Source organism: Nitritalea sp., from assembly GCF_054166705.1.
Window position 1 is genome coordinate 403,701 of record NZ_JBSZCV010000015.1, and the last position, 57,140, is coordinate 460,840.

The 57,140-nt window shown below is 51.0% G+C and carries 52 protein-coding genes (2 of these 52 cut by a window edge); 22 read left to right on the top strand and 30 right to left on the bottom strand.

What is annotated here, in order from left to right; all coding sequences use genetic code 11:
* Positions 1-1,376, bottom strand: the 5' portion of a protein-coding gene (gene miaB / locus ACXIT9_RS11680) for a tRNA (N6-isopentenyl adenosine(37)-C2)-methylthiotransferase MiaB (RefSeq protein ID WP_458056411.1). 76 nt of this gene lie to the left of the window's left edge; only the first 1,376 of its 1,452 coding nucleotides appear in the window; it begins with the start codon at positions 1,374-1,376; its stop codon lies off the left edge, out of view.
* A 252-nt stretch (positions 1,377-1,628) separates the two neighbouring features.
* Here miaB and ACXIT9_RS11685 point away from each other — a divergent pair, with 252 nt between their 5' ends.
* Positions 1,629-6,764: a translocation/assembly module TamB domain-containing protein gene (locus ACXIT9_RS11685; protein ID WP_458056412.1), complete on the top strand. Its 5,136-nt coding sequence runs from the start codon at positions 1,629-1,631 to the stop codon at positions 6,762-6,764.
* A complete protein-coding gene (tamL, locus tag ACXIT9_RS11690; RefSeq protein WP_458056413.1) occupies positions 6,751-9,060 on the top strand; it encodes a translocation and assembly module lipoprotein TamL in 2,310 nt (769 codons plus the stop codon). Before ACXIT9_RS11685 ends, tamL begins: the two co-directional genes overlap by 14 nt.
* Before the next feature lie 45 nt (positions 9,061-9,105).
* Here tamL and ACXIT9_RS11695 read toward each other — a convergent pair whose 3' ends face one another.
* Positions 9,106-10,143, bottom strand: coding sequence for an alkaline phosphatase D family protein (locus ACXIT9_RS11695; RefSeq protein WP_458056414.1), 1,038 nt, complete (start codon positions 10,141-10,143; stop codon positions 9,106-9,108).
* Between the two features lie 226 nt (positions 10,144-10,369).
* On the opposite strand from ACXIT9_RS11695, the gene ACXIT9_RS11700 reads away from it, so the two are divergent.
* The 5 genes from ACXIT9_RS11700 (at position 10,370) to ACXIT9_RS11720 (ending at position 15,372) form a co-directional block, all read left to right on the top strand.
* The gene (locus tag ACXIT9_RS11700) at positions 10,370-11,236 is read left to right on the top strand and encodes an N-acetylmuramoyl-L-alanine amidase-like domain-containing protein (RefSeq protein WP_458056415.1); all 867 of its coding nucleotides are present in this window, start codon (positions 10,370-10,372) and stop codon (positions 11,234-11,236) included.
* Positions 11,237-11,324: 88 nt separating this feature from the next.
* Positions 11,325-12,758, top strand: coding sequence for a circularly permuted type 2 ATP-grasp protein (locus tag ACXIT9_RS11705; protein WP_458056416.1), 1,434 nt, complete (start codon positions 11,325-11,327; stop codon positions 12,756-12,758).
* An 18-nt stretch (positions 12,759-12,776) separates the two neighbouring features.
* Positions 12,777-13,763, top strand: a complete 987-nt coding sequence (locus ACXIT9_RS11710) for an alpha-E domain-containing protein (protein ID WP_458056417.1) — start codon at positions 12,777-12,779, stop codon at positions 13,761-13,763.
* Positions 13,760-14,533, top strand: coding sequence for a peptidase (locus ACXIT9_RS11715; protein WP_458056418.1), 774 nt, complete (start codon positions 13,760-13,762; stop codon positions 14,531-14,533). Before ACXIT9_RS11710 ends, ACXIT9_RS11715 begins: the two co-directional genes overlap by 4 nt.
* Complete coding sequence (locus ACXIT9_RS11720; protein WP_458056419.1) at positions 14,530-15,372, top strand: transglutaminase family protein; 843 nt, start codon at positions 14,530-14,532, stop codon at positions 15,370-15,372. Before ACXIT9_RS11715 ends, ACXIT9_RS11720 begins: the two co-directional genes overlap by 4 nt.
* Before the next feature lie 131 nt (positions 15,373-15,503).
* On the opposite strand, the gene aceK is transcribed toward ACXIT9_RS11720, so the two are convergent.
* Positions 15,504-17,231 (bottom strand): bifunctional isocitrate dehydrogenase kinase/phosphatase, encoded by a 1,728-nt coding sequence (aceK, locus tag ACXIT9_RS11725; protein WP_458056420.1) that lies wholly within the window; start codon positions 17,229-17,231, stop codon positions 15,504-15,506.
* The gene (locus ACXIT9_RS11730; protein WP_458056421.1) at positions 17,228-18,694 is read right to left on the bottom strand and encodes a helix-turn-helix domain-containing protein; all 1,467 of its coding nucleotides are present in this window, start codon (positions 18,692-18,694) and stop codon (positions 17,228-17,230) included. Before ACXIT9_RS11730 ends, aceK begins: the two co-directional genes overlap by 4 nt.
* Before the next feature lie 168 nt (positions 18,695-18,862).
* Between ACXIT9_RS11730 and aceB the strand changes: the two genes are divergently transcribed.
* The 6 genes from aceB to ACXIT9_RS11760 all read left to right on the top strand — a co-directional run bounded on the left by aceB (position 18,863) and on the right by ACXIT9_RS11760 (position 25,014).
* Entirely contained in the window at positions 18,863-20,470 is a 1,608-nt protein-coding gene (gene aceB / locus ACXIT9_RS11735) for a malate synthase A (RefSeq protein ID WP_458056422.1), read from the top strand.
* 36 nt (positions 20,471-20,506) lie between these two features.
* On the top strand, positions 20,507-21,784 hold the full coding sequence (gene aceA / locus ACXIT9_RS11740) for an isocitrate lyase (protein ID WP_458056423.1): 1,278 nt from the start codon (positions 20,507-20,509) through the stop codon (positions 21,782-21,784).
* 363 nt (positions 21,785-22,147) lie between these two features.
* A complete protein-coding gene (locus ACXIT9_RS11745; RefSeq protein ID WP_458056424.1) occupies positions 22,148-22,810 on the top strand; it encodes a hypothetical protein in 663 nt (220 codons plus the stop codon).
* Entirely contained in the window at positions 22,800-23,435 is a 636-nt protein-coding gene (locus tag ACXIT9_RS11750) for an NUDIX hydrolase (RefSeq protein WP_458056425.1), read from the top strand. The genes ACXIT9_RS11745 and ACXIT9_RS11750 overlap by 11 nt, the downstream gene beginning before the upstream one ends.
* Positions 23,436-23,497: 62 nt before the next feature.
* The gene (locus ACXIT9_RS11755) at positions 23,498-24,751 is read left to right on the top strand and encodes a DUF819 family protein (RefSeq protein ID WP_458056426.1); all 1,254 of its coding nucleotides are present in this window, start codon (positions 23,498-23,500) and stop codon (positions 24,749-24,751) included.
* 23 nt (positions 24,752-24,774) lie between these two features.
* Complete coding sequence (locus tag ACXIT9_RS11760) at positions 24,775-25,014, top strand: NAD(P)H-dependent oxidoreductase subunit E (RefSeq protein WP_458056427.1); 240 nt, start codon at positions 24,775-24,777, stop codon at positions 25,012-25,014.
* A 13-nt stretch (positions 25,015-25,027) separates the two neighbouring features.
* Here the strand turns inward: ACXIT9_RS11760 and ACXIT9_RS11765 are convergent, their stop codons facing one another.
* Both ACXIT9_RS11765 and ACXIT9_RS11770 read right to left on the bottom strand, forming a co-directional pair.
* Positions 25,028-27,832, bottom strand: coding sequence for a PAS domain-containing sensor histidine kinase (locus tag ACXIT9_RS11765; protein ID WP_458056428.1), 2,805 nt, complete (start codon positions 27,830-27,832; stop codon positions 25,028-25,030).
* A 63-nt stretch (positions 27,833-27,895) separates the two neighbouring features.
* Complete coding sequence (locus ACXIT9_RS11770) at positions 27,896-29,365, bottom strand: FAD-binding domain-containing protein (protein ID WP_458056429.1); 1,470 nt, start codon at positions 29,363-29,365, stop codon at positions 27,896-27,898.
* A gap of 39 nt (positions 29,366-29,404) precedes the next feature.
* On the opposite strand from ACXIT9_RS11770, the gene ACXIT9_RS11775 reads away from it, so the two are divergent.
* Positions 29,405-29,689 carry a TIGR03643 family protein gene (locus tag ACXIT9_RS11775; protein ID WP_458056505.1) on the top strand — a complete coding sequence of 95 codons (285 nt, stop codon included), beginning with the start codon at positions 29,405-29,407 and terminating at the stop codon, positions 29,687-29,689.
* Between the two features lie 480 nt (positions 29,690-30,169).
* Here ACXIT9_RS11775 and ACXIT9_RS11780 read toward each other — a convergent pair whose 3' ends face one another.
* The 4 genes from ACXIT9_RS11780 to ACXIT9_RS11795 form a co-directional block, all read right to left on the bottom strand.
* On the bottom strand, positions 30,170-30,505 hold the full coding sequence (locus tag ACXIT9_RS11780) for a rhodanese-like domain-containing protein (protein ID WP_458056430.1): 336 nt from the start codon (positions 30,503-30,505) through the stop codon (positions 30,170-30,172).
* A gap of 83 nt (positions 30,506-30,588) precedes the next feature.
* Positions 30,589-30,822 carry a hypothetical protein gene (locus tag ACXIT9_RS11785; RefSeq protein WP_458056506.1) on the bottom strand — a complete coding sequence of 78 codons (234 nt, stop codon included), beginning with the start codon at positions 30,820-30,822 and terminating at the stop codon, positions 30,589-30,591.
* A gap of 52 nt (positions 30,823-30,874) precedes the next feature.
* A complete protein-coding gene (locus ACXIT9_RS11790; protein ID WP_458056431.1) occupies positions 30,875-31,825 on the bottom strand; it encodes a sterol desaturase family protein in 951 nt (316 codons plus the stop codon).
* Positions 31,826-31,915: 90 nt separating this feature from the next.
* Positions 31,916-33,355 (bottom strand): MBL fold metallo-hydrolase, encoded by a 1,440-nt coding sequence (locus ACXIT9_RS11795; RefSeq protein WP_458056432.1) that lies wholly within the window; start codon positions 33,353-33,355, stop codon positions 31,916-31,918.
* 120 nt (positions 33,356-33,475) lie between these two features.
* Here ACXIT9_RS11795 and ACXIT9_RS11800 point away from each other — a divergent pair, with 120 nt between their 5' ends.
* Together ACXIT9_RS11800 and ACXIT9_RS11805 are read left to right on the top strand one after the other, a co-directional pair.
* The gene (locus ACXIT9_RS11800; RefSeq protein WP_458056433.1) at positions 33,476-34,075 is read left to right on the top strand and encodes a class I SAM-dependent methyltransferase; all 600 of its coding nucleotides are present in this window, start codon (positions 33,476-33,478) and stop codon (positions 34,073-34,075) included.
* Between the two features lie 116 nt (positions 34,076-34,191).
* The gene (locus ACXIT9_RS11805) at positions 34,192-34,995 is read left to right on the top strand and encodes a universal stress protein (protein WP_458056434.1); all 804 of its coding nucleotides are present in this window, start codon (positions 34,192-34,194) and stop codon (positions 34,993-34,995) included.
* Between the two features lie 156 nt (positions 34,996-35,151).
* Here the strand turns inward: ACXIT9_RS11805 and ACXIT9_RS11810 are convergent, their stop codons facing one another.
* On the bottom strand, positions 35,152-35,985 hold the full coding sequence (locus ACXIT9_RS11810; protein WP_458056435.1) for a 1,4-dihydroxy-2-naphthoyl-CoA synthase: 834 nt from the start codon (positions 35,983-35,985) through the stop codon (positions 35,152-35,154).
* Positions 35,986-36,297: 312 nt separating this feature from the next.
* Between ACXIT9_RS11810 and ACXIT9_RS11815 the strand changes: the two genes are divergently transcribed.
* Both ACXIT9_RS11815 and ACXIT9_RS11820 read left to right on the top strand, forming a co-directional pair.
* Positions 36,298-37,374, top strand: a complete 1,077-nt coding sequence (locus ACXIT9_RS11815; protein WP_458056436.1) for an AMP-binding protein — start codon at positions 36,298-36,300, stop codon at positions 37,372-37,374.
* A 17-nt stretch (positions 37,375-37,391) separates the two neighbouring features.
* Positions 37,392-37,811: a DUF2141 domain-containing protein gene (locus ACXIT9_RS11820; protein WP_458056437.1), complete on the top strand. Its 420-nt coding sequence runs from the start codon at positions 37,392-37,394 to the stop codon at positions 37,809-37,811.
* A gap of 276 nt (positions 37,812-38,087) precedes the next feature.
* Here ACXIT9_RS11820 and ACXIT9_RS11825 read toward each other — a convergent pair whose 3' ends face one another.
* Complete coding sequence (locus tag ACXIT9_RS11825; protein ID WP_458056438.1) at positions 38,088-38,426, bottom strand: GIY-YIG nuclease family protein; 339 nt, start codon at positions 38,424-38,426, stop codon at positions 38,088-38,090.
* Positions 38,427-39,275: 849 nt separating this feature from the next.
* Entirely contained in the window at positions 39,276-39,674 is a 399-nt protein-coding gene (locus ACXIT9_RS11830) for a VOC family protein (RefSeq protein WP_458056439.1), read from the bottom strand.
* A gap of 172 nt (positions 39,675-39,846) precedes the next feature.
* On the opposite strand from ACXIT9_RS11830, the gene ACXIT9_RS11835 reads away from it, so the two are divergent.
* Both ACXIT9_RS11835 and ACXIT9_RS11840 read left to right on the top strand, forming a co-directional pair.
* On the top strand, positions 39,847-40,701 hold the full coding sequence (locus ACXIT9_RS11835) for an AraC family transcriptional regulator (protein WP_458056440.1): 855 nt from the start codon (positions 39,847-39,849) through the stop codon (positions 40,699-40,701).
* 206 nt (positions 40,702-40,907) lie between these two features.
* Positions 40,908-41,660 carry a pseudouridine synthase gene (locus ACXIT9_RS11840; RefSeq protein ID WP_458056507.1) on the top strand — a complete coding sequence of 251 codons (753 nt, stop codon included), beginning with the start codon at positions 40,908-40,910 and terminating at the stop codon, positions 41,658-41,660.
* Between the two features lie 11 nt (positions 41,661-41,671).
* Here the strand turns inward: ACXIT9_RS11840 and ACXIT9_RS11845 are convergent, their stop codons facing one another.
* Positions 41,672-43,318 carry a Na/Pi cotransporter family protein gene (locus ACXIT9_RS11845; protein ID WP_458056441.1) on the bottom strand — a complete coding sequence of 549 codons (1,647 nt, stop codon included), beginning with the start codon at positions 43,316-43,318 and terminating at the stop codon, positions 41,672-41,674.
* A 192-nt stretch (positions 43,319-43,510) separates the two neighbouring features.
* Here ACXIT9_RS11845 and ACXIT9_RS11850 point away from each other — a divergent pair, with 192 nt between their 5' ends.
* Entirely contained in the window at positions 43,511-44,263 is a 753-nt protein-coding gene (locus ACXIT9_RS11850) for a hypothetical protein (RefSeq protein ID WP_458056442.1), read from the top strand.
* Positions 44,264-44,337: 74 nt separating this feature from the next.
* Here the strand turns inward: ACXIT9_RS11850 and ACXIT9_RS11855 are convergent, their stop codons facing one another.
* The 16 genes from ACXIT9_RS11855 to ACXIT9_RS11930 all read right to left on the bottom strand — a co-directional run bounded on the left by ACXIT9_RS11855 (position 44,338) and on the right by ACXIT9_RS11930 (position 56,690).
* Complete coding sequence (locus ACXIT9_RS11855; protein ID WP_458056443.1) at positions 44,338-44,484, bottom strand: hypothetical protein; 147 nt, start codon at positions 44,482-44,484, stop codon at positions 44,338-44,340.
* 96 nt (positions 44,485-44,580) lie between these two features.
* Entirely contained in the window at positions 44,581-44,730 is a 150-nt protein-coding gene (locus ACXIT9_RS11860) for a hypothetical protein (RefSeq protein WP_458056444.1), read from the bottom strand.
* Positions 44,731-44,747: 17 nt separating this feature from the next.
* Entirely contained in the window at positions 44,748-45,524 is a 777-nt protein-coding gene (locus tag ACXIT9_RS11865) for an XRE family transcriptional regulator (protein ID WP_458056445.1), read from the bottom strand.
* Positions 45,521-45,760 carry a hypothetical protein gene (locus ACXIT9_RS11870; protein ID WP_458056446.1) on the bottom strand — a complete coding sequence of 80 codons (240 nt, stop codon included), beginning with the start codon at positions 45,758-45,760 and terminating at the stop codon, positions 45,521-45,523. The genes ACXIT9_RS11865 and ACXIT9_RS11870 overlap by 4 nt, the downstream gene beginning before the upstream one ends.
* A gap of 128 nt (positions 45,761-45,888) precedes the next feature.
* Positions 45,889-47,103, bottom strand: a complete 1,215-nt coding sequence (locus ACXIT9_RS11875; RefSeq protein ID WP_458056447.1) for an ATP-grasp domain-containing protein — start codon at positions 47,101-47,103, stop codon at positions 45,889-45,891.
* Positions 47,093-48,535, bottom strand: a complete 1,443-nt coding sequence (locus tag ACXIT9_RS11880) for a leucyl aminopeptidase family protein (protein WP_458056448.1) — start codon at positions 48,533-48,535, stop codon at positions 47,093-47,095. Before ACXIT9_RS11880 ends, ACXIT9_RS11875 begins: the two co-directional genes overlap by 11 nt.
* 2 nt (positions 48,536-48,537) lie before the next feature.
* Positions 48,538-49,662, bottom strand: coding sequence for an alpha/beta hydrolase (locus ACXIT9_RS11885; RefSeq protein WP_458056449.1), 1,125 nt, complete (start codon positions 49,660-49,662; stop codon positions 48,538-48,540).
* A gap of 6 nt (positions 49,663-49,668) precedes the next feature.
* Positions 49,669-50,169, bottom strand: coding sequence for a hypothetical protein (locus ACXIT9_RS11890; RefSeq protein WP_458056450.1), 501 nt, complete (start codon positions 50,167-50,169; stop codon positions 49,669-49,671).
* 12 nt (positions 50,170-50,181) lie between these two features.
* Entirely contained in the window at positions 50,182-50,889 is a 708-nt protein-coding gene (locus ACXIT9_RS11895) for an RsmE family RNA methyltransferase (protein ID WP_458056451.1), read from the bottom strand.
* Between the two features lie 79 nt (positions 50,890-50,968).
* Positions 50,969-51,340 (bottom strand): monovalent cation/H(+) antiporter subunit G, encoded by a 372-nt coding sequence (mnhG, locus tag ACXIT9_RS11900; RefSeq protein ID WP_458056452.1) that lies wholly within the window; start codon positions 51,338-51,340, stop codon positions 50,969-50,971.
* Positions 51,333-51,608: a cation:proton antiporter gene (locus tag ACXIT9_RS11905; RefSeq protein WP_458056453.1), complete on the bottom strand. Its 276-nt coding sequence runs from the start codon at positions 51,606-51,608 to the stop codon at positions 51,333-51,335. Before ACXIT9_RS11905 ends, mnhG begins: the two co-directional genes overlap by 8 nt.
* Positions 51,605-52,084, bottom strand: coding sequence for a Na+/H+ antiporter subunit E (locus tag ACXIT9_RS11910; protein ID WP_458056454.1), 480 nt, complete (start codon positions 52,082-52,084; stop codon positions 51,605-51,607). The genes ACXIT9_RS11905 and ACXIT9_RS11910 overlap by 4 nt, the downstream gene beginning before the upstream one ends.
* A 9-nt stretch (positions 52,085-52,093) precedes the next feature.
* Entirely contained in the window at positions 52,094-53,605 is a 1,512-nt protein-coding gene (locus ACXIT9_RS11915; protein ID WP_458056455.1) for a proton-conducting transporter transmembrane domain-containing protein, read from the bottom strand.
* Positions 53,598-53,954, bottom strand: coding sequence for a Na+/H+ antiporter subunit C (locus ACXIT9_RS11920; RefSeq protein WP_009053755.1), 357 nt, complete (start codon positions 53,952-53,954; stop codon positions 53,598-53,600). Before ACXIT9_RS11920 ends, ACXIT9_RS11915 begins: the two co-directional genes overlap by 8 nt.
* Positions 53,955-53,960: 6 nt before the next feature.
* Positions 53,961-54,371, bottom strand: coding sequence for a Na+/H+ antiporter subunit B (locus tag ACXIT9_RS11925; RefSeq protein WP_458056456.1), 411 nt, complete (start codon positions 54,369-54,371; stop codon positions 53,961-53,963).
* 12 nt (positions 54,372-54,383) lie between these two features.
* Positions 54,384-56,690, bottom strand: coding sequence for a putative monovalent cation/H+ antiporter subunit A (locus tag ACXIT9_RS11930; RefSeq protein ID WP_458056457.1), 2,307 nt, complete (start codon positions 56,688-56,690; stop codon positions 54,384-54,386).
* A gap of 356 nt (positions 56,691-57,046) precedes the next feature.
* Between ACXIT9_RS11930 and ACXIT9_RS11935 the strand changes: the two genes are divergently transcribed.
* Positions 57,047-57,140, top strand: partial view of a phosphoenolpyruvate carboxylase gene (locus ACXIT9_RS11935; protein ID WP_458056458.1) — the start only. It continues 2,459 nt past the right edge of the window; 94 of the gene's 2,553 nt are visible here — the first part of the coding sequence; its start codon is at positions 57,047-57,049; its stop codon lies beyond the right edge, outside the window.

Consider the following 57,140-nt stretch of genomic DNA (forward strand, 5'->3'; position numbering starts at 1 on the left):
GTACCCTTATCGATAATGACGACCTTATTCGCTGAATTTCTTCCTTTTAGCTGCTCATCAGAGCGCTTAGAGAAGCCCTCGATCAGGATTTCCTGTACCTGGCCCAAATCACGCTGATTGCGGAGCAGGGAGAGCGCATTTTGTTTGGCGATGATTTCGGCTAAACGCCGCTTTTTTACCTCTAGCGGGATATCATCAGCGAATTTTTTAGCTGCCAATGTGCCCGGACGCTCTGAGTAAAAGAACATATACGAGAAATCATACTGCACGATATCCATTAGGCTCAGCGTGTCTTGATGCTCTTCCTCGGTTTCACTACAGAATCCAGCGATCATATCTGAGGAAATCCCACAGTCCTCACCTAATATCTCACGGATTTTTTCTACCCGCTCCAAGTACCATTCCCGGGTGTAGGTGCGGTTCATCAACTCGAGCACACGACTATTACCCGACTGCACAGGCAGGTGAATGTACTTGCAAATGTTCGCATAGCGCTTCATCGTATACAGTACTTCATCGGTGATGTCCTTCGGATGGGAGGTGCTAAAACGTACGCGTAACTTCGGATCCACCAGCGCGACCATCTCCAGGAGCTGCGCAAAATTCACAACTTCGTCCACCCCTTTTTTATTCAGGCGGGCCTTGTTGTTCTCTTCCTCAGACCACTTGTAACTGTCCACGTTTTGACCCAGCAGGATCACCTCCTTGTAGCCTTTAGCAAAAAGCTCACGTGCCTCGGCCACAATCGAATGGGGATCACGACTCCGCTCTCGCCCCCGCGTAAAGGGTACCACGCAGAAAGAACACATGTTGTCACAGCCCCGCATGATGGATATAAAAGCACTTACGCCATTCGAATTCAAGCGCACTGGCGCGATGTCGGCATAGGTCTCCTCACGTGAAAGGAAAGTATTTACCCCCTTATCCCCCGCCTCCGCCACAGCTACCAGGTTCGGCAGGTCCCTGTAAGCATCCGGTCCCACGACCACATCCACGATCTGCTCCTCTTCTAACAGCTTTTCTTTCAGCCGCTCCGCCATACAGCCCAGTACCCCGATCGTTAGCTCAGGCTTATTTTTTTTCAAGGCATTAAAATGCACCAAACGTTTGCGCACAGTGAGCTCCGCCTTCTCCCGGATGGAGCAGGTATTTAAGAAAATGACATCCGCCTTTTCCATGTCCGAGGTGGTGTCAAAACCATTTTCCTTCATGATGCTGGCCACAATCTCTGAATCCGAAAAATTCATCTGGCAGCCATACGACTCGATGTAGAGCTTCTTACTCTTTCCTGTCGCCTCCTCTACCGTTACTTTTACATCACAGGCCTGCGCCTCCTCTGGGCTGATAATATCTATGTCTCTAATGAGGTTTTCCATTTGCTTTCTCGATTACGCCATGCAAAATTAGTAAAAATCGGACAAAATGACAGTTAGAAAGGTAAAATAAATCACCTCCCTGTTTTTCATTTGCCCTTCCTCTAAAACCACCTTCCCCCGGATGAGTTAATGAGGAAAGCTAAGAAAATTTAAAGGAGATGTGAGAACTTTCAGCTATAAATCAAGTATATTTAGCTACCACAGCTATTCCTTTTCTTAAAAAAGTACTAAACCAACAAGTATTCGTAATTTTTGAAACGTATTATTCTAAAAATAAGTAAAGGCATTGGGTATTTTCTGCTAGTCGTTCTCCTGCTTGTAGTGGGGCTTCTGCTGTTTATACGCACGCCTTATGGCCAAAATTTTATCGTCGGAAAGGCTTTGGCTTATTTGCGCCAGCAGACAGAAAGCCGCTGGGAGCTGGACAGGCTGTTTATCACCTTCCAAGGGGATCTCGCCCTAGAGGGTCTGCTCGTGGGGGATAGCCAAGGGGATACGCTACTTTACATCGGTAAGCTGGAGACAGGCTTCGCGCTTTGGCCTTTTTTACGTTCTGGAACCCTCGGCATCTCTGGGGTGGAACTGGAACAGGTGCGTGCACACATCGTACGCGATGAGGAGGAAAATTTCAACTTCGATTTTATTCTGGAGGCGTTGCTCGGGGAGGAGGAGGCGCCAGCGCCAAAACCCGGCGAGCTAGGTTCTCCCGCAGGGAGCGAGGCCCCTGAGGAGACAGCGGACTTGGGAACCTTATACCTAGGCCCCGTGCAGCTGAAAGATATACAGCTCGCCTTCCGGGATGAAAGTCTGGGGATCGATTTGGAGGCCGAGTGGAAAGAATTTCGCATGAAAACGGAAAAGCTCGACCTAGACGCCGGGGCCTACCTCCTGGAGTCCATCGACTGGGAGGGTTTGCAGGTGCGCTATGAACAGTTTCATGCATTTCCAGCTTCCGAGGAGGAAACGGCGCCCTCGGAGGGTCCGCTTCCAGTGATTAGCTTGGGAAAGCTGCGCATGCCTAATGCCCGCTTGCAGTACAGCGACCTACCCGGAGCCTTAGCCGCAGACCTAGGCTGGGATGAATTTATTTTTGAGCTACCCGAATTAGACCTCCAGGAGCAAAACGTACACATTCATGTGCTTCGTTTTTCAGGTTTGCGTGCCGCTTTGGAGCTGGATTCTTCGGTCGAAATGCCTACCGGTACCGCAGCTGGCGATACAGAGGGGGCTGCCCCTCCCGCAGATACGGCGGAGACCGTGGAGGAAATCTTCAGCTGGCCAGACTGGCGTGTAAATTTTGCAGATTTAAGCCTGGAAGACGCGGCTTTCCGCTTCACAGATCGTGCTGGGACAGCCGAGGTGCTGCCCTTTATCGACCCAAATGACGTGCAGCTAGCTGATTTTAATTTGGCGCTCCGCCAAATCACCCTGAAGCCCGGCCGCCTAAAAGCCCACCTGCACACGTTTACCCTTAAGGAACAGCGTGGCCTGCAGCTCGAGGAGCTGAGCCTGGCCCTGGCGCTGGAAGAGGAAGGGCTAGAGATCGCTGATTTTCGTTTCCAACTCCCCGGCACCAGTCTACGAGCAGAGAGCGAGCTGCGCTTTCCTTCGATCGCCTCCCTACTGGGAGAAAACCCGCTGGAGGCTTTAAACTATGGACTGCAGCTAGAGGCCAGGACCGATTTCCAACAGCTGGCCTTCTTCGTACCGGAACTGGTAGAGGAGCCATGGTTTAAGGCCTTAAAACCGTTTAAAGGAAGCTTTACACTGAATGGAGATGCCGAAAATCTACAGCTTAGCCGCTTGGAAATGGACCTGTCGGAGACCCTTTCCCTCCGTGTGCCAGACCTCTATGTGGCGCACTTTATGGATCCGGAAAAACTTCGTGTTGAGCTACCCGAGCTGCGTTTTACGGGGTATGGACGTGGACTGGGGGCTTTGGCTGACTGGCAGGGAGGCCCACTTCCGGAGCGCTTCACCCTGCAGCTTTCCAGCCAAGGGGGGAGCAGTGGCCTGCGCAGCCAACTGGCGCTTCGCTCTCCTATCGGCGATATCAACTGGCAGCTCGAAGGAGGGCAGCGGGCCCCTGCTAGCTACTTTATGACTACCGACCTGCGCATCCGCGACCTGAACCTTTCTGATCTGCTGGAGCTGCCCGAGCTGGCACCCATCAGTACGCGACTGCAGGCGGAGGGCTCTTTTTCCTCCCTAGAGGACCTGCAGGCTCGGCTGCGCTGGGACTTCGACCAGCTCGCCTACGACAGCTTGGATTTATCGGCCTTGCGGATGGAGCTGGCCCTAGAGGAGGGGGAAGGAGACCTTACCTTGCGGCATGCCCGCGACTGGTTTGACCTGGATCTGCGCGCAGCGATTTCTTTAGACAGTTTGGCCCAGGAGATCGCATTACAACTGAATATACCCCGATTCGATGCGCAACATCTCGGCCTTTCCGATACCCCGCTAGAGGGACAGCTAGGCCTACGCTTGGGGGCACGCTATGCGGAGGAGACATTGGACTTCGGCTTGAAGCTCGAGCAGGCTGCCGTGCTGCAAGCTGGGCGTCGCTTTGAATTAGGAGATTTTAACCTTACCGGCCTTTACCAAAGCGACTTTATCAAGTTAAATGTGCGCTCTGACTTCTTAAATGGCGCCACCGTCCTGGAAGGAGACCCCAACTACATGGCAGAGCGGCTAGAGATTCAGCTACGTAGCCATTTGGGCCTCGCTCTCCCGGAGACTTATACGGCTTACCTGCAGGAGGCCGATAGTACGGACACCTATACCTTATCCGGAGCCTTTAGCTTTTATCCGAATGAGCTGATTCAAAACTTTTTAGAGGAGAATTTTACTTTGGACACGCTTCGGCTAAGTTTTCAGGCCGATGCGCAGGACCAGAACTTTGCGCTGGAAGCGCGCCTTCCCGAAGTGGGCTTCGGAGACGTTACCGTGGACGGTTTTCGCTTTAAAGTGGCAGGAGATAGCGCGGGGCTCACACTGGAGACGGGGATCAGTGGGCTGAACGGCGGTGCCTTTAAGGTCGGAGAGACCCTTTTCGGCCTGACGGCCAAAGCGGGGGATTTCCGCCAGTCTCTGGAGGTGTTTCAGGAGCAGGAAAAGTTTATGGCTATCCGTTCGGAGCTCTACCTGCGGCCAGATTCGCTCGCCTTTCGCCTCGACGGGGAGGAGCTGCTGCTGAACCAGCGCTCCTGGCAGATGGACCCGGAAAATGTGCTTTGGTATGCCGATGGCCGTTTCGGCGCCGAAAAATTTCGTCTGACGCGAAATCAGCAGTCCCTTCAGCTTACGGGCACGGTTTTAGGAGCTGCAGAGGATGCGATGACCTTGTCCTTCGAGCAGTTTCGCCTGGGGACCTTTACCAATTTCTTAAACCCGGATGAGCCGCTCGCCTCGGGGACCTTAGACGGATTTATTACTGTGGAGCGCCCCTTGGAGAATCCCGGGCTGCTGGCGGCTTTCCGAATCGACCAACTGGAAGCGATGCAGCTCGCGCTAGGAAATTTTAGCCTAGATGCCGAGGCGACTACGCTGGAGAGCTACACGCTGGCGCTGGCGCTAAAAGAAGGGTTGGCAGATGTGGAATTTGGGGGTACCTTTCATGCGGATGCGCAGAACAGTTTTGAATTTGACCTCGACTTGCAGCGTTTTGACTTGGCGCAGTTGCCGTTTTTTACAGACTCACTTATTTTGGAGGCGGGGGGGCGTCTGCAGGGGAAGATGCGCCTCTACGGCACGGCAGAGGATCCACAGTACGCAGGTAGTTTTGCGCTGGTGGACGATGCGTTTTTGGTACCAGCAGACCTAAATGCTCCTTTTCGCTTCAGCGCAGATCCTATTCGGGTGGAACGTGAAGGGATAAAAATCGAGCGTTTCCGTGTGTATGACGAAAATAACGCCACCTTTACGCTGAAGGGTGAAGTAGACACACGAGATTTTGACGCTATCCGTCTGGATTTGGAGATGGACAGCAGGGACTTCACCCTTTTTGACTTGAAAAGAGGGGAGCAAGAGCTCTTTTTTGGTCGCGCCAAGTTAGATTTGGACCTTGCGGTGAAAGGGCCTCTGGATAATCCCGATATCCGTACGCGTGTCAAACTTCTCCGTGGGACAGAGGTCACCGTTTTTCTGCCCGAAGACCAAGTGGATGTCGTAGAGCGTTCTGGGGTGGTGCTGCTGGTAGACCGCGAGAATGAAGAAAATTTGGATGCCCAGCGGCAGCAGGAGTTATTAGGCGGAGCCCTAACAGGTTTAGCCGTAGAGGCGCTAATCGAAATCGACCCTACAGTGGTCTTTAATGTCATCGTGGACGAGCGCTCAGGTGACAACTTGCGCCTTCAGGGGAAGGCTGACTTACAGTTTAACCTCAGCCCCAATGGGCGCATGAACCTGGCGGGTATCTACGAAGTGCGCAGTGGGCATTATGAGTTGAGCCTTTTCGGCCTGGTAAACCGCCGGTTTGAGTTGGGCGAAGGCAGCCGGGTGAGCTGGCGGGGCGATCCTCTAGATGCGGAGTTAGACCTGAAAACCATTTACAGCGTCCGCACACCTGTAACAGAGCTGATGTTGTCTCAGCTTTCAGGAGTAGATCCCGAAAGCGCTGCGCAGTACCGGCAGTCTGTTCCTTTTCAGGTATTTCTCTTTGTCCGCGGAGATCTTTTGCAGCCTGCGATTAGTTTTGGGTTGGATATGGCCGAGCAGGATAGGGGAGCCTTAGGGGGCAGCGTGTACGGAGCTGTTTTGGCCTTGAACGAGCGCGAGGATGAGTTAAATCGACAAGTATTTTCTTTACTGGTGCTCAATCAATTTTTTCCCGGAGGAAATAATGATGGAGCTTCTGGGGGATCGGTGAATATCGCCCGAAACAGTGTGAGTAATCTTTTGTCTAACCAGCTGAATGCACTTTCGGATAAATTATTCGGTGAGTCCGGCTTTAGCCTGGACCTCGGACTGGACTCCTTCCAAGACTTCGAAGGTGGCACCGGGCAGGACCGTACGCAGCTGAATGTAGCGGCTCGGCAGCGCCTTTTCGATGATAGACTCGTGATTTCGATCGGAGGTCAGGTGGCAGTAGAGGGAGGGCCCGCGGCGGGACAGCAGCAAAATGCCCTCTTTGGGGATGTAGAGGTGGAATACCTGCTCACACCCGCCGGTATGTGGCGTGCGAAGGCATTCCGTAAAAATCAATTTGAATCTATCGTCGATGGGCAACTAATTATCACGGGGGGCTCCTTGATCTTCAACCGTGAATTTAATTATTTTAAAGAACTGTGGCGTCCCCGTAAATCAGAGGAGGAAGATCCACCCATGAGCCCGGAGGAACAGTTGAGAGAAGTAAAGGAAGCAGAAAAAAAAGAAAATGAGAAGCCTTAACCTGTGGTCGTATAGTGGATTTTTCCTTGTACTCGGGCTTTTGTTAGGAGCCTGTAGTGTGCAGCGCTTTATTCCCGAAGATGAGCGCCTGTACGCTGGTTCCGAGCTGGATATAAAAAGTAGCTCTTCTGAGCGGAATAGCCGTTTGCGAGCCGACCTGGAAGGTGTTTTGCGGCCCAAGCCGAATAGCAGTACACTGGGCATGCGGCTTGGCCTTTGGGCACATTATAAGGGGAGTCGGGAAAAGCCAGGATTTATCAATCGCTTCCTGAAACGCAGAATCGGGGAGGAGCCTGTCTATTTCAGTCGTGTAAACCCGGAGCGGACGCTGACGCTGCTCCAAAACCGTCTCGAAAATCAGGGCTATTTTTTCAATAGCCTCAGCTATCAGCTGGAAGAGAGCCAAAAAAAGAAGGAAACTTCCGTGCGCTACACTTTAGAAATCGGAGAGCCCTATCGACTGCGTGAATTTACTGTAGAAGGTGACAGCCTGCCGATCATGCAGCGTATTCAGCAGCTGATCCCAGAGACAAGTCTTCAAAAAGGCTATCGCTTCGATCTGGACGGCCTAAAAAAAGTACGCGAAGAACTGGAGAGCCGCCTGAAGGCAGAGGGATATTACAACTTCTCCGGAGATTTACTCATCTTCGAGGCAGATACGAATCGCCTGGAGGGTCGGCAGTACGATTTGTTTTTGCGCCTAAAGCGCAATGTCCCCGAAAAGGCACTTTACCCTTATGTGCTGCGAGAAATCGACCTGCTGCCTAATTTTTCTGTAAATGAAGACTATAGCCAAGCCGATACGGTGAATAACCGCGGCATCCGCGTCATTCAGGATGAACTGTTTTTCTATCCGGAGCGCATCACCCCCTATGTGCTCATGCAGCCGGAGGGGCTGTTTAGCCCAGACCTATCGCGGCGTACCAGTAACCGACTGTCTTCCATCGGCACCTATCGCTTCGTCAATATTCAATATGAGGAGCTCGATACTATTCCCGATGCTACCGGCCGTCTCGGCTTGCGCAGCCAAATCGCGCTCAGTCCACAGAATAAGCGGAGCTTTCGTGCCGAGCTGCAGGCGGTAACAAAATCTAATAACTTCGCGGGCCCCGGGATGCTGTTTTCTTATCGCAATAGAAACCTGTTTCGCGGGGGAGAGACCTTTACGCTGAGTGCGAATGTGGGCTTCGAGCAGCAAATTGCCGCAGGCGAACGTACCGGCTTACAGTCTGTTGAATTAGGCCTCCAAGCTAGCATCACCTATCCACGGGTACTGTTTCCGGCTCCAGTGATGAACCGCTTCCAGTACACCATCCCCAGTACACGTATTTCTGTCGGAACGGAATATCAAAACCGCACCGACCTGTACCGCCTCATCTCGTATAATGCCTCTTTCGGCTATTTCTGGAGGGTGAACCGCTTCGTCTACCATGAGGTTAACCCATTGAGCCTGAGTTTCGTACAGCTAGGGAACATCTCACCACTCTTTAATGAAATTTTGGAAAACAACCCCTTCCTGCGGCGAAGTTTCGAACAGCAGTTTATTCTTGGCTTTAATTACACCTTTAATTACAATCAGCTCGTGGATGATTTCCGGAAGCGGGCGCTCTTTTTCGGAGCGACCTTAGACGTGGCGGGAAATAGCCTTTCCCTGGTAAACAGCGCCTTCGGAAGTGAGCGTCCGGAGCGCTTCCTCGGTACTGAATATGCCCGCTATGTGCGCGGCGATATCGACCTACGCTACTTCTTCCGATTTTCGAAAGACAATCAACTGGTCTTACGCACTTTCGCTGGCCTCGGGCTGCCACTGGGCGATAACGTATCTTTGCCTTTCGTGAAGCAGTACTTTTCGGGTGGCCCCAACTCTGTGCGTGCTTTCCGGATTCGCTCCTTAGGCCCAGGAACATATATTCCTGAGATGCAGTCCATCGCGGGATTCTTCGATCAGGCAGGAGACATCCGACTCGAAGGAAATATCGAATATCGCTTTCCACTGGTGAGCTACTTGAAAGGTGCCCTCTTCCTGGATGCTGGGAATGTGTGGCTGGTAAACGACAATGAGGCTTTGCCCGGAGGGCAATTTACCTCCAACTGGGCAGAGGAACTCGGCGTAGGGGCAGGTATCGGACTACGCGTCGATATTGACTTTTTTGTGCTGCGCTTCGATTTCGCCACACCCCTGCGCAAGCCCTGGCTAGCCCCCGACAACCGCTGGCAGCGCAGCTTTGACATCGGCAGCTCAGACTGGCGCAGGGATAATTTGATTATTAATTTTGCGATCGGCTATCCGTTCTAAACCATTTTACCCGCCTTTTTCCATTCGGGCGCATTCCGATTTCACCTAAAATTGAAGCGGAATGCGCTGCTCTAAAAGCACCTCTCCACCTTCGCCCTTGATCCAAGTATGCATCTCTGCTGCCTGCCAGTCGATTTCGAGTAGGCCATAGTGCAAGGCCGCCACATGGTCTCCAGCGATTCGGTGCTTGTTGGGCTCTGGTCTCCAGCTGCTCCAGGTATGCGTCAAGCCGCTGGACGTGATGTCGTAAATGTCCTGGCCATTCGCCAGGGTCTTACGCGAAATTTCCGCGATATGGCGGTCGCCACTCAAAAAAACAGGATTGGCAGCCCCTGAGGAGATCAGTAAGGCCTCCAAGCGCTCCAGCTCCTTCGGGAAATTAGCCCATTTTTCCCAGCCATGCTCCTCAGCTATAAACTGTACCCCGGAGGCGATCAGATGCACCTGCGCATCGCTTTCGCGCAGCTCCTTTTCGAGCCATTCCCATTGGGCTTCGCCCAAAATGGTCCCCGAAGTATTCGGCCGGTAGGCGCCATCCACCCGATAGATCGTATCTCGGTGGTAGCGTGCGTCCAGTAAGATAACTTTAGCCCGCTGCTGTCCCTGGCCATAGGTGTAACTGGCATAGGCCCCCGCTTGGCTGCGCCGCGGAGAATCTGCAGGCTCCTCTAAAAAGTCCAGCATAAGCGCCTGACTCGCCTCCTTTTGGCTGTAATACTTGCCCCCATCGTTTATACCATAGTCGTGATCGTCCCAGATGCCGATCACCTGCGCCTGCTTTCGGAGCTGGGTGTAGGCAGGATGCGCGAACTGTGCCTGGTACTTTTTCTCTAAAAGCTCCATGTCATGGGTGTCACCATAGACATTATCCCCCATCCAGATCCACACCTCCGGGTTATCTGCCAAGATCGGATCCCAAAGCGGCTGGGGGAGGTCATGCTTGTTGCAGGAACCAAAGGCCATGCGCAGTGGGCTGTTTTCGGGGGCTTCAGCCTCTGCCGTAGCTGCCCCTTTTGGGCCCGACTGGCAGCTGAAAAGGGCGATGCCAAAAATACTAAGTGCAAGTTGTGAAAAGCGTTTCATGCGTTTTAAGGGATAAATTTTCTGTAAAGACTCCGTAAAGAACGAATTTTTCAACAGTCTGCCGGCCTCCGCTCCCGTAATTTCACAGAAAGATAACAGACCGATGCCACATGGTTTGCTCGGATTTGGCGTTTGGGCCCCGATCTCTGTGGCCAAAAAGCATGCAAGTGCTTTGGCGCTTGGGATATTTCATCGTAATTTTCCTTTTCAACAAACCCCTGCGCAAATGTCCCTCTATGTGTTTCGCCTTATGCTTGTGCTTACCTTCTTATTCGGTGTTCAGGGGGTGCTGTTGGGACAGAAGACGCCCCCAGCTTTTTTCTGTTCAGATACAGATCGGGATAGGATTACGGAGCTTTTAGCGGCGGCGCAGGACAGGCCGGAGCAGGCAGATGGGGCGCTGCTGCTGGCTTTCGGCAAAGCCTTTTTAGGGACTCCTTATGTGGCTAAGACCTTAGAGCTGCCGGGCCCGGAGCAGCTTGTCTTGGTGTTGGATGGACTAGACTGCACGACCTTTTTAGAGAACATACTGGCGCTGACGCTAAGCGCACGCGCAGGAGACGCTTCTTTTTCTGGGTTTTTAGAGGCCCTACAGCGAGTGCGTTACCGCGATGCCCAGCTGGCGGGATACGCCTCTCGCCTACATTATTTTACGGACTGGATCGCCACCCATGTGGCCTCGGGGCTTTTGGAAGAGGTGACGGCCGACTTAGGAGGAGAGCCGCGGCGCCAAGACTTTTTCTTTATGTCGCGTCATCCGGAATTTTATCCTCAGCTCAGCGACCCGAAGGCCCTCGAAGCCATTCAGCAGCAGGAAAAGCGCCTTAGTGCCAGCGCCTATCCCTTACTGCCTACGGCGAAGGTGGCAGCCGCAGCACCTGCTATCCAATCGGGCGACCTCATCGCCATCCATAGCCAGGTGAAAGGCATCGCCATCACGCATGTAGGCATCGCCCTCCATCAAGAAGGAGCCCTGCACCTCTTACATGCAGGTACCGAGCGGATGCAGGTGGAGATCAGCCCCCAGCCACTGGCAGATTATCTGGCTGCACAGTCCCGTGTCATCGGCATCCGGGTGCTGCGGCTGCGATGAGTGAAAGGTGTATTGGTAGCTATTTTATTCGTTTTACCGGTGAGGTCTCAGCATTTTTTCCTATATTAGAGGACTAACCGACCATAAAATGAACCTTAAAAATTATCCTCTAGGGGATGGTTTTGATGAAATGTTTACACCTGATGGTGTTTCGCGCAGCCACTATGCCGATTTTCTTCATTTAATCAGCAAAACCAGCCCTAAAAAGCTATCACAGCTTCAGTATACGGCCAACAAAAACCAGCTGGCCATGGGCATGACATTTAATGTCTACCACGACAATCAGGGCGTGGAGAAAATTTTGCCTCTGGATATCATCCCCAGAATCATTCCCCATGCTGAGTGGAAGCATATAGAGGCAGGGCTCAAGCAGCGGATCATGGCGCTCAACCTCTTTATACACGATATCTACAACGAACAAAAAATCCTGAAGGACAAGGTAATTCCCGAAGTGCTGGTCCTGGGCAGTAAGGACTACCTACAGGCCTGCAAAGGGCTACAGCCCCCTAAAGGCATTTGGTGCCATATCACGGGCACTGATGTGGTGCGGGATAAAAATGGGCAGTACTATGTTTTAGAAGATAACCTACGCTGCCCCTCTGGAGTGTCCTACATGCTGGAGAGCCGAGAAATCATCAAGCGTGCCTATCCCGACTTGTTCAATCAGCTCGGCGTGATGCCGGTTTCGGATTATCCGGCCAAGTTGCTAAAGATGCTGCAGTTTATCGCTAACAAGGACAGGCCCGTAGTCGGGGTGCTGACCCCGGGTATTTATAATTCCGCGTATTTCGAGCATTCCTACCTAGCGCTGCAGATGGGAGTGGAGCTGGTTTCCGGGATCGATCTGCTCACGAAAAACAATAAGGTATACATGCAGACCACGAAAGGGCTGCGGCAGATCGACGTGCTTTACCGCCGCATCGACGATACTTTTTTAGATCCGCTGACCTTTAATCCTCAGTCCATGCTGGGGGTCCCGGGACTTTTCGGAGCCTATCAGGCGGGAAATTTGGCCCTGGCCAATGCCCCCGGAACAGGAGTGGCGGATGACAAGGCAGTCTATGCCTATGTGCCGCGCTTTATCCAGTATTACCTCGGCGAGGAGGCCATCCTCCCGAATGTGCCCACCTATCTCTGCCGGGAAGAGCAAGATCGGCAGTATGTCCTCGAGCATATCGAAGAGCTGGTGGTCAAAGAAACGAATGCTGCGGGAGGCTACGGCATGCTCATTGGGCCGAAGGCCGATGCCCTGGAGCACGAAAAGTTCAGGAAGCTGATTCGCGAAAACCCGACGAATTATATCGCTCAGCCGACGCTGTCCCTTTCCTCTGTTCCCACCTACACGGAAGAGGGCATACAGGGACGGCATGTGGACCTTCGCCCTTATATCTTGTATGGAGAGGAGATCGAGGTGATTCCGGGCGCGCTGACCCGCGTGGCCCTAAAAAAGGGGTCTCTGGTGGTAAATAGCTCGCAGGGAGGTGGCACTAAAGATACCTGGGTGCTGTATGGGGAACGTTAAACGAAGAAAATTTAAGCTATGCTAAGTCGTGTTGCAGATTCTATTTATTGGCTAGGTCGCTACCTGGAGCGGGCCGAAAATTACGCCCGTTTTATCGATGTGAACTTTAATTTGATGCTCGACCTTCCACCTGACCTGAAGGCGCAGTGGGAGCCACTCATTAATGCCACAGGAGACCGGGAGCTGTACCTCGTCGGGCAGTTTCAGGGCTTCGACCGCAGGGACGTGGTTTACTTTTTGGCTTTCGCCAAAGAAAATCCAAACTCCATCCTCTCCAGCATCCATTTTGCGCGAGAAAATGCCCGTGTGATTCGTGAAAATCTAACCAAAGAAACTTGGGAGGGGCTGAATAAGTTGTACCACTTCGTAAATGCGAAAAGGGAACGAAAAATTTGGCTGAAGGAGGACCCGCGGGCCTTTTTTCAAGACGTGAAAAACCAAATTTTGCTGCTTTACGGCATAGCCGATAGCACGGTGGCACGAACCGAGGGTTGGTACTTTCGGCAGCTGGGCCTTTTTCTGGAGCGCGCCGATAAGACGAGCCGAATTTTAGATGTTAAGTATCATATATTGCTGCCCACGGCAGATGAAATCGGGACGCCACTGGACTTTTTGCATTGGACAGCCTTGCTCAAGTCGGTTACTGCTTTCAATACCTATAAGCGGCTATATGGCAATATCGAGCCGGCCAAGGTGGTGGAGTTTTTGCTGTTAAATGAGTATTTTCCGCGCTCAGTTTTTTACTGTCTGCGGGAGGCGGAGCACTGCCTGACGCGTATTTCAGGTCAGGGAGATCGGGCCTTGCGAAACTCTGCGGTGAAGGCGATCGGAGAGCTGCGGGCACAGCTGGAGTTTACAGAGGTGGCTGAGATCATCGATTCTGGCTTGCATGAGTATATCGATGGCTTACAGATAAAACTTAATCAAGTTTCGAACAAGATCCATTCAAATTTCTTTCAAATTAGAGACAACTTTGTCCAGCAAACCAGTTCTACCATCCAATGACCTTTTGTTTAGGAATCAAAACCAAGCACGGCATCGTCGGCTTATCCGATACCCGCATCACTTCGGGAACAGAAACGACGACCTCGAAGAAAGTTTTCACGGTAAATCGAAAAAAACACAGTTTTTTTATCATGACCTCGGGCTTACGCTCTGTGCGCGATAAGGCGATTACCTACTTCTCGGAGGTGATCGAAGAAAAAGATGCTGAGATTACCAAACTGTACTTGATGGTAAATGCCTTTGCCGACCAGGTTAAACGGGTAGCCAAAGAAGATCAGGCGAACCTAGAGCAGGCGGGATTCGCCTTTAACTTATTTTCCATCATCGGAGGACAGCTGGAAGAGGATAAGTCTCCCAAGTTGTACTTGTTATACCCTCAAGGCAACTGGATCGAAATTCGGCGCGGGACGCCTTTTGTTTCTATCGGAAATACAGGTGCCGGAAATCCCATCTTAAGGCGCTCACTGTCGTACGAAGACTCCTTAGAATTCGCCATGAAATGCGCCTTTTTAGCTTTCGATGCGACCAAGCTGTCCGTGAATGACGTAGACTATCCGATCGACACGGTAGTGCTGGAAAACGATCATTTTCATACCATCGAGCGGCGCTTCGAACAGCGGGAGCTGGAGCACATTTCGACCTACTGGAATGAGCAGCTGAAAGAAGCCATCCAGACGTTACCGGTGGATGCGTTGAAAAAAGCTTTTTCGAGGGAAGGGCTGCGCGTACAAGAAATCCTCGACCTTAATACAGAAGAAGAGCAGCGATGAGGCTTTCCATCCAGCATCATACCCGCTACACTTATTCTTCAGGCGTTTTTCTGCAGCCACACGCACTTTATTTAAAGCCCCAGCAGCGGGGCTATGTGCGGCTGGAAGCAGAAAAGCTATCCATTTGGCCCCAGCCCCAAGGCCTTCACGAGCGCGTGGATATGCTGGGCAATAGCTACTGGCAGTTGTGGTTCAAGGCAGAAGCGTACACTTCTTTTTCCATCAATTTGGAGCTTGAGCTGCAACTTGAAACCGTGAATCCGTATGGTTTTTTACTGCTGAACACACCTCTTTTTCCATTCCAGCATTATGTGTATCCAGAAAAAATGCGTGACTTTTTAGCGCCTTTTCTGGCCTCCCCTCGGGATGCTGCGCTGGAAGCATTTACGCGCACATGCATGGCACAAGCGGTCGATATCGTGTCTTTTTTGGCCAAAATCGCTGCTGAAGTGCATGCCCTTTGGCAACATGAAATTCGGTTGACCCCCGATCTTTGGGCGCCTGAAAAGACCTTTCAGCTGAAAAGAGGCGCTTGCCGCGACCTCAGCTGGATGCTGGTACACATGCTGCGCCAGGTGGGGCTAGCCACGCGCTACGTGAGTGGGTATGCTTACAATAGTGAATGGACAGGGGGGCACGAACTGCATGCCTGGGTGGAGGTATTTTTACCTGGTGCGGGCTGGGTAGGGCTGGACCCCAGCCTAGGCTTGCTGGCTGATGGCGGGTATATTCCTTTGGCGATGGGCTATCATCCCGAACAGGTAGCTCCCCTTCAGGGGAATTTTGCAGGGGATGCTAAAGCCGTTTTGGCCACAGATGTACAGCTTTCAGCGCACTAAGAGCGGGTGTGGCAAACGGAGGGGATAGGGGAAATCTATTTTATTCTCTGTTTTTTATTTTCTAAAGAGGTGAAAGGGAAGCTGCGGCAGATTTGCAGCTAGCTATTGGGGAACATAGGATTCTCCTACCGCTATACCTCCTCTTCCGGACGAAAACGATAGCTGCGCGGATAGGGAAATACATGCAGCAGCTCCCCGCGACGGATCCGCTGCTGGATGTCGATCCAGTATTCCGGATCAAACAGCCGCGTATGGTAGCTGATAAAATGCTGACGCACATCCGCGCGCCCAATCATAAATCGTTTAAAATCCTCTGGAAAGACATCGTTCGGCGCGATCTCATACCAAGGCTCTGAGGCATAAATCTGCTCATAGGTCTGCGGCTTTGGTTTCCAGCGGAAATTCATGTCAGTTAAAAACTCGATTTCATCGTAATCGTAAAAAACCACCCGTCGCTGACGAGTTACACCGAAATTCTTCGTCATCATGTCCCCGGGGAAGATATTGGCCTTGGCCAACTGAATAATCGCCAGACCATACTCCTCCACCGCATGTTTGGCCTCATCATGACTGCATGTTTCCAAATAGATGTTCAGCGGAATCATCCTGCGCTCCGTGTACAGATGCTGAATGATCAGCTCTTTGTCCGTAAAGGACAAAAGCGAATTCGTACTCCGACGTAATTCTTCCAAAAGCTCAGGAGAAATCCGTTCTAAAGGAAAGTGGAAGGACTCAAACTCATGCGTGTCCGCCATTCTACCCACACGGTCATGGCGCGAAACTAACACGTACTTGTCCTTCACCTCCTGCCGCGTCATGCTCTTCGGTGGGTCGAAGTAGTCCTTGATCAACTTAAACACGATATTATAGGAGGGCAGGGTGAATACTGTCATGACCATTCCCTTAATGCCAGGGGCTAAGATGAACTGGTCCTTACTCTGGGCCAGGTGACCGATAAAATCGCGATAAAATTCTGTCTTGCCATGCTTGTTAAACCCGATAGCATTATACAGCTCATGGATTTTTTTATGGTTGATGACGGCTAAAAGAAAGCTGATAAGTTGGGAAGGGATAGCCGTTTCCACCATAAAATAGCTGCGCGTATAGCTAAAAAGTCCGCTCATCAGGTTCTTCTCGAATATCAATGTATCCACGTAGATACCCCTCGGCCCATGCATAAAAGGGATAACGAAGGGCATCCATTTTTCTCCTACATAGGTCCTGCCGATAAGATAGGCCGCTTTATTCCGGTAAAAGACAGACTTGAGCACCTGCGTAATCGTGCGGTCATCTGGCTTGTATCGGGTAAGCACGATGCTGCGCACTGCCTGTACCAAGGACCGGATATCTGCCTCTTTATCCAGGTAAGGGGCCTCGAAATCGAAGTCTTCGACGATTTTTCGCATGATTTTCTCTAAGCCCCAGCGGGGTGGATAGGTATGGTATAGCGTCTCCTGAGGATGGATGTCACAGGTATCGTAGCCCTCATGCACAAACATAATCTCTTCATCTACCGCCGTGTCCGGCACTGTCTTGCGCACGACAGAGTTGAAAAAAGATTCCGCCAGCTCCTTATCTTTTCGGGTGGTGATCTCCCAGGCAAAGTTCGCCTTCACCTCCCGCCAGAGCTGCCGCTGGCCGATTTCATCTCGTAACACGCCCCTTATCAAAATGCGCGTGGCATTCACCTCGTACTTGTAGAGCCGCAGTCTGCGCTTATGCACCTGCTGCATCCCCGTCCAATCCCTGTTTTTAAAGTATTTCGGGGCATAGCTGGTCAACTCATTAAACGTGCTGATGTAGGAGATGTACCCTTCCAGCATCAAGCCGACCACACGGCTTACCTGTTGTGCACTCATAGAATCTGTTTTTTCAAGCGCTCCATGGCCTGTCGTTTCGCCTCCTTGCGCTGCGCTTCTAATAGAAATTTAGGCGCCGCTACCCGCACCTCGCAGTTTTCTACCGGACAGCGCTGGCAGGTCGTCCCCACGTAGCGGAGCGGAATATTTTGGTCGTTATGAAATTTTACTTTTCGCTTGAAAAGGGCATTGGCCTTCAGGCCAAAGGAAATGCTCACATGCTCCTTCGCATTCATGCCCGCCCGATAGGCGATCGCGAAGACAAAATAAGAGTCCCCATCAGGGTAAAAGGAAAATTGGCCTTTGCCAACCACTTTCTCTCCGGAGCGCTCGAAATCATCGAAAATGGTCGCCGACACCCAGCGCCGACAGTAGTCTTCCTGTCCCTTCGATGCATGCGGATGGTGGATGCCGGTGAGGTGCAACTCCTTATTCAAGGAGAAATTTTTCGTTTCGGTATTTTTACTGATGCGCAAGAAGAAAAGTTCTTTCAGTCCAAAATGCCTCGGAAGTACATTCGTGAGGCGGTAAATAAGCGTCTCGGGCGTGACGGTGTACTTTTCGATCAGCTGTAGCAAGCGACTGGCTTCCAGAGTAGGGTGGTGGAGGAAATGCTCTAAATCCTTTACAAAGCCTTTTTCAGGGATCAAAAGGGCGCAGGAAAAATAACTGGCCTTAAAATGGTTAAGGACCTCTTCGAAGGAGTGTACGCTCACCCAGGAGTAGCTCAGCGGGCGGTTTTCTAGTGATAAAAAGCAGTGCCCCAGCTCGCGGCCGAGGGTGAAAAGCTTTTGATTTTCTGTCAGGTTACGGTTAAATAGCAGACGCGGTGACTTGCCCGGAAGAACGAGGGAGCGCAGACCTTTCAGCTCCGGATCCTCATCGAAGTCGTAAGCATCGATCCGATACTGATAGGCCGTCTCGAGAATTTCCTGTAGGCGCTGTACGCTCGGCTTTTCTAGGTGGAACTGCTTCTTTAATTTCTCCGCTGCCTGCTCGAGGTCAGGAAAATAATTATCATGCATCTCCTGATAGGCACGCAGCGCGGAGAGGAAGAACTCCTCCTTGCTAATATCGTAAGCGCGGCTGATGTCCATTAAGGTGATGATAAAGGCATTTAACTTCGAGGGCGCATCGGAGAGCAGCTCGATAAAGGTGGCCACGTCTATGCCGAAAATATCTAAGGGCAGCTCGCTGAGGATGTCGGATTGTAGTAAATCCGATATGGTCTTCATCTTATCGTCGAGCTGAAGGGAGACTAGATAGTCATAACTTACGTTCAGAGATTCCGCAAGCTTAAAAATTTTATCGGCTTTTGGATATTTTTTTGACTTCTCGATTTCATTTAAGTAGGAAATGGAAATACCGGATTTTTCGGAAAGTTCCTGGAGCGATAGGTGTTTGTCTTTTCTTAACTGCTTGATTTTCAGACCAAAAATAATTCTTATGTGTTCTTCTTTCACGTTCGGGTGGGTTTTATTCTTAGACGAATATACGGATTTTATCCGTTTTTACACACTTAGCAAAAATCGCGTAATAAAAATATTTTAGCAAAAAGCGAAATTTCGCTTGTTTATTAAATTTCGTCTTTCTACCTTTAAGCCATCCAATCACACAAACGCACAGCAATCATGACCATACCAGTATCAGACACGTTAAAGCTCAAGGTTCTAGGAGAGATCCGTGAGGAGTATCGGAAAATTTTGACACCGGAGGCACTGGAGTTTTTAGCATTTTTAGAGCTTAAGTTTCGTGAGAAGCGCTACTCTATTTTGGTGAAGCGTCAGCGCACACAGGAAAAAATCGATCAGGGGCAGCTAGCAGAAGTGTTAGCCGAGCTTCCTAATCCTGAGGGCGACTGGAAAGTAGCGGAAGTGCCGGCAGACTTACAGGATCGCCGCTGTGAAATCACAGGTCCAGTGGATAGAAAAATGGTGATCAATGCCTTAAATTCAGGTGCTAAGGTATTTATGGCGGATTTTGAGGATGCATCTTCTCCGAGTTGGCATAACCTAATGGCCGGGCAGGTGAATCTTTTTGATGCCATCCGTAAACAGATTGATTTTACAGCGCCGAACGGCAAAACCTATGCCTTAGCAGAGGAAATAGCTACCCTAAAAGTTCGGCCGCGTGGCTGGCACCTAGAGGAAAAGCACATGACACTAAACGGTGAACCCCTCAGCGGCTCATTGGTTGATTTTGGTTTGTTTTTCTTCCATAACGCGCAGGAATTATTGAATCGCGGCTCGGGTCCTTACTTCTACCTTCCCAAGTTAGAAAGTGCACTGGAGGCGAAACTTTGGAATGAAGTATTCATCGCAGCGCAGGATTATATCGGCATTCCACAAAAAACAATTAAAAGTACCGTCCTCATCGAGACGATTTTCGCGGCGCTGCAGATGGATGGCATCTTGTTCGAACTAAAGGACCATATCGTGGCGCTAAACGCAGGCCGCTGGGATTATATCTTCTCGGTGATCAAAAAATTTAGAAACGATCCCAACTTCCTCTTACCGGACCGCATGCAGGTAAGCATGACCGTTCCGTTCATGAAGGCCTATGCCAGCCTTTTGGTGGAAATTTGCCACCAACGTGGCGCTCATGCCATCGGAGGCATGTCTGCCTTCATTCCGGCGAAAGACGAGGCGACGAACCAGCAGGCACGCGAAAAGGTGCGAGCAGATAAAGAAAATGAAGCCAAGCTGGGCTATGACGGCACATGGGTCGCGCACCCTTTCTTGGTAGATATCGCAAAAGAAGTGTTTACAGCGGCCTTTGACGCAGGTCAGGTCAACCAAAAAAATAAGCCGGTGCCACAGACAGGCGTGCGCCAAGAGGACCTCCTCGATGTGCGCATTCCCGGCAGTACGATTACCGAGATGGGTGTTAGGACGAACATTAACGTGGGAATCCTGTACGTAGAAAGCTGGCTGTCCGGGGTGGGGGCAGCCGCTCTCTACAACCTGATGGAAGATGCCGCTACAGCTGAAATCAGTCGTGCGCAGCTCTGGCAATGGATCAAGCTGGGCGCCAAAATGGACGATGGACGCACCATTACGAAGGAGCTTTACATGACTCTTAAAGAGCAGGAAATGGAAAAAGTCCGCCAGCTCCTTGGGCCGGAGCGTAGCCAGGGAGAGGCCCTCAAGCAGGCTTCTCAGCTGATGGACAAGCTCGTACTGGGAAGCACCTTTATAGAGTTCTTGACCTTGCCGGCTTACGGCTTATTAGAAAATTAAGAAACCTTTCACATTTATACAATAACCATTAGTAACATGAAAAATTCAGCAGAAAGAGCACAGGCAATCCGCAAAGACTGGGAAACAAATCCTAGATGGGAGGGCATCTCACGTCCTTACACAGCGGAGGAAGTGGTAAAGCTTCAGGGCAACTTTACGATCGACCATTCGATCGCTCGTATGGGAGCGAATCGCCTTTGGGACAAGCTTACGAGCCAACCCTTCATCGCAGGTTTAGGAGCGCTTACAGGAAATCAAGCTGTACAGGAAGTGCAGGCAGGCCTCGAGGCGATCTACTTAAGCGGCTGGCAGGTGGCGGCGGATGCTAACCTGGCCGGACACATGTACCCAGATCAAAGTTTATACCCTGCAGACTCCGTTCCTGCGGTGGTGAAGCGTATCAACAATGCCCTTCTACGTGCGGATCAAATTCAGTCGGTGAGTGGTCAGGGGGATTTACATTACCTGGTGCCCATCGTAGCCGATGCGGAAGCCGGTTTCGGTGGTAACTTAAACGCCTTCGAGCTGATGAAAATGATGATCGAGTCGGGTGCCTCTGGGGTTCATTTTGAAGATCAACTTTCTTCAGCGAAGAAATGTGGCCACTTAGGTGGTAAAGTACTGGTACCTACGCAGGAAGCGATCAACAAGCTAGTAGCGGCGCGCCTGGCCACGGATGTGTGTGGTGTTCCTACCGTGCTTATCGCCAGAACGGATGCAGATGCGGCCAATTTGCTAACGTCGGATATCGATGAACGAGACCATAAATTTATCTCTGGTCCACGTACGGCAGAAGGTTTCTATCATGTAAAAAATGGTATTGAGCAAGGTATCGACAGAGCCATTTCTTACGCTCCCTATGCGGATTTGATCTGGATGGAAACTTCTAACCCTGATTTAGGCTATGCACGTGAGTTCGCGCAGGCGGTTCATGAGAAATATCCTGGCAAAATGCTCGCCTACAACTGCTCTCCATCCTTCAACTGGGCGGCGCATCTCTCACGCGAAGAAATGCTTACCTTCCGTGAAAACTTAGCGGAGCTTGGCTACCGCTTCCAGTTCATCACACTTGCGGGCTTCCATGCGCTGAACACCTCTATGTTCGAGCTGTCGAAAGCTTACAAAGAGCGCGGCATGGCTGGCTACTCGGAACTTCAGGAGCGTGAGTTCGCGCTACAGAAAGACGGCTTCAAAGCAGTGAAGCACCAGGGCTTCGTAGGAACAGGCTATTTCGATGCAGTACAGGAGATCGTAACAGCGGGAACTGCGTCTACTACGGCCATGAAAGACTCTACAGAAACGCAGCAGTTTTAAGCAAAATAAAATTTTCGCAATCGATTGTTTGCGCGAATAGAAAACATTTTATACCTTTCGAGTGTGTTATTCATCAAGTGAATATCCACAAATAGGTTTAATAGGTTTGAGAGATGAGAAAGTCCATTTCTGATCAAAAACACTGGGCCATCACGACAGGGATTTTGTTTCGCACCCCTTACGTGCAAACCCGTGAATAAAGGTTGAAGGTACTTTCGATATAAAAAGGAGAACGTGATGCGTTCTCCTTTTTACGTTGTGTACCGTCTTTTAGAAGTAAAAGGGGGAATGCATAAAATTCAACAGATATCCCGTGTATTTCAGCCTTTTTCTCGTAAATTTAATCTGTTATTTGTGCACACTATGAAGACCAACTTTTATTTCATTTTCGTTTTACTTTCCTTTTTTACCGCTTGCTCTTCAGCTCCTGAAGAAAGGGATAGCCTGTCTACAGGTACTCAAGAGACCACAGTTGATGAGGCTACCCGTCTAGAACTGGGACTGCAAGCCCAGCAGCAGTGGTTAGGATTCTGGAAACAAGCCCTTCCGAGTTTTCAAGTAAGTGACTTTCAAGCGGCAGGAACGCTACCTATGGAGGAGGTGAGCTTTCCGGAGAAAAACCCCATTAATGCCCGCCATCCCTTGGCAGCGCATCAGCTGCGCCATCCCGAAGGAGAAGGGATCGTGGACATCTATAGCCAGAAGCTAGCCCTGATCGAAGAGGATCGCCTGCTACTGAACCCTGACTCGGAAATCATTTTTTATAAGCGAGACGGCATGCGCGAGCGCTTGCTTTTCCTAGGTCCATCCGCTAGCATCGAAGAGGCCGAATGGCTGGACCGGGAATGCCTGCTCGTACTTGGTAGCATGGAGGAAGAAGACGGCTATCGCCCCATGGTCTGGCTGATCTTCCCCTTTGAAGGTGAGATCCAGTTGTACCGCCACCAACAAATCGCTCCTGAGCTCGTTAGATATGCATATCTAAAAGAAAAGTTTCAGGATCAAATCGAAGAGCGTGCGTTTTAGTGAAGTCATCCCTCTCCTAGAAGAAAAGCTGCGGCAGCCCTTACCCGGCATGCAGGGGCATCGGCATATGGCACCAGAGCCGATAGATGAGCGCCGTTTCGCTCCTGAAATTCCTAACACCGCCCGAAAAGGTGCTGTCCTGCTGCTGCTTTATCCCGGCGCTAAAGGGCTGGCCACCTTTCCATTCATCAAGCGCCCTCCCTATGATGGTGTGCATGGCGGACAGATCGCCTTGCCTGGCGGCAAATGGGAAAGCGAAGACAAAGATTTTGGCGCGACAGCGCTACGCGAAACAGAAGAAGAAATCGGCGTGCAGCGGGAGCACATCACCCTGCTCGGGAGCCTTACTCGCCTGTATATTCCGCCTAGCAACTTCGTCGTCTTTCCCTATATCGGTTTCGTGGAGGAGCAGCCTACCTTTTCTCCCGACCCCAAAGAAGTGGAACGCTTAATTCCCTGTACTTTTTCTGCGATTTTCGAGCCGGAGGCCATTCAGGTCGGAAATGTTCACGTACGCGATCGCTATGCCCTGCGAACGCCCTATTATGCGGTCGAAAATGAGAGGGTCTGGGGCGCTACAGCCATGATCTTGTCTGAGTTGAAGCTCCTTTGGGAGACGCCATAGCCCCAGCTTTTTGGACTTTCCCGCCGAATGTGTTAATTATGCAGTCTAAACCCAATTGCTGTATGCTTGCACAGGTGCCTCTCCTCACGAACGACGCCGTAGTTTTAGGTGTATTGATCACGATTTTAGCTTTGGTTTTTTCGACCAGCAGCAGCTCTCATCCCTTTTGGAAACGCTTTTATTCGGTGGTGCCGGCCATTTTACTTTGTTATTTTATTCCGGCTCTCTGTAATAGTTTCGGTCTGATTTCTGGTGAGGAGTCCGGCTTGTACTACATGGCCAGCCGCTACCTGCTGCCCGCCTCACTGGTGCTTTTGACACTCAGCATCGATTTTCAGGGGATCCTTAAGCTGGGTCCGAAGGCGCTTATTATGTTTTTAGCGGGATCGCTGGGCATCGTCCTGGGAGGGCCACTGGCTTTATTTACTTGTTCCTTCTTCTTTCCCGAGCTGCTGGGAGGAGCGGGCCCCGATGAATTATGGCGCGGGCTGGCCACGATCGCCGGCAGCTGGATCGGGGGAGGGGCGAACCAGACGGCTATGCTGGAAGTCTACGGTGCGAGCACCACCCTCTTTTCACAGATGATCGCAGTGGATGTTTTGGTCGCTAACGTCTGGATGGCTGTTATCCTATATTGGGCGGGCAAGCCAGGAAAAATCGATGCGCTCTTTCAGGCAGACAGCAGTGCGATTCATACGCTACAAGAAAAAGTGGCCGCTTACCGGGCCGGAATAATGCGTATGCCCACCCTACCGGATACCATGAAAATAGCTGGCGTGGGTCTGGGCATCACGGGACTAGCGCACCTGGTGGCCGACATCGTCGCGCCCTACATCGGCATGCACTATCCTCGGCTGTCGGATTTTTCCCTGGATAGCACCTTTTTCTGGATCGTAGTGGTGGCTACCACGGGAGGCCTGGTGCTGAGCTTCACGCGGGCCCGAAATTTAGAAGGTGCCGGCGCCTCACGCATCGGATCGGTGTTTTTGTATGTGCTTGTGGCCACAATCGGCATGCAGATGGATCTAGGTGCTATTTTCGACAATCCCCTGTTTTTTTTAGTAGGTATCCTTTGGATGCTATTCCATATCACCATCATGCTGCTGGTTGCCTTCCTGATTAAAGCCCCCTTCTTTTATGTGGCGGTGGGCTCTCAAGCAAATGTCGGCGGGGCAGCCTCTGCGCCTATCGTAGCGGCGGCCTTTAATCCGGCACTGGCTCCTGTGGGGGTACTAATGGCTGTATTAGGCTATGCGGTAGGCACCTATGGGGCCTTGATCTGTGGGCTACTTCTGCAGGCTGTGTATAACCTTTAAGCCTCTTTTCAAGTAAAAAGAGTATGGCGACGTACCGCAAGTTTATTTTTGTCTGCAACGGGGGAGACTGTAAAGACGAAGGGTGTAAAAAGCTGACCAAAGACCTCAAATCCCTCATCCAAACAGACGGTCATAAGGGAAAGTATAAGATCATACGCACCAAGTGCATGGACTTTTGTAAAAGTGCACCCGTGGTGGTTTACAACAATGAAGTCTGCAAAAAGGCCGATGTGGAGGCTATTCGTCAGAAGCTTACGGGATAATCTTGACTCCTCCTCAGGTGAGGGGGAAATGAACCTCAAAAGTGGTCCCCTGTCCCTTTGTGGACTGCACACCTATGAAGCCTCCCATCGCTTCTACCTGCCCCTTGGTAAGAAATAAGCCTACTCCCCTTGCATCGGGATGCTTGTGGAAGGTCTTGTAAAGTCCGAAAAGCTTATCCCCATTTTGTTTCATGTCAATGCCGATACCATTATCTTCAAAATGCACGATTTTATGCGTGTCGGTTTCCGTCATGAAAATGCGTAACTGACAGCCCCCCTCAGCCTCAGGACGCTTATACTTCACAGCATTCGTGATAAAATTCAGGACGATGCTGTCGATGTATGCTTGAATTCCCGTTACTGTGGTGTTTTTCGGTACTTGGTTTATAACCTGAACTTTATTCAAGATCAGTAAAGCCCGAATGCTGGCACAGTTATTTTCGATACTGGCATGTAGATCCACCTGCTTCAGCTGGAGCTCTGCTAAATTCATCCGGACGATTTCGGTGAGATCTTCTACGGTTTGCTCTAGGTTATTTGCACCTTGCTGCAAAAGTGGGAAAGCGGCGACCTCTAGAAGTTCTGGCTTTTCCATCTCTAGCAGCTCGAGCATGCCGATCAAGCCAGCGCTGTGTGAACGCAGGTTATGCGCCACGATGTGCGCAAAGTTCTTTAGACGCTCGTTTTGGCTTTTGGTGCGTTCTAGCAGCTGTGTCATCTGTTGCTCCACGTTTTTAAGGCCGGAGATGTTCGTCAATACCCCTAAATATCCTGTATGTTCACCATCCACGGCGAGTTTGGTGATCGAAAGTAAGGTATTCATGAGCGCTCCATGCGCATCGAGTAGCTGAAACTCCCGTGTAAAGAAAATATCCTGCTGAGCCTCGTAAAAAGGAGCTTGTTGCGGGCTGCATGTCACTCCATACTGTTGCTGAAGTTCAGTGCTAAGCGCTTCCAGTTCCTCTTGGAGGAGGAGCTGCTGAAACTGCTTTTTATGTAGGACATCAGCCGAAGAATAGTGCAGGAGACGCTCCGCACCGGCATTAAAAAGTGTTATCTTCCCCTCTAGATCTATACCGATGATGGCTACCTGGGTACTCGCATCTAAAACTGCTTGAAGTTTACTTAAAGCAGTTTTTAGCTGTTCTTCCGCCGCCTTTTCTTCGATGACATCCCGAATGATAGACCAAATGAGTTTTCGGCCATTGAGGTCCTCGATGACGATACCTCTCAACTCCACCGGGTAAAGCGTACCATCTTTTCGGCGGTATTCTTTTTCGAAACGATTGTACTCCCCTCTATTTCGCATCTCCTCCAAGGCGATCGCTTCTAAAGGAGCGTATTGTTTTGGCGTAACATCCCAGTAGCTAAGGGCCAAAAACTCTTCCTTCGTATATTGGGTAGGTGCTAACAGCTTCGTGTTCACGTCTAAAAACTGCCCCGTTTCGAAATCATTCAGGGCGATGCCTATAGGGGAGAGCTCATAAAGAGCCGAAAGCAGATCCCGATGGTAAGCGATTTCTCTTTCTCTTTCCTTTCGTCTGGTAATGTCCTGTAAAGTACCGTACATCTGTCTGGGAGAGCCCAGACTGTCCCATTCGAAGACCTGGCCCTGCTCCGCCACCCAGATCCAGTGACCGCTCTGATGCTGGAGACGAAATTCTACCTGATAGAGGTCCGATTTTCCTGCCAGATACTGGGCGATGGCAGATGCCGCCTGCTCTTTGTCCTCCGGATGTATACGCATCATCCACTTTTCCCGAGTAAGCGACTTCCTCTCTTCCTGCGGAATCTCTAAATAGTCCAGCCACCATTCATTTATCACGAGGCAGTCGCTGTTCATATCCCAATCCCAAGTGCCCAACTTGGCACCTTCCAAAATCAATCGCTGTCGCTTTTTGGCTTCCACTATATCCTGGATAGGCCTCCCCTCAGGAATGACAAAGATGACCTCACCCACACTATTTTTTACAGGCCGCAGGCTAAATAAGATGGTGACCTCTCGTTTCTCCTTGACCCAGACGGTAACCTCATAGCTTACCTCTTGGCCCATTAGCGCCCGATGGAAATGCTCTTTCAGCTCAGCTTGCGTCTGCGAACTAATCTGCCACCAGTAGCAGTCCCAAAAATATTTACCCACCACATCCGATCGCTTTATGCCAGCCATATCTAAGGCTGTGGCATTCGCTTCCGTTAAAATTCCATTTCGATCTAAAAAACCAATAAAAGAAAAGGAAGAATTGAAAATACTCTGAAACTTATCTTTTAGTATAGTCGCTTCTCTAAGTTTTATGTGGTTCTCATTTTCTAATTCATATAAGTCACGATGAAACCGATTACAGTGATCCATAGACTGCTGGAAAAAGCTTATATACTGATTCCGTATCTCTTCGGTAGAACCCGCCGCCAAGGCGCCAACAAGAAGTCCATAATTTCCAGTCTCAGGATCTAGGGCTAATTCTCCTAAAAATACGGTGTCTTCAGAAGCTTCTTGGCCTTTTAGTGATGTCGCTAAGAAAGGAGTATCTCCAACCGATGAAGCTTTGTGTAAGCGGTAACGATCCACCAGCATTTTGGCGCCAGCCAAACCATAGCGTTCCTGAAAACCATGATCATGCTGCAGTTGAACCTGCACCTGATCCCCTGATTCAGATAAGAGCAAAAAAGCCGTCACATGCCCTCTCTGCTGAGAAAGTGATGCACACACATAGTGCAAATGTCTGTATAAAGCATTTTGATTCGCCACCTGGTGTAAGCCCGTCAGTATCGCATAACCGTGCTGCTTTTCCTCCTTTAAAAGGTGCTCCTTATACATCATCTTAAAAGTTTAATAGATGACTAAAGTTAAAAAAAAAAATCGAAAATGATTCTTTTTTCCGTTTTAGGGCTGCCGATTCGGCATCGTATGCTTGCGCAAAATCCGCTTGGCTTCCTCTTGCACCTCGGGCATTTTCTGGGCACTCCAGATCTGATCGCGCGCGATTTTGGCGGCTTTTTCCAACTCGATAATCGGGGCAGGGTAGTCTCTACCCAACTGAAAACGGTGCAAGCTGGCCTCTATCGGGGAAAGCTCCCAAGGTTTTAGCCGATAGGCAAGGGGCAGCTGCGCAAGCTCAGGTACCCACTTGCTGATAAAAACAGCCTCTGGATCATGGTCCTCAGCCTGTTTCACGGGATTATAGATCCGGACCGTGTTAATGCCCGTCACTCCCGCTTGCATTTGGAACTGTGGAAAGTGTATGCCTGGCTCGAAATCCAAAAAATAGCGCGCTAAATGGTCGACACCCGTACGCCAGTCCTGCAGCAAATGATGGGTCAAGAACGAGACTAACATGGCCCGCATTCGGAAATTTAAGTAGCCCGTCTCTTTCAAACAACGCATGCAGGCATCCACCAAAGGAAAACCCGTGCGCCCAGCTTTCCAAGCCTCCACTTTTTCCTGGTCCAGCGGCTTTTCCATCTGTTCGAAACCCTTATTGACGCAGCGAAACTCCATCTGGTCTTCCATCTCGAATTTTTGGATAAAGTGGCAGTGCCAGCGCAGCCGGGACTGAAAGTTGATGATATTCCGCGCCTGAAAGCCACTTTTTCGACGCTCCTCGGCAGCCTGGTAGACCTGCCGCATGGAGAGATTGCCCCAAGCGAGGTAGGGAGAAAGGCGCGAACAAGAACTTCTGCTCAGACTGGGCTTGCTGATATGTTGGTTGTAGTGGCGAACACGCTCGCGCAGGAAACTTTGAAGGTAGCGCCAGGCAGGCTCTTCACCTCCAGGCTGCATGAGCGGGCTTTTTTCTTGCCATGCCTGCGGCAAAGGGACCTGTGACAGGCTTTCTAAGAAGGTCTTCGGAAGGCTAAAGCCCCAAGCCCGACGGAAGTCCGGCTGGGCGATGGGTGCGCTCATCTGTGCATACCAGTCCTGCGACCAGCCTCTACGGTTTTGGCGCCCGCGGCGCACCCCCTGCTGCGGGTACTCCTTCCAAGGAATGCCTCTTTCTCGACAGAAGACAGCCACGGCACGATCGCGGCGATAGGTAACGGCCAGACCTGTTTCTACATGGCTATACAGGCAGGCGATACCATAGCTATCCTGAAGCTGCTGGAAAACAGGCAGTGGATCTGCATACAGGATGTGGAGGTCGAGGCCATGAGCCTTCAGCTTGGCCTGCATTTCCTGAAGACTTTGGAGGACAAATCTCCAGTGACGCGGGTCGCTGAACGGTGAGGCGACAAGTTCGGGCTCAAAAAAGTAGAGCAACAGGCAGGGTTTTTTTTCCGCGAGAGCAGCCTGTAGCGGCGCATGATCGCTGAGGCGGAGGTCACGCTTAAACCAAACGACATGAAGGTCTTGCATGCTGCTAAAACAAGGAGGCCGGATTTTGGTTTAGGGGATATGCGTAAATTCAAGACACTTTCGGATGAAGAAATAGATCGGGTGATCGAAATGGCTTGGGAGGATAGGACGCCCTTCGATGCGATCGAGGCGCAGTTCGGCCTGCCAGAGAAAGAAGTGATTAAGTTGATGCGGCGCGAAATGAAGCAGTCTTCTTTTAAGATGTGGCGGGCGCGGGTACAAGGTCGTGCGACCAAACATAAACAGAAGGCGCCTCAGGATATGGACACCTTTAAGTCCCGCATGCAGCGTAGCATTGCACTGAATAAAATGCCCAAGCGCTAAAGAATCGCCGGTACAGACACTACTGTTCGGCCTTCAAGACACAGTTTACTGAACTATCCCAAGTTAGCAGACACACTTAAATGAACAGTCTCTTTATGGGATAGTTAAAACGAAAGCAAACGAAAGCAAACGAACATCAAAACGAAAGCAAACGAACACAAGCGAAAGCAAAACTCCCTAAAATAGAAGGCAAACGAACATACGAAAGCGATATCGCCGTGCATGAAGTACTCAACGGATGGTAGAACATCACCCAGAGGGTAGCCTTTCCGGACCGCCTGTTGGGAGCGCTCATGAGAGCAACATCGAGTAGAATAGCCCACCAGGACAGCCTTCTAGTGATGGCTCCAGCGGGCGCATAAGAGAGCGGCGCTGCGCGAAAACTGCATAGGTTAATGTCCTCCTGCCGTGCTCCCTACGACAAAAGACAAGGCAGCCTGCCTTGTCTTTTGTTCTGTCACACTATCTCTAGGTGGAAATTTATACGATCTCATAAGGCCAGGACATAATGCCTCCGGCCAGATTATGTAGGTTTTCGAAGCCTGCCTTCGCCATCAGGGCACAGGCCTGACCGCTTCTATTACCACTGCGGCAGTACACGTAATAGGTCTTGTCCTTCGGTAAATTAGCAATCTGCTGCTGGAAGTTTGCACTCATAATGTCGATATTGCGCGCCCCTTTTAACTTGCCCGACTGAAACTCTCCCGCACTGCGGACATCGATTAAAACAGCATCTTTGGCCTTTAGGCCTTCCTGAAAGGCAGCTGCGTTACTATCGGTATAGCCCTTAGGGCCGGATTTGAAGAAACTAAACATAAGGTTATTCGATTTTATACCTTACAAAACTAACGATAAGGCTCCCTACCCACCGTAACCTTTATCACACCTGATGACCTTTCTCAGCTTTTTTGCGCCCATTTTTTATAGGCAGCTAAAAAGAGCAGACGAAACAAGAGCATAAAGGGTATGGCGTGCCAAAAAAAGTCAAACCAGTCCAAAGGCTGCATGCCCTTTGCGCCGCCGGCGATCCAGCGGATTTTACCCCAAATATGAGGTTCAGGAACAAAAGGCGCTAGGCCCAAAGTGGCACAGAGTAGGAGTACAAAGCGCCAGGAGTTGATACTTGCTTTCATCATAAGCGGGTTAACATGCACTCATTACCGGGCGGAAATCCAGTGGCTTCGCTCACCTGGGCTTCGCTGCGGACAAGGGATTTTTATCAGACGCTTCCATGGCTTTTGGACCTGCTGTCGGCGCTTGCGCGCGAGGGGGGAGGTACCTCAACTGGTCCCAAAGCCTAGTCGGAAACTGCTCCATCCCGGGAAAGCCGAGCGGCTCGTCGCGGCCTTCATGTGGTATGTAGGCGGTGCCAAAGAGGTAGTCCCATAGGCTTAGGGTAATACCATAGTTGACGCCATAACTGCCCTCCGGAAGAGTTTTGGCATGGTGCCAGGTGTGCATGATGGGGTTATTCAAAACATATTTTAAGGGGCCATAGCTCAGCCGGATATTGGCATGGTTTAGGTGCCCAATCGCTGTGGTGAACATGTGCAGGATAAAAAAGTCCTCCAGCCCAAAGCCGATCATGGCCAGCGGAATGTACTGGGCGGTTTTGTAGAGGACCGTCTCCATCCAGTGGAAGCGGAGATGCGCCGCAAAGCCCATTTCTTCCACGCTATGGTGCACCTTATGAAATTCCCACAGCAGGGGGGAACGATGCAGCAGGCGATGCACATTCCACTGGATAAAGTCTGCCACCAAGAACATGCTAAGAAATTGGGCCCAAACCGGCCAGGTGCTCAGCTCCAGGGCCACGAGGTTGGTGACACCGAAGAGGCCCAAGAAATCATTAAAGGCTTCCACCGCCACTAAGGAAATGGCATTGTAGGCGATTAGGGAGAAAAGGAAATAGTTGAAGAACATATAGAAGGCATCCATCCAAAAGTCCTTACGTAGGATGCCGTCCCGCTTTCTCCAAGGAAAGAGGATCTCTAGCGCCCATACCAGCAGCGAAAGGCCAATCAGCCACCAGAAGTAATTCTTCCAAGAGGGGTATAGCATCTCGTTTAAAAGATACTGCGCATAGCCGTAGTAGGCGTCGTAAATGATTTTTAGATATTTCTCCAGCACGTCCATTCGGTCTTCACGTTAAGGTTTTCCTAAGATATACGAAAAAGAGGACCCTCCAGAAGAAGGCCCACTTATAACTCCCATAAACCACAATAATTATTTTTGATAGTTTTTCACCGCCGCACCCATGTCGATCACCTGTGCTTGGGGGACTGTTTTGTGCACGATGCTGCTGCCGATCGCGGAGCGGTAGCCTGTTCCGCAGTGCACGACCACAGGCTTGTCTGTAGGAATTTCTCCTGCCCGCTCCTGAAGTTCTGGCAGTGGTATCGCCAGGGCCTGTTCGAAGAGCTTGCCTTCTGCCACCTCTCCAGGGTTTCGGATGTCGAGAATAGTAAAGGCCTCGGGATTGGCCTCGAAGGCGGCCTGTTCGAAGGCTTGCATCTGCGCATCTCCCGTGCGTCCATAGACGAAGGCGCCGACGATGTACTTGTCGTAGCCGATTTTGGCCGTTTGCGCGATGAGCGCATCTAAATTTTCTTCTGAATCTGAGACGAGGTAAAAGCTTTGCCCAGGGGGCAAAAGGGCACCCAGCCAGGTCTCAAATTTAGCACCCTGCATGATGTTTAGCGCTCCTGGTAGGTGGGAAGCCTTAAAGAGGGCTTGATTTCGGGCGTCGATCAAGGGCAGGGCCGTCTGCTCGGTGAGGAAGTCGGGTGCCAAGCGAGGAACACGTGCCAAATCGGCCGTTAAGGTCGCTGCGCCGCGCTTGTTGACCTCCACATTATAAGGAAAATAAAGCGGAATAAAAGGTTGGTCTTCCAGCAGCAAAGCCACAAATTCCGCCTCTGTCATGTTCTGAAGGGCATAGTTAGTCGCTTTCTCCTTTCCGATGGTGCTGACATTATCTGTACCGATGGCTTTGCCGCAGAAGGAGCCGGCGCCATGGGCAGGATAGACGAGCGTGGCATCGGGCAGCGGCATAAGTTTTTCTCGGGTGCTTGCATACATCATTTTCGCCAGCTCCACACGGTCGGCCGTCATGTTTCCAGCGTTTTCGCGCAGGTCAGGCCGGCCGACATCACCGATGAACAGGGTGTCGCCCGTGAATACGGCGATGGGCTGCTGGTCTTCTTCCAGCACAATGGAAATACCGTCAGGCGAGTGGCCGGGCGTATGCATGGCACGAAGGGTAACCCCGTTTCCTAAGTCGAGGATATCGCCCTCATCGAAAGCTTGATGTGGGTAGGCGGCACCTACCAGAGTGGATACATAAATGGGTACGCCTAGGGTCTCGTGCAGTTCGAGATGGCTGCTGACAAAGTCCGCATGGGGGTGGGTATTGATAACGCCTGCGATGCGGCTACTTTTTTCTTCGGCTAAAGCCAAATAAGGGCGTACATCTCTTCCCGGATCGACCAGGTAGATGCCTGCTTCTGCGATGATGGCATAGCTGTAATGCGCCAGTCCAGCATCATGAAACTGATGGATTTCCGCTTTTTTTGGTTCCGCGGCGGGGAATTTATCGGTAAATTGGGCCTGAGCCTGAAAGAAAATACCCCCTATCAGGAACATTAGTAAACTCGTTATACGCATGGTTTTCGTTTCAATTCTCCACAAAGCAAGGCACTATTTTCTACAAAATAGGTGACGATTGTTACATATTGGCTCTGGGTTTGATGGCATTTTTGTAGCTGTGTTGTAATTTGGATAGTCATGAATGAGTCTTTTTGGAATAAACGTTTTGAGGAGCAGCCGCTGCTGTATGGAGTAAAACCGAATGCCTTCTTTAAGGAGGAGCTGGAAAAGTTGCGCCCGGGTCTACTCTTACTGCCTGGTGAGGGTGAGGGCCGAAATGCGATTCATGCGGCCGTGCAGGATTGGGGTGTGGTGGCCCTGGATCAGAGCGAGGTCGCCCGGGAGAATGCTTTACGTCTGGCCCGCTTGCATGGCGTAGTGATCGATTATTTTCTGGGAGATGCCTTGTTGTACCTCCCGCCGGCCAAGCATTTTGATGCGATCGCCTTGATCTATTTTCATTTGCCACAGGCGATGCGCAAAAAAATTCACCATAAGCTAGTAAAAGCGATTCGCCCCGGCGGCACGCTTATTTTAGAAGGCTTCAGCCAAGAGCAGATTGGCTATAACTCTGGGGGGCCGAAAGCGCCGGAGATGCTATACGACCTAGAGGAATTGAAGGCCGAGTTTAAAGGGTTGGATTGGGAGTATACCTTTTCGGGGGAGGTGCACCTCGACGAAGGAGAGGGGCATCAAGGCCCGGCCCATGTGGTGCGCCTCGTTGGCAAAAAAAAGTGATAGAATACACAGGAAAGGCAGGTAGCTTGGTGATTTTTCGGTAACTTTCTGTGAAGATTGCGTCCGATGAGCGGCGATGATCTTCTAAATGGTATTTTAACTACTACTTGAGCACTATGAAAATTTTAGTACCCACAGACTTTTCCGAAAATGCGGCCCATGCCTATCGCTTTGCATTGGCGCTAGCCGTACAGAAGCAGGCCAGCATCCGTTTGGTCTACACTTTTACTGCCGTCTATGATTTCGCGGCGCAGGCTACCGAGATCGTGGCGGGGATAGAGGCGGAAGCGGAGCAGGCACTGGAGCAAGCGCTGGCCATCGGTCGGGAAGCGCACGTGGAGGTGGCCTATAAGATCGTGCAGGGCACAGTGGCGACGGCCGTCACGGCGATGGCCTACCGCGAGGATTTTGACCTGATCGTGATGGGCACGCAGGGGGCTTCTGGCCTTAAAAAAGCACTTATGGGCTCTAATACGGGGCAGGTGATCAAGGAGGCGATGACGCCGGTACTGGCGATTCCAGCCGGAGCGCCGCTACCGGAGCGCTGGTCGTTTACGGTTTCTACCGCCTTACATCCGGAGGATGTGAAGTTTTTTCGCAAGTGGTATCCTTTGGTGCAGGGTTTAGCTGCGGAGTTTTCCCTGCTGCACATTTACGAGGGTTTCGCACATAAAGCCGAGGACCGCTTAGCAGAGTTTTCCAGCCAGCTGGAGGACGCCCATCCGGACTGGCAGGCGCGGCTCGAGTTGCGAGCAGGAGAGAAACCAGAGGAAGTGCTCAATGGGTATTTGGCCGAGCATCCGGAGCGCTGTTTGGTGATGTTTTACCAGAAGAAATCTTTTTTTGCCTACCTCTTTAATCAGAGTCATAGCCTGCAGATGGCCTACCACACACGAAACCCGCTGTGGATCGTGAAGTGAGTGCTGCGGCCGGTCCGTGCCGAGGCAGGGGCTGCAGGAGGGGAGGAAAAAAACGCGTCTCCGAAAGTAGATTTTTCGAAGACGCGTTAGAGCGGAAAGGCCCTGTTTACTTTGGCGCTCGCGCCAAAAGCCGGTGCCGAAAACCCCTTACTTTTTTTAAGGAATCCAAGGGATGTGTCTGAAGTTCGGCTTGCGCTTCTCCAGGAAGGCGTCGCGGCCTTCTTTCGCCTCTTCGGTCATGTAGGTCAGGCGGGTGGCCTCGCCGGCGAATACCTGCTGGCCCACCATACCATCATCGGTGAGATTAAAGGCGAATTTCAACATTTTAATCGCGGTCGGAGACTTGTCTAGGACTTCTTGTGCCCAGGCGAAGGCAGTTTCTTCCAGCTCAGCATGCGGGACCACAGCGTTTACCATGCCCATCTCATAGGCCTCCTGCGCGGAGTAGTTGCGGCCCAGGAAGAAGATTTCGCGTGCGCGCTTTTGGCCCACCATTTTGGCCAGGTAAGCCGAGCCATACCCACCGTCAAAGCTGGTGACGTCGGCATCGGTCTGTTTGAAGATGGCATGCTCCTTACTGGCGATTGTGAGGTCGCAAACGACGTGCAAGCTATGGCCGCCCCCCACTGCCCAGCCGGGCACTACGGCGATGACCACCTTCGGCATAAAGCGTATCAGGCGCTGCACTTCCAATATGTTAAGGCGATGGTAGCCATCTTCGCCCACATAGCCCTGATGTCCGCGGGCACGCTGGTCTCCTCCGGAGCAAAAAGCGTAGACGCCATCCTTCGGGGAAGGGCCTTCTGCTGAGAGTAAGACCACCCCGATGCTGGTATCCTCACGGGCGTCTAAAAAGGCATCATACAGTTCTGATGTAGTTTTCGGCCTGAATGCATTCCGCACCTCAGGACGGTTAAAAGCGATACGCGCCACCCCCTGACATTTTTTGTAGGTGATGTCCTCGTACTCTTTGGCGACGATCCAATCCATGATGTAAAATTTTCTTGCAAGTTAAGCTAATCGCGCAAAAGCGCCACATTCCTTACCTGTAAAAGCGGCGAATTGTTTGTGGAAGGAGCTTCTTTTTCCCTTTTTGTGTGCGGGCGATTCCTCTTGTTTCGGAGCCTGAGCGGCTTGAGGCTGGGCAGGCTCGGGGGGCGATGTCCGGCGGCATCCCTGCTGTTGGGAAAAATGCTATCTTTACGCCTACATGTACGTGTAGCGTAGTAGGAGTGGCAGCCCGTGGCTGCAAAGGGCTCCTGCTGGTTCGTTACGGGGTTTGTCCATGTTTAAATTTGCGCTATGTCTTTGTCTTTCACTGCTGGTTTTCGTCTTCTATATCCCGAGTCCGCAGACGAGCGTTTTGTACAGCCTGCTCGGGAGTTTTTACGCCGCTGGGCACAAGGGGATACTCATTTTACCTTGCACACCTCGGGCTCTACGGGTGTGCCGGCGCCCGTTCAGGTGAGCCGGGCACAGCTGCTGGCGAGTGCGCAGGGGACTATCCGTTTTTTCGGGCTGCGGCCTGAGGATCGTTTGCTTTGTGCCCTGCCGCTGGACAAGGTGGCGGGGCAAATGATGCTGGTTCGGGCTTTGGTGCTGGACGCGCCCCTCTATCTGCTTCCGCCGAGTACCCATCCGGTGCGAGATATCCCAGCAGACTGGCCAGAAACGTTTGATTTTATGCCCTTGGTACCCTTGCAGGCCGCGCGTTTGCTGGAGGAGGCGCCCCATTTTTTTCAGCGCATTCGAATCCTGCTGCTCGGGGGTGGGGTGAGCCATTTGGCACTGCGGGAAGCGCTGCTCCGCCTGAAACCGGAGGGTATCTACCAGAGCTACGGCATGACAGAGACGGTTTCTCATGTGGCGCTGGCGAAGTTGAGCCGGTCGCCGCAGCTGCGCTACCAGGCGCTGCCGGGGGTGGAGCTGCGACAGCGGGCGGACGGGGGGCTTTCGCTGCGTGGTCCGATGACGGCCAACGACTGGCTCGATACCCGAGACCTCGTGCGTCTGGAAGACGATGGCATGCATTTCGAGTGGCTGGGGCGCCAGGATCATGTCATTAATTCGGGCGGGCTGAAGCTGTATCCTGAGGTGCTGGAGCGGGCGCTGGAGGGAAGGCATCCCCTTTTTCAGGGGGACCGCTACTTTTTTCATGGGCAGGAAGATGCGGCCTTCGGCCAAAGGCTTATTTTAGTGCTGGAAGTGGCTGTACTAGAGGTGGAACAGGCAAGGTTTTTGAAGCAGTTATGTCAGCAGGTGCTGCCGGGCGGTATAAGTCCACGTGGGGTCTCTTGGACCTCGGTCTTTGTGCGCACCAGCACGAATAAGGTAAAGCGAACCCAAACAGTTGCATTATGTCAACACATCTTGTTTTAATAATAGGAGTATTACTCATGAGTTTTTTTTGGAAACAAAGTCCCGAGTCGGTAGAAAAGGTGTCCATTCGCATCGAGGTGGGTGATTTCGAGTCGGATGAGGGGGAGATGAGTTGGCTGCTCTTCGATCAGGAGGAGGGCTTTCCGAATAAGGTGGAGAAGGCTTTGCGGCGCGGTGGAGAGCGGATAAAGGGGGGCAAGGTCACCCTTAGGCTTTCAGATTTGGAAAAGGGCAAGTCGTATGCGGTAGCTGTTTTTCATGATAAGGAAAAGAGTGGGAAGCTGCCCACTTCTACTTTTGGTATTCCGAAGGCGCAGTATGGGTTTAGCCAAGACGCAAAGGGGCGGCTGGGGCCTCCCAAGTTTAAGGATGCTGCTTTCAAGGTAGAAAAGGAGGGCGCAGTCTTAAAAATTCGCCTTCAGGGTCCTGGTGTGTAGGTGGGATAGAATTTAGCAGAGGGTGGCTTCGGCTCCGCTCAGCCACCGCGGTATATGGTCCCTGAGCGAAGCTGAAGGGACGCTCAGCCACCACGGTTGGCTTCGGCTCCGCTCAGCCACCGCGGTATATGGTCCCTGAGCGAATCTGAAGGGACGCTCTGCCACCACGGTTGGCTTCGGCTCCGCTCAGCCACCGCGGTATAAGGTCCCTGAGCGAATCTGAAAGGACGCTCAGCCACCGCGGTATAAGGTCCCTGAGCGAATCTGAAAGGACGCTCAGCCATCGACATCCGGTCCCTGAGCGGAGCCGAAGGGACGGTTTTTACTATGACTCTCATTCATGCATTCCGCCAATTTTTTTAATTCATCAGTAAAGCCTTTCATCAGTGCTTCTTTCTTTTTTCTAGACCAGCCTTGTACTTGTTTTTCTCTGTAAAATGCTTCATCCACTCTTGCATATTCCTCAAAATACAACAATTTGACAGGTAGTCTTTTTCTGGTATGTTTGCTTCCTTTCCCTGCTTGATGTTGAGCTAGACGCAAGTTGAGATATTTAGTGCTACCAGTGTAGTAGCTTCCATCCGAACATTCAAGTATGTACATGTAGCCTTTCATGCTTTCATTTTATGAGTTTAATGGGTGGCTTCGGCTTCGGCTCCGCTCAGCCTCCGCGGTCTGGTCCCTGAGCGAAGTCGAAGGAACGCTCAGCCGCCGCACTCCGGTCCCTGAGCGAAGTCGAAGGAACGCTCCGCCGCCATCGATATCCGGTCCCTGAGCGAAGTCGAAGGAACGCTCCGCCGCCGAGATCTGGTCCCTGAGCGAAGTCGAAGGAACGCTCCGCCGCCGAGATCTGGTCCCTGAGCGAAGTTGAAGGAACGCTCCGCCGCCGAGATCTGGTCCCTGAGCGAAGTTGAAGGAACGCTCCGCCGCCGAGATCTGGTCCCTGAGCGAAGTCGAAGGAACGCTCCGCCGCCATCGATATCCGGTCCCTGAGCGAAGTCGAAGGGACGATGGTTTTATAATATCTCCCCCTAAAAAATTGAAACTATAGGTTAAGTTAAAAAACAATTAAATCTAACCTTATAAACAAGCAAACAAAACGCACGTTTTCCTGAATTTAAGGCCAAAGTAGCCCTTGAAGCAATCAAGAATAACCTTAATAAAATAGCTGCTTAGGCTAGCGGCAATAATAGTCAATCTCCGAAGATCATTGCTATCTTTTTTATCCTTAACTTATTCTATTCTAAATTCGTATTTCATCGTTTCCTCTTTTTAGAATTAAAAATAATCCACTGTTCAAAAAATTTACCCTAAAATAAAACTTTTGAACGAGCTTTCTAACTAAATACTGAATTATTTTACGAGATAGCAGAGAAATGAGACTGTTTAGTTAGACGAAGTTAAGCAGTGCCACAACGAGCAGCGCTAACGATCGATATCTCTCTCATTTAAGGAGGTAAAGCTTTAGATAGTAAGCTCTATCGTATTGCCTTCAGGGTCAAGAAAGGTACTTTCAAAATAGCCGTCTCCAGTCATTCTAGGTCCATCCAAATGGGTATAGCCATCCTCCTTTAACCGCTGGCTGAGAAGCTTCACCGCATGTGCCGAGCCAAGAGAAAAGGCAATGTGTGCTAAACCTGCCTGGATCTTGTGATTGGGAGCTTGTGGTTTTTCCATAAAGGTACTATGCATCAACTCTATTCGGCATGAGCCAGCCGAGGTGAGAAAATAGGAGCTGAAACCTTTTTGGCTATTGACATACTTTTTTCCGGCTTGAAATCCCAAATAGGTTTCATAAAATGTGCGCATCTTCTCCAGATCGATCGCCCATAGGGCAACATGTGCAATATTCGTTTTTTTCATGATCAAAGATTTCACCAAAAAAGAATAAAACTTTACACGAAATTCGCCTTCTTTAGGATTAGACTGCCTATTTTTCATTGTGAAGCGGTAACCGATTGTCTTTTTTTTTCAGCAGCCTATCAAAAGGCCGTAAATTGCTTGGAGATGTGCGTGATTCAATGAAAATTGGAGGATGGTTATACTTAAAAAAGAGTTAAGCCACGAGTTACCGCTAAAGGATTATGTACTCTGGAGGTTTGATAAAGAGCATCAGTGCGCCTATGCCATGCTTCATTTTCATGATTTTTGGGAAATCGTCTATGCTCCCTCAGGAAGTGGGATTTTCGTGGTAGAAGGCTTTTCACAGCATTTTACTTCCGGTGTATGTGTACTAATTCCACCCGGCAAGCTCCATAAAGTGTCCTACCAGGTAGAGAAACCAAGTCTCGAGTATGTTTTGCACTTGCAAGCAGATTTCATAGATCGGCTTTGTGGTTTAGGGCAGACAACATCCCACCTGCAACAGTTCATTCAGCGGGCTAATTCAGGAATTTATTTTGAATACAGGGATGAGGGAAAGATTACAGCTCTATTTCAAGCCCTAAATGAAGATCCTGATACTGAGCAGTTGCCTCATCTCATTCGGTTACTACTTTTTTTGGCTTATGCTGAGCCGTATCAGGTACTCGAGATCAACAGTCGTGCACAGGATAGTCTAGATTTTCAGAGAAAACGCTTTCAAAAAGTCTTAGAGATAGTGGAGCAGCGTTTTCAAGAAAACCTAAGTACGCAGCAGGTGGCGGAGGAGGTTGCCATGACACCAACCTCTTTTTGTAGGTTTTTTAAAGCTTTTACCAATAAGTCTTTTAAAGTTTTTTTACAAGGGTATCGAATTCAGGAAGCTAAAAGATTTTTGCTTCATACCGATTTTTCTTTAACGGAAGTCGCTTTTCGCTCTGGCTTTACCAGTTTGTCTTATTTTGATCGGACCTTTAAAAAGCAGGAAGGCCTTAGCCCTGGTCGTTTTAGAAAAATGTATCAGTTTTAGCTACGAGGTGGCTGCAGGAGAGGTCTGGATAAGGAATCTGGACGCTACGCAGCACTTAGGGCAAAAATGAATAATAGTCTTTTCTTATGGGCAAATACACCGGATACAATGCATGCTTCAGCTGCATGCTCTTGCCCAACCCGCACACAGCCTGCTTTGTGCCACAAGATTAATTGCTTAATTTTACCCTCGATTTAATGGTTGCGATGCACATGAGTAAGCTAGAGGATATTCCCAAGGAAGGTATACGGATCAATAAGTACCTGAGTGTCATCGGCTACTGCTCGCGAAGAGCGGCTGATGCGCTCATCGCGCAAGAGGCCGTGACGCTAAATGGCCAAGTGCCGGAAATGGGAACCAAGGTGATGCCTGGAGATGTGGTCCGCGTCCATGGACAGCATGTTGTGCCCCCCAAAGAGGATTTCGTCTACATCGTCTGTAACAAGCCGGTAGGCATCGTCTGCACCACAGATACCAAACGCGAAAAGGATAATATCATCGACTTTATCGGCCACCCAAAACGCATTTTTCATGTGGGACGCCTCGATAAACCCAGCGAAGGCTTAATTCTACTCACCAACGATGGAGATATCGTCAACAAAATTTTACGGGCAAAAAACCATCACGAAAAGGAGTACCTGGTCTGGGTAGATAAGCCCATCCGCGGCGACTTCCTCGAAAAAATGGCCGCCGGCGTACCGATCCTGGATACCGTCACTCGCCCTTGTCAAGTCTTTCCCCTGGGTAAGCAGTCCTTCCGCATCATTTTGACCCAAGGGCTAAACCGTCAAATCCGTCGTATGTGCACGGCGCTGGGCTATGAGGTCACCCGCCTAAAACGGATCCGCATCATGCACCTGCACCTAGACCTGCCCACAGGTAAATGGCGCGACCTTCGACCCGAAGAACTTCAGCAACTCCAACGGATGTTGGCCGAGTCCGAAAATACCATCGGATAAGCGGGGCACCTTTAGGAAGGAACAGTTTCCTGCTGTGTTTTCCAGTAATACAGGGCGCTGGATAGATTATTTAGCCCATTGGTGATCTGTCGGAGTACATTAGTTCGCGTAGAGATGCCCATGGCAGCGGAAGGACTTTGCCTTACGTACTCATAGGTCTCTGCCAGTCGCTCCTGGTAGAAGCGGTCATGTGTGGCCGGCCAGGGGGGGAGCGCCTCCACATACTCTCCCGGTTTGGCATAGCCCTGCATTTCTTGCAGCTGCTGCCGCACAAACTGGCTGCTCTTTTCCAGCCAAAGCAGCTCTTCGGGCTTTCCAGCCTGGTAGATGTGCTGCACATTTTCCTGAATGTCCTTGAAGGCCTTGGCCGCGAAAACCAGCGAGCGTGTACTCATGATCAGCGTATTGAGCTTATCCACCTCCTGCTCCTCCAGTGGTAATTCCTGTAGTTCAGAAAAGTAGGCGGTAATTTCATCTTCGAGTCCTTTGATCTGCCCGTACAGGGCAAAGGGATCTGTTTCCGTAGCCAAAAGCCGCTTCCAGGTACCGGTTTTTTCCTTGGGGGCATCCGTCCTCATGACCTCCTGGATGGACTCTTCGGTCAAGCGGTACAGGTGCTGCACCTCATTTTCGATCGCTGACAGCGCTACCTCGGGGACCTCTACCGGGACCTTGGGCAGGTACTGCGCCACCCCCGCCGTGCTGGGCTCGCTGAATCTACGATTCAAGAAGCGCTCCATGGGACCCAAGAAAGGATAAAAGAGTAAAATGCTGATGACATTGATGAGGGTGTTCAAAAATACCAGCTCCATCAGCGGATCCTGGATGCCTATTTTTAGGCTCAGCGCAACGAGCGGATGGAGGAGTGCAAAACAGAAAAGTCCCGCCACGCCTTTGAAGATTAAGTTGCCAAAAGACAGGCGCTTTTTATCGGCACTACCGCTCAGGGAGCCGAGAACCAGGGTGCTGCTGGTGCCGACGCTGGCGCCGATGACCATGGCGACCGCTTGGTAGATATCGAGCAAGCCGGCATGAAGCGCACTGAGGACGATCACGATCATGGCCGAGCTGCTTTGGATCAGTGCTGTGACGATAAGCCCTGCCGCTAAAAATGCCCAAAGCCCGAAAGCTTCTAGGCCGCTGATGTCCAAGTGGGCCGCATACGCTTCCATCGTGACTTTCATGTAATCCAGGCCTAAGAAAATGAGGCCAAAACCCATGAGGAAGCCACCGATGCTCTTCAAGAGGGGACGTTTCGTAAGGAATAGGGCGGAGAGAATGCCGATCGTCAGCCAGGGGAAGGCCAAGTCGGCCACGTTGACTTTAAACCCCAGCGTGGCTACTATCCAAGCGGTAAAGGTGGTACCCAAATTGGCCCCGAGGACCACGGATAGAGAATTTTTTAGACTCATGACGCCACCTCCGAGGAAGGCCAGCACGAGCAGGTTCACTAGAGAGGAGCTTTGGAGGATGGCAGTGACGATGGTGCCCACACTAATGCCCTTCCAAGGGGTATTCGTGGCGCGCTGTAGCAGGCGCTGGAAAGAGCGGCCCGTCAAGCCCTTGAGGCCTGCCTCCAGCTGGTGCATGCCAAACAAAAACATGCCTAATCCGGCGGCAAATTTCCAAAACTCAAAATCTGTTGTGGGTGTGGGCATAGCTTGGGGGTAAAAGGTCCTGTAAAGATAACCATTTCTACCTGTTGAAAACAGCCGCGCCACGTTCCTGGAGCCGTATATCTATAGATTTAGGAACCCTTTCCGGCTTTTTGTAAGGAGGATTTACCAGGTAATGCGCGAACTATCAGAGTTTACACGTATTTTTGTCCTCCAAATCTCTAAAAACGAAAAATGATGTCCTCCTTACCTGTTGCACTAGAAATTCTCTTTGAATCCGGACATGTACCGCCACCGTACAGCCATGTGTATAGCCTGAAGCTTCAGCCTCAGGAGACAGGCTTGGCCGTGGAATTTTCGCTTCACTATACACATCGTGATGAGCTCAGCCTGGAGGAAATTATCGATGAGGGCTTCAGCGAAGAAGATGACTATACCTATTGCGGAACCGTAGCGGCCGTCTGGAAAGGTCCCTTAAAGGACTTGTGGAACCACACCGACTGGATGGAGATGAGCGCCTTCGAAGATGGAGGCATCATGATCCGCCTTGGGGAAGCGGAAGAGCAAGTGCCTAAACAGCAGGAGGCCTGGTCTTTTTTAGCGCAAGAAATCATTCAAGCGATCTACGAACAGTCAGGAAAGGAAGCCCCTTTACTTCTGGCATTTATGAAGGTAGATAAATCTGGTCCTGTGGAAGTGGAGTTACAACTCTCCTTCGCCCAGCGTAAGGCGGAGGCCAGCGTGAATGGACAAGTAATAGCTCTTTCTTGGGAAAAAACCAAAAAATTATTAACCGACGTGTACCTGCCCGATTACGATTTTGAACATGTGGCGACAAAAAAACCTACGAAGCGCGGCCATTACATCGACCTGGGCGATGGCCACTGGTTTGAGTTGGGGAAAACGGTCCAAAATATAGACAGTAGCTATGATGCCATCGCTGGGATCCGCAGAGGCTTCGAGGCCATCATCGAAAAAGCGCAGTAAGTAAGCCCATATGTCATTTAACGTATATCGGGTGCCGTAGAGCACCCGTATTCGTTCCAGGGAAGCTTTCTTGCTTATTTCTCCTCTTCAGTTTCTGCACTCAGTTTTTTAGCTTCTTCCATAATGGCCGCCCAGAGGGCTGCAGGCCTGGCCTGAGCATCTGCTGCCAGCGCTGCATTGGCCGCTTCGGCCAAGCGTCCATAAAAAGGGTACTTATTCATGTAATCCAAATGTTCCTTAAAAATCTCTTTGAGTTGGAAGATGAGCCAACTTGCCTCTCGGGCATACGGGGTGACCACGTAGGTCATGTCATCTCTCTAGACAAGTCCCTCTCGAGGGGCTGGTTTTCGGGGCACGAAAGAAACATCCGCACCTCCAAACAGAGGAGATTTTCTGGCGATCTGTCGGGTTTCTGGCTCTTGCAGGCGCTGAGCCAGCGCTTCCAGTTTTTTGTCGATTGCGTACATAGAAGAAGTTAAAAAGGTTAGGTATTTTTGGACGTTGGCAAACAGGCTTTTATTTCCTGTAGCATGGCGGCTAAATCTTCGAGCGTAACCGGCTCCGTGGGCTTCTGCGGACTCGGCAGCTGCGTGCTGATATACGCCTTCGCCTCCCATATCTCCAGCACATCGCTGGCGGGAATTTCGTAGGGCTTATACTGCGGATTATCCGACACCAAATATAATTTGCCATTCTCTGGGATATAGTTGAACACCCGCTTGTACACGATGCCCTCCTGACCGGTGATGAGCACGTAGGTCTGCCCACTTTTGATCTCCTCTGGCCGCAAGACGTAGGCTCCGATTACTAAAGTGCCGGAAACCAGGGGCAGCATGCTGTCCCCACTCAGTTCGAAAGCGCGGTAGCTCAAGTCTTTTCTCAGATGCGGCAGTGAAAAATGGTGGAGCTCCCCCATATATTCGGGATCTGCATAGCCATTCAGGTAGCCAGCAGAAGCCTTCTGTGGGATCAGTGCGATGCGCTCCTCCTCTGTGCGATCCAGCGTCACGGCGAGCACCTGCAGCTGCTTTTCTTCTGCTACAGGACGCCGATCCTGCCGTAAATCCTCTTCAATTAAGCGATCCAGCCGCACCCGAAACTGCTTGGCGAGCTTTTGTAAACCAGCCAATTTCGGTTCCGAACGGCCATCTTCGTAGGCAGAGATCATGCTGCGCTGCACTCCGAGGAGCTCCGCCAGCTCCTGCTGGGTTAGCGCCTGCTGGGTACGTAAAAAGCGAATATTAGCTGCCAAATAACTCATGCCGTATACATATAAAAACAGTGATCATCAGTTGCATGCAGCGAAAGCGCATGTAGCCCCTTCTGACGCGTACTGCGGCGTAAAATTTCATCGATGATGGCAGAAATCGGCTTCGGTTCATCTAAAAGTAAATACCCATACCGCGGCCTCCGCGCATCATCGATGTAAAATTTCACCTGCTTTTTTCCTGACTTTAAGTTGCGCTGCTCTAAGCGAATGATCCCATGCTGTTCCATAGCTGCTCTCGGTTATCGGTTAAACTTGATGTTACTAATATAGTCAAGTTGATTTTAATAACCAAAATATGTTGATAAAACTGACGTTAAGTGTCAGGGCTTGTCAGTTTTTCTCTCTTCTGCTGGTTTTAGTGGAATTTTTTCACCTCTTCTGGTGCTGCGACCGTCGCCACATCGGCTTGCAGCTGCTGCGCATAGCGGTCGAGAAGCTCCAAGACACGTTCTTGTTTCGGGCTGCGCACGATGAGTCCTGCATGGTAGGCTAAAGGCACCTGAAAGCATACCTCCGGGGCATCGAAGGCACTCAGATCGGGCTGGGCATATTTGGACAGCGTCAGCACGATGCCGGCATATCCTTTTTTGGCCTTCGGCAAGGCGTAGGGCTTGCCTTTTGCGATCGCATCTTCGATCACGGCCCACTCTTCCCATAAGTTTATCTCCGTAGCCGCTTCCACCATTTCGGCTAAGTGCGCACCACCTACCCGCGAAGAGGTCTCCAGAAAATAAACTTGGCCATCGGCCTTATTCAAGATAAATTCCGTGTGTGCTGCCCCATTTTTCAGGCCAAAAGCCTTCAATACTGCCTTGTTGGCCGCCTTCAGGGCTTTATCTTCCTCAGAGCCGTAGCGGATATTTGCACTGCGGAAGATGCCTCCCCCCTGGGAGATTTCCATTGGCGTAGCCAAATAGCGGGAGCAACACACAAACTTCACCTGCCCGGCTACTAGCAAGCTATCCACATGGTAGACATCTCCGGGGCGGAATGCTTCCACCAGATACCGGATGCGATTTTCGCCTAGGCGATGCACTTCTTCCCACAGTTCCTCGGCGGTATGTACCTTGATAATGCCATTCGCGGATGCTTCCGAGCGAGGCTTTAGTACCCAAGGGCCCTGCACTTCTTCGACATAGCGGTTTATTTCGGCATCCACAAAAAGTGGGCTGAAGGCTGGAACGCGTATGCCCGCACTGTGCGCACGCATGCGCATGGCCAGCTTATCCCGGAAATAGCGCCCTGTGGTTTGACCCATGCCTGGAATGCGGAGATTTTCCCGCAGGTAGGTTGCCTTTTCCACATCATAATCGTCCAGCGCCACGATGGCATGAATCGGGCTGCGACGCATTAGGTCGGCCACGCCCAAGAGCAGATGTTCCATGTTCCAATCCAGATCTTGTCCGGGCATGTAAAAGGTTTCGGCGATGTGTTCATGAGGCCAGTCTGCCTCCCGTAATTTTTCGGAGGTAATCAGGTAAACGGTATTGCCGAGGCTGCTCAGCCGCTTCAGAAAGGCACTTCCTTTATAAAAATTAGAAATGCAGAGAAAAACGTGTTTATTTTCCATGGTCTACGTGGTTTTGGAGTAAATTAAAAAGCAGGTGGACGCCGAAGCCCGTTGCATGCTTGCTTTTCGCAAAAGCCGAGTCACCGAAGGCGGTTCCTGCGATGTCCAGGTGTGCCCACTTTTCATGTCCATCCGTAAAGGCCTGCAAAAATTTGGCGGCTGTGATGGCACCTGCGAAGGGCTTGCCATGATAGTTTTTGATGTCAGCGATGTCACTCTCCATTTCCTTCCCATAAAGTTCCCAGAGAGGAAGGGGCCAGACGCGCTCTCCTATGGACATACCCGCTTCCATCAGGCTATTCTCTAAGGTCTTGTCTGTAGAAAAAAGTGCGGCACATGCATAGCCGAAGGTCCCGACGCTGCTGCCGGTTAAGGTGGCCAGATCGATTAGAAGCTCCGGTTGAAAATGCTTTTGCATGTAATGGAGGCCATCGGCCAAAATCAAGCGCCCCTCCGCATCCGTGTCAATCACTTCGATGGTTTTACCCGAATAGCTTCCAATGACGTCCGAGGGTAAAAAGGCATGCGCGCCGATGGCATTTTCTACGCAGGGGAGGATGGCCGTTAGTCGGATCGGCAGCGCAGCAGCGGCCGCCGCCTCTAAAGCTCCGATCACGGCCGCAGCACCGCCCATATCGCATTTCATGTGGTGCATGCCGGCTGTTTTAATGTTGTAGCCCCCTGTATCGAAGGTCACGCCCTTCCCCACCAGACCCACATGGATGCGGGCATCGGGATGCACATAATCGGCGATGACGAAGGCAGGAGGACGTGCACTCCCTTGGCCTACGGCCAAAAAAGCGTCCAGTCCGATCTCTCTGGCCTGTGCGGCATCGAAGACCTTTACCTCGAAGCTGTACTGCTCTCCCAGCCGCTGCACCGTGTCGGCCAAAAAAGTGGGGGTAACCAGATGGGCGGGTTGATCGACCAACTCCATGCAGCGCTTCTGCCCTTGCCAAATGGCGGTACTCTGCTGCAGAATTTTGGCTGCCTGCGGTAGCTCTGGGGCTAAGAGGTCCAGGGTAATCTGGCTAAAGTCCACCTCATCGGCTTTGGTTTTTTTATAAAAGCCGAGGCGGTAGGTGCCCATCCAAAGCCCCAGCACGGCGGCCTGCAGGCTTTCTTCGCTATGGGTGTCATCTATAAAAAGGGCCACTGGCTCCTTAAAAAAGGCGCTTTGTTTCGCGGTTACCTTCCGGAAATGGCCTTTCATCTCTTCGAAATTCGCTTTTTCGGCGGGGCCCAAGCCCACAAGTAAAAAAAGCCTATCGCCCTGATGGAAGTGCCGGAGAGCGCCCGTCTCACCCGTAAAGAGTTTTTTCGGAATCGCCCCGCCGCCGAATTGCTCCGGAAGCTGTAGCCCGTCGGCTCGCTCGAAAAAGGGGAGCAGGATATGTGTAGCGGCGCTGCTACTTGAAATCTGAATCTGCATGCTTATGGTTTTGCGGTTGGGAAAAAGAGCCACTCAATGGCTTTCGGAAACTCATCGGACCAGTAGGTCTCGCTGTGCTTGCCCATTTCGTTTATGCTCAACTTGATGCGGAGGTTTTCCGCTGTATCACTTTGTTTTAAGAGTTTTTTCTTGAATTTTTTAACATGCTTGACCATGGTTTCACTTTCATCGCCACCTGCATACAGGTAGATGCGGGTTTCGGGCACCTCGAAAAAGTCCATAAAGCGGAAGCGCATCTTCGGGAGCACCCATAAAGATGGAGAAAAAATCATCAATTTGCCATACACTTCGGGGTACATCAAGCCAGAAAAAATGCTCACCAGCCCCCCCATGGAGCTGCCGCCAATGCCGGTATGCTCGCGATCCGGTAGGGTGCGGAAGTGTTTGTCCACGAAGGGTTTCAGCGTATCGGTCATAAAGCGAATGTACTGCTTGCCCTGCCCTTCGCCAAGAAGCGTCTTGCCCACATTGTACTCGATGATGCGTTCTTTTTCGGCATGCTCAATGGCGATGACGATCAGCTTTCCGATACCGTAGTAGGACATCACGGCGAGCTTCTTATCGATTTGCCAGTTGCCATAGGCAGCATTCTCATTAAACAGGTTTTGGGCATCCTGCAAGTAGAGCACAGGGTAGTGGGTATCTGTTTTATGATAGTCATGCGGCAGCAGTGCCCAGACTTTCCGTTTTTTATTCAGCTGGGGGATCTCGAACTCCTCCGAGATAAGATGCACCTGTGGCAAATGCTCCGGCTGAAAGGGCAGCCAGTTGCGCCTCCAGCGCGGCACATGTTCCTGGAGAATACCCCTGGGTTCGCTACACGACCTGTTCGGCGTCTTGTTGCCATAGCGATCGATTTCTACCTCTGACCAGTCGCCCTTGGTAAACTTAAACAGGAGCGGACTAGGCAGGGGGAAGCCCGCTGGAAAAGAATAGACATAAGCGCCCTCTGCTTCCTGCTGCATGCGGAAGCGTAGGTCCTGCGTCGCCCAGTCGTTAAAATTTCCTGCGATAAATACGGGACGTTCATCGTCTTCATCGGTTGTCAGCCGAATTACAAATCCCGTCTCCTCCACCTTGCTCACCTGCATCGCTTGCTGTTCCATAGGAGTTTACCAACGTACCGGCGACAGGCGCGCCTCAGGAGTTTTAATTTTAATAAAGGCCTCACCTTCTTTTGCATGGCAGGCATTACAGGCAGAGGTAAAGCTTTGGAAGCCTTTCAGAAAGGCTTCTTTATCTTCTCCAGCGATCAAAGCTTCCATCTCTGGAATCGTAACTTCCATAAAATCTTCTGCCGAGGCAGCACGCAGCGGACGGCGCTTTAGCCCTAGTTCGATCGCCTCTTCCAGGTGCTCCAGTTGGTGCTCAGCATATTCCCAGTTTTCATCCATACCCGCCCAGTACAGCTCGCTGTAGCGGTAGGACACTTCCACCATGGTGGTAGAGAAGCCTTGCAGCTGATCGGCTACCTCCTCGAATTTTTCCTCTGTGGTTCCGGAAAGCCAGCCATCTAAGCCTAGAGCGCTGGTTTTTTCTTCGGAGGAGGGATTGCCACAACTGGCGACGAGTAGGAGGGCGGCAGCACCGATGCTTTGCGTAAATTGCTTCATAGTTTTTACTGTTTATGTGTTTTTCAGTTGTAAGGTATGCACCGCTATCAGGGCGGCTGTTTCGGTGCGCAGGCGATAGGGGCCGAGTGCACAGGGCAGAAATCCGGCAGCCTTAGCGGCGGTAATTTCGCGGGCGGAAAAGTCCCCTTCCGGGCCGATTAGCACAAGGTAGTGCGCTTTTTTTGGGGCTAGCCCAAAGAGCCCATCCCGTTCCTGTTCGGATACATAGGCGATAAAGCGTGCATGGTCTTGAAAGCGGATATCTCCGAGTAGCGCATCGAAGGAAAGGCCCATTTCAAGCGTGGGCAGGTAAAATTTATGGCTCTGTTTAGCGGCGGCCAAAATCTTTTTCTCCAGCCGTTCCGCTTTCAAAAAGCTTTTCTCACTGTGCTCGGTTTGCATGAGGATGACATGGTCCACCCCCACTTCGGTCGCTTTTTCGAGGAACCATTCGATGCGGTCTTGGTTCTTCGTAGGGGCTAGGGCCAGGGTGATATGAAAGTCCGGCCGTTCCACCTGCTCCACTGCCAGCACCTCGAGCTCCGCCTGCTTAAAATGCGCCGTAGCGATGCGCGCCTGCGCCTTTAGGCCTTTGCCATCCGTGGCATAGACCACATCGCCGACCTGCTTGCGTAACACTTTAACCAGATGCTTAGACTCTTCTGCCGAAAGTGGCACGCGCTGCCCGGCTGTGATCGAATCAAAATAAAAAAGCTGCATAATGCTTATCCATCGATTTAGCTAAAGATACTTATTTCTGGTGAAAACTGCCGAAAAAAAGGCGGAATTTCCGCCTGTGTTAGTTGTGTGAACCTGGTTTTTCGCTGCGCAACTTATGCGTTTTCGGGTCGTACATACCTTCGAGGTCATCGATTTTCGAGCGTGACCATAGCTTGGTGCCCACGAAGTAAGAAGCCCTACCGATCATGTGTGCTCCCACCGGTGCGGTGAGCAGCATAAAGACGATAATAGCGATGGTGCGTGCGGTGATGGCGATGTCGTCGAAGTAGACGGCTGCTGCGAGGAGAATAAGGCCGATGCCTAGCGTGGCAGCTTTCGTGGTGACGGAGATGCGCAGGTAGATGTCCGGCATTTTCACCACTCCTACGGCGGCCAGAAAGATGAAGATGGCCCCCAGGCTGGCCAGTATCATGATCAGTATATCAGTCATTACGTTCTCTTTTTTCTAAGTAATAGGCGAAAGCCACTGTCCCTAAAAAGGCGATGAGTGCCATGATCATAGCGATATCGAGGAAGGTGGGTTGATTCGTACGGATGCTGTAAATGGCGATGATGCCAATGCCCGTGGTGAGCATTAAATCCAGGGCCACAACCCGGTCCGGCAGTTTGGGGCCGAGCAGGAAGCGCACAAACATGATCAGGACGGAGATCGCCAGGATCGGGAGGATGATATAATAGAGGTAGTCAGATAGATTCATCGCGTAATTTCTAAGAGTCTGCGTTCGAAACCATTTTTAATCTCTGCGATAAAGGTCTCGCGGTCTTTTACGTACATGGCATGTACGTAAAGCACCTTTTTGTCTTCGGACACATCCAGGCTCAGCGTGCCCGGGGTGAGTGTTATCAAATTAGCCAGCAGGGTAATTTCCAAGTCGGTTTTCGCGTCCAGCGGAATCTGTATAATGCCCGGCTCCATGTAATGTTTGGGGGTGATGACATCATAGGCCACTTGGATATTTGCCTTTATCAGCTCCTTTAGAAAGAAAAAGAAGAAGGCGATAATTTTCGGCCCACGCAGAAAGTAGGCATTTTCCTGTCGGTCTGTGCTCACGATCCAGAGCAGGCCGAAGGCCAAAAGGAAGCCAAACAGGAAATTTTCCACACTGAAGGTTCCGGTGATGGCCACCCAAATGAAGGAGAGGAGCAGGTTACTCAAAAATCGGTTCTTAATCATGTGTGTGCATCATTTAGTTCCTAAAACGGCTTGGATATAGCCAGAAGGCTCCATTAAATCGCTGGCGATACGTTCGGAGAGGAGTACGATGTGCTCCGCCATCAAGCCGATGTACAGCGAAACGGCTGCCAATACGATGACCGGAACGACCATGGCCACGCGCTTGATTGGCTTTAGTTCATAGAAATACTTCACGGCGATCTTTTTAGGCAGGTCTACCGCTTCTTTCCAGAAGACCTCTGACCAGACCTTTGCGATAGCAAAAAGGGTCAAAAAGCTTCCTAGCACGATCATGCCAGCCAACACATAAGAACCACTCAGGTAGCCGCCCTGAATGAGCCCGACCTTCGCCCAGAAGCCCGAAAGCGGTGGGATACCCACTAAGGAGAATAGAGGGATGGCCATGAGCAGGCTTAGCTTGGGATACTTCTTGTACATGCCTCCCAGCTTTTGGATGTTCAGCGTTCCGGTCAGTTTAAAGATAATGCCTGCCAGAAGGAAGAGGTTGGTCTTCACGACGATGTCATGCACCAGGTAAAATAAGGTACCCGAGAGGGCGAGTTCCGTATACATGGCCAGCCCTGCGATCAAGAAGCCGATATGGCAAATGATCAGGTAGGAGAAAATCTTGCGCATGTTGCTTTGGAGCAGCGCTCCTAATCCACCCGAAAGGATAGTGAGCCCGGCCATCACACTGAGTAAATCCGAAAGGAAGTCATCCGGTATAAAGATAAGCGTGAAGATGCGTAGCATGGCATAGACACCGACTTTTGTGAGCAGCCCTCCGAAGATGGCGGAAATGGCCGGTGGAGGGGTGTGGTAGGAGGCTGGAAGCCAAAAGTAGAGCGGGAAGACAGCGGATTTTATGCCAAAACCCACTAAGAATAGAATGGCGGTAACGTGTACGAGATTACGATTTTCGATCGCGGCCACCTGCCCGGCCAGATCAGCCATGTTTAGGGAGCCCGCCAGGCCGTATAAGATGGCGATGGCGGTCAAGAAGATGGCCGAGGCCAAAAGGTTCATCGTCACATACTTGATAGAACCTTCGATCTGCGCCTTTTCTCCGCCGATGGTGATCAAGACAAAGGAGGCGATGATGATAATTTCAAACCAGACGTATAGATTAAATATATCCCCCGTGAGAAAGGCGCCATTTAATCCCATGAGCAAGAAGTGCAAAATGGGCAGAAAGCCAAATTTCAGGCGTGCATTTCGGATGCTGCCCGTGGAGAAAACAGCCACAGCCAGCCCAGAAAGGGTGGTCAGCAGGACCATGGTGGCGCTGAGCAAGTCGGCCACAAAGGTGATCCCAAAGGGTGCAGCCCAGCTGCCTGCCTGCATGGTTTGGATGCCTTGACCATAGACCCGATAAAACAGATGGATGGCGATGCCCATGCTGATGAGAGAGCCGATGATGCTAATTAACCGCTGCGTGTTGACCTTCGCCCAGAAGAACAAAAGGATCACTGCGGTGAGCAGCTGGAAAAGTACAGGTAAAACGATGTAAGGATTAGTCATAAATCTCGTCCGTGGAATTTAAGGCGTCTAAGTCGTCGGTTTTCACCACTTTATAGGCGCGCTTCACCAAAATTATAGCAAAAGACTGGAGGCCGAAGGAAATCACGATGGCGGTCAAAATGAGCGCTTGGGGCACAGGGTCGGCATAGATGTCCTGAAAGACTTTTTCGGCGCTGTCGATAATCGGAGGCTTCCCTTTTACGATTCTTCCAAGAAGGAAAATCAGCATATTGGCTCCGTTTCCGAGCAGGATCAGGCCGATGATCATTTTCACCATACTGCGGCGCAGCATCATGTAGATGCCGGAGGCGTAGAGTAGGCCTATTAAGATGACAAGGATCAGTTCCATAGTGACTTATAAGGTTTCAGATATCGTGAAGATGATGGTAAGGGTCACGCCGATAACGACTAGGTAAACCCCCAAATCGAAGAAGAGCGCACTTCCCACCATGCCGATTACCGGGACAGGATTATCGAACCAAAGTCCCGTCATAAAGGAGTCACCGATAAATAGAGGCGAGGCGCCGGCGGCAATGGCCAGCAGCAGCCCCACAGGCATTAAAAAGCCTGGGTGCATTTTGATCAAGTGCTTGGTTTCTTCCAGTCCATTCGCGAAGGAGTGAATTACAAAGGCGATGCTGGCGATCAGCCCTCCCACAAAGCCCCCACCCGGGAGGTAGTGCCCTCGAAGCAGGATAAAGACAGAAAACAGCACCAGAAGCGGTAACAAATAACCAGAGGCAGTTTTAAATATTAATGTTTTCATAAACGATTAAGCTTATTCTTTTTCGATGCTTTTCAGGCGTAATTTTAGTAGGGAAAAAACCCCGATGGCAGCGATGGCAAGTACGATGATTTCTACCATCGTATCGAAGCCTCTGAAATCTACCAAGATGACATTGACGACGTTTTTACCCTTTGCCAGTACATAGGCATTATCGGCATAATAGGTAGAAGTTTCCCGATTCACCGGTTCATTAAGCACTTCTAGTGTCGTGAGTGCAATCAGCGTCCCAAAAAACAAAGCCAGAATTCCATCGCGCACCCGCAAGGCCTTGCTGGAGATGGTATTGTATTTAGGAAGATTGTAGATCACCAGGACGAAGAGAATTACCGTTAGCGTATCGATGCTGAACTGCGTCATGGCCAGGTCGGGTGCCGAGTAAAAGAGGAAAATCATACAGATCGAAAAACCCATCACTCCCAGTGAAGCCACGGCCACCAGGCGCGAGGTTGAAAATACTGCGAAGATGATCGAGACGAACATGACCACGGTGATGATCACTTCGTAGAGCGTCATTTCGGTGAGGTTTTCGGTGCTCACCACTAACTTAGCCCCTTCGAAGAGCCTCCAGGCGAGCAGGATCGTGAGGAAAACCATGATCGTAAGCAGGTAATTTCGTAGATAGCCGTTTTGGAAAAAGGTCGTCCAGCCCTTGGCCAGGCGCAGAAATCCTTTGCCGAAGGCCAAGACTAACTGCATGGGGGAGACCCCTTCGAACCGGGTGGCTTTCTGTAGCAAGCTGGCGGAGGGTTTCAGGATAAAATACAGGCCGGTACCTGTGGCTAGAGTGGCTAAACTCCAAACGAGCACCGTGTTAAAGCCATGCCATAGCTTCAGGTGGGCGCCCTCCGTACCGGGCAGCATGCTCGCCAGCACCGGGGAAACCAAGCTGTCCTCCAGCAGTCCGGGTGCCAGGCCGAAGAGTAGCCCTAGAGAGGCCAGCAGCAGGGGAGGTACCCACATCAGGGGACTGGGCAGGTGCACCTTTTCATAGGCCTGGGGCAGGGGACCTGCAAAGGGTTTTAGCCCTACCAGAAGCCCGGCGAATAGCAGGCAGGCATTGGTCAGGAAAGCCAGTCCCGTGAGTAGGGTGCCGAAGGAACCCAGATGTAAGGTCGCTTCATAAATGAGATCCTTACCGATAAAACCAAAGAAGGGAGGTGCGCCGGCATTCGAGAGTGCAGCTAGCAGGCCCGCTACAGCGACCGGGAACAGGACCTTGCGCAAGCCCCCTAAAGCGGAAACATCACGGGTGCCGGTTTCGTGATCGACGATACCAGTGATCAGGAATAGCGTGGCCTTATACAAGGCGTGAACTAAGATAAAGACACCAGCGGCCAGCAGCGCTTCTTCGGTGCCGAGCCCGATGAGGAAGACCAAAACACCAAGGGCGGAGATAGTGGAATAGGCCAGGATGCCTTTCATGTCCATACGGAAAAGCGCGTGGATGGCGGCATAGACCATGGTGATGGACCCGATGATGACCAGCGGCGTGTTCCAGTAGACATGGTCGCCGAGCACAGGGGTGAAGCGGGCCAACAAGTACACGCCGGCTTTTACCATGGTAGCTGAATGCAGATAGGTACTCACAGGGGTAGGGGCCTTCATGGCGCCGGGCAACCAAAAATGGAAGGGGAATTGAGCCGATTTGGTGCAGGCGCCCACGAGTAAAAGCGCTACCATCCAGCCGTACCAGGCATGGTCTCTTAAGCGTTCACTGGAGCTAATGAGCTCTTGGATACTGTAAGTTTCTCCTACTGCACCGATCAGCAAGACCCCTGCCAGGAGAAAAAGGCCACCCAAGCCCGTGATGCTCAGTGCTAAGCGCGCGGATGCCCGTGATTTGGGATCTTCATTATTAAAGCCGATCAGGAAAAAGGAGCTGATACTGGTCAGTTCCCAAAAAATGAATAAGGTGAGGATATTATCGCTGAGGACGAGTCCCAGCATGGCCGCCATAAACATGCTGAGATACCCATAAAATCGTTCTAAATAAGGATGTCCTTTTAAATAGGCTGCCGTGTAGAGAAACACCAGCGTGCCGATTCCTGTTATGAGGAGTGTAAAAAGTAGGGAAAGCCCATCCAGGTGGAAATCAAAGTTTATTCCCAGCGAAGGGACCCAGGAATAGCTCACCGTGTAGCCACTATCCAGGCTTACCTGTCCGATGAAGCTAGCAAAATAGCCTAGCAGTCCTAGAGGTAAAAGAGGGAATAGGAGAGCGCCCTTCTCGCGCAGGAAGCGGCTGAAAAGAGGTATCAGAGCGGCAACTAAAAAGCCCGCTAAAACAGCAAAGATCATAAGTGTACGGCGTTCAATCTTCGAAACGAAAGGCCTAAAGTACGCAAATTTTTAGAATTGCGGCGGTTTTAAGCAGAAGATGTACGTTATAGAATCGTTAAAATTATCGGGATTACTGTCTTATCGACAAAATTTATTAGATAAAAGTTTATTGACTTTTCATAATATTTAGGGAAACGGCGTCAATTAGCAGAAAATGAAGTGGATATGTTTTCGTCTCGTTTTTTGATGGACGGGGGCGCTTTTCTTTCTGTGTTTTCCAAACAAATTTCGGTTTATTCCGTGTTAATTAAGGAATACTTAAAAATATTCGATCATTTTTGCCTAAATTGTAATCACTACACAACAAACCTATTATGTCTACAATTTATCAAACCGAAGTCGCGAAGCGATTTACGATTTACAACAGTCTCTTTCTGGACTTACCGTTTAGCGACATTTACCGAACGG

Coding starts and splice junctions, on each gene's coding strand:
- tamL (WP_458056413.1), top strand. CDS start 6,751: ATGAGAAGCCTTAACCTGTGGTCGTATAGTGGATTTTTCCTTGTACTC.
- ACXIT9_RS11695 (WP_458056414.1), bottom strand. CDS start 10,143: ATGAAACGCTTTTCACAACTTGCACTTAGTATTTTTGGCATCGCCCTT.
- ACXIT9_RS11700 (WP_458056415.1), top strand. CDS start 10,370: ATGTCCCTCTATGTGTTTCGCCTTATGCTTGTGCTTACCTTCTTATTC.
- ACXIT9_RS11705 (WP_458056416.1), top strand. CDS start 11,325: ATGAACCTTAAAAATTATCCTCTAGGGGATGGTTTTGATGAAATGTTT.
- ACXIT9_RS11710 (WP_458056417.1), top strand. CDS start 12,777: ATGCTAAGTCGTGTTGCAGATTCTATTTATTGGCTAGGTCGCTACCTG.
- ACXIT9_RS11715 (WP_458056418.1), top strand. CDS start 13,760: ATGACCTTTTGTTTAGGAATCAAAACCAAGCACGGCATCGTCGGCTTA.
- ACXIT9_RS11720 (WP_458056419.1), top strand. CDS start 14,530: ATGAGGCTTTCCATCCAGCATCATACCCGCTACACTTATTCTTCAGGC.
- aceK (WP_458056420.1), bottom strand. CDS start 17,231: ATGAGTGCACAACAGGTAAGCCGTGTGGTCGGCTTGATGCTGGAAGGG.
- aceB (WP_458056422.1), top strand. CDS start 18,863: ATGACCATACCAGTATCAGACACGTTAAAGCTCAAGGTTCTAGGAGAG.
- aceA (WP_458056423.1), top strand. CDS start 20,507: ATGAAAAATTCAGCAGAAAGAGCACAGGCAATCCGCAAAGACTGGGAA.
- ACXIT9_RS11745 (WP_458056424.1), top strand. CDS start 22,148: ATGAAGACCAACTTTTATTTCATTTTCGTTTTACTTTCCTTTTTTACC.
- ACXIT9_RS11755 (WP_458056426.1), top strand. CDS start 23,498: ATGCTTGCACAGGTGCCTCTCCTCACGAACGACGCCGTAGTTTTAGGT.
- ACXIT9_RS11760 (WP_458056427.1), top strand. CDS start 24,775: ATGGCGACGTACCGCAAGTTTATTTTTGTCTGCAACGGGGGAGACTGT.
- ACXIT9_RS11765 (WP_458056428.1), bottom strand. CDS start 27,832: ATGATGTATAAGGAGCACCTTTTAAAGGAGGAAAAGCAGCACGGTTAT.
- ACXIT9_RS11770 (WP_458056429.1), bottom strand. CDS start 29,365: ATGCAAGACCTTCATGTCGTTTGGTTTAAGCGTGACCTCCGCCTCAGC.
- ACXIT9_RS11775 (WP_458056505.1), top strand. CDS start 29,405: ATGCGTAAATTCAAGACACTTTCGGATGAAGAAATAGATCGGGTGATC.
- ACXIT9_RS11780 (WP_458056430.1), bottom strand. CDS start 30,505: ATGTTTAGTTTCTTCAAATCCGGCCCTAAGGGCTATACCGATAGTAAC.
- ACXIT9_RS11785 (WP_458056506.1), bottom strand. CDS start 30,822: ATGAAAGCAAGTATCAACTCCTGGCGCTTTGTACTCCTACTCTGTGCC.
- ACXIT9_RS11790 (WP_458056431.1), bottom strand. CDS start 31,825: ATGGACGTGCTGGAGAAATATCTAAAAATCATTTACGACGCCTACTAC.
- ACXIT9_RS11795 (WP_458056432.1), bottom strand. CDS start 33,355: ATGCGTATAACGAGTTTACTAATGTTCCTGATAGGGGGTATTTTCTTT.
- ACXIT9_RS11800 (WP_458056433.1), top strand. CDS start 33,476: ATGAATGAGTCTTTTTGGAATAAACGTTTTGAGGAGCAGCCGCTGCTG.
- ACXIT9_RS11805 (WP_458056434.1), top strand. CDS start 34,192: ATGAAAATTTTAGTACCCACAGACTTTTCCGAAAATGCGGCCCATGCC.
- ACXIT9_RS11810 (WP_458056435.1), bottom strand. CDS start 35,985: ATGGATTGGATCGTCGCCAAAGAGTACGAGGACATCACCTACAAAAAA.
- ACXIT9_RS11815 (WP_458056436.1), top strand. CDS start 36,298: ATGTCTTTGTCTTTCACTGCTGGTTTTCGTCTTCTATATCCCGAGTCC.
- ACXIT9_RS11820 (WP_458056437.1), top strand. CDS start 37,392: ATGAGTTTTTTTTGGAAACAAAGTCCCGAGTCGGTAGAAAAGGTGTCC.
- ACXIT9_RS11825 (WP_458056438.1), bottom strand. CDS start 38,426: ATGAAAGGCTACATGTACATACTTGAATGTTCGGATGGAAGCTACTAC.
- ACXIT9_RS11830 (WP_458056439.1), bottom strand. CDS start 39,674: ATGAAAAAAACGAATATTGCACATGTTGCCCTATGGGCGATCGATCTG.
- ACXIT9_RS11835 (WP_458056440.1), top strand. CDS start 39,847: ATGGTTATACTTAAAAAAGAGTTAAGCCACGAGTTACCGCTAAAGGAT.
- ACXIT9_RS11840 (WP_458056507.1), top strand. CDS start 40,908: ATGCACATGAGTAAGCTAGAGGATATTCCCAAGGAAGGTATACGGATC.
- ACXIT9_RS11845 (WP_458056441.1), bottom strand. CDS start 43,318: ATGCCCACACCCACAACAGATTTTGAGTTTTGGAAATTTGCCGCCGGA.
- ACXIT9_RS11850 (WP_458056442.1), top strand. CDS start 43,511: ATGATGTCCTCCTTACCTGTTGCACTAGAAATTCTCTTTGAATCCGGA.
- ACXIT9_RS11855 (WP_458056443.1), bottom strand. CDS start 44,484: ATGAATAAGTACCCTTTTTATGGACGCTTGGCCGAAGCGGCCAATGCA.
- ACXIT9_RS11860 (WP_458056444.1), bottom strand. CDS start 44,730: ATGTACGCAATCGACAAAAAACTGGAAGCGCTGGCTCAGCGCCTGCAA.
- ACXIT9_RS11865 (WP_458056445.1), bottom strand. CDS start 45,524: ATGAGTTATTTGGCAGCTAATATTCGCTTTTTACGTACCCAGCAGGCG.
- ACXIT9_RS11870 (WP_458056446.1), bottom strand. CDS start 45,760: ATGGAACAGCATGGGATCATTCGCTTAGAGCAGCGCAACTTAAAGTCA.
- ACXIT9_RS11875 (WP_458056447.1), bottom strand. CDS start 47,103: ATGGAAAATAAACACGTTTTTCTCTGCATTTCTAATTTTTATAAAGGA.
- ACXIT9_RS11880 (WP_458056448.1), bottom strand. CDS start 48,535: ATGCAGATTCAGATTTCAAGTAGCAGCGCCGCTACACATATCCTGCTC.
- ACXIT9_RS11885 (WP_458056449.1), bottom strand. CDS start 49,662: ATGGAACAGCAAGCGATGCAGGTGAGCAAGGTGGAGGAGACGGGATTT.
- ACXIT9_RS11890 (WP_458056450.1), bottom strand. CDS start 50,169: ATGAAGCAATTTACGCAAAGCATCGGTGCTGCCGCCCTCCTACTCGTC.
- ACXIT9_RS11895 (WP_458056451.1), bottom strand. CDS start 50,889: ATGCAGCTTTTTTATTTTGATTCGATCACAGCCGGGCAGCGCGTGCCA.
- mnhG (WP_458056452.1), bottom strand. CDS start 51,340: ATGACTGATATACTGATCATGATACTGGCCAGCCTGGGGGCCATCTTC.
- ACXIT9_RS11905 (WP_458056453.1), bottom strand. CDS start 51,608: ATGAATCTATCTGACTACCTCTATTATATCATCCTCCCGATCCTGGCG.
- ACXIT9_RS11910 (WP_458056454.1), bottom strand. CDS start 52,084: ATGATTAAGAACCGATTTTTGAGTAACCTGCTCCTCTCCTTCATTTGG.
- ACXIT9_RS11915 (WP_458056455.1), bottom strand. CDS start 53,605: ATGACTAATCCTTACATCGTTTTACCTGTACTTTTCCAGCTGCTCACC.
- ACXIT9_RS11920 (WP_009053755.1), bottom strand. CDS start 53,954: ATGGAACTGATCCTTGTCATCTTAATAGGCCTACTCTACGCCTCCGGC.
- ACXIT9_RS11925 (WP_458056456.1), bottom strand. CDS start 54,371: ATGAAAACATTAATATTTAAAACTGCCTCTGGTTATTTGTTACCGCTT.
- ACXIT9_RS11930 (WP_458056457.1), bottom strand. CDS start 56,690: ATGATCTTTGCTGTTTTAGCGGGCTTTTTAGTTGCCGCTCTGATACCT.